Source organism: Kitasatospora sp. NPDC059646 (assembly GCF_042734615.1).
Taxonomy (GTDB): domain Bacteria; phylum Actinomycetota; class Actinomycetes; order Streptomycetales; family Streptomycetaceae; genus Kitasatospora.
In genome coordinates, this window is record NZ_JBHWDS010000047.1 from 1 (window position 1) to 56,128 (window position 56,128).

Here is a 56,128-nt window from a genome sequence, read left to right on the forward strand (position 1 = left end):
GGCGCGGGGGACTGCGCAGTCCCCCGCGCCCGGGCGGTCGCTCACACCCGGGCCAGGCCCTCGGCCCTCGCGGCCTCCGCGACCGCGCGGGTGACCGCCGGGGCGACCCGCTCGTCGAACGGGGACGGGATGACCTTCTGCGGGGTCAGCTCGTCGGCGACGACGCCCGCCAGGGCCTTCGCCGCGGCGAGCTTCATGCCCTCGGAGATCCGGCTGGCCCGGACCGACAGCGCGCCGGCGAAGATGCCCGGGAAGGCCAGCACGTTGTTGATCTGGTTCGGGAAGTCGGAGCGCCCGGTGGCGACCACGGCGGCGTGGCGGTGCGCGACCTCGGGGTGGATCTCCGGGGTCGGGTTGGCCATCGCGAAGATGAAACAGCCGGGCGCCATGGTGGCGACGGCCTCCTCGGGGACGGTGCCGCCGGAGACGCCGATGAAGACGTCCGCGCCGTTCAGCGCGTCGGCGAGGCTGCCCTTGAGGCCGGTGCGGTTGGTGAGCGCGGCGATCTCCGCCTTGACGTCCGTGAGGTCGCCGCGGCCCTCGTACACCACGCCGCGGCGGTCGCAGACGGCGACGTCGCCGATGCCGGCGGCGAGCAGCATCTTGGCGATCGCGATGCCGGCCGCGCCGGCGCCGGAGATGACCGCCCGCAGGTCGCCGATCTCACGGTTCGTCACCTTGGCGGCGTTCCACAGGGCGGCGGTGGTGACGATCGCGGTGCCGTGCTGGTCGTCGTGGAAGACCGGGATGTCGAGCCGCTCCTGGAGCTGCTTCTCGATCTCGAAGCAGCGCGGGGCGGAGATGTCCTCCAGGTTGACGCCGCCGAAGGACGGGGCCAGCCGGACCACGGTCTCGACGATCTCGTCGACCTCGGTGCAGGCCAGCGCGATCGGCACCGCGTCGACGCCGCCGAACTGCTTGAACAGGATGGCCTTGCCCTCCATGACGGGCAGCGAGGCCTCGGGGCCGATGTCGCCGAGGCCGAGCACCGCGGTGCCGTCGGTGACGACGGCGACGGTGTTGGCCTTCCAGGTGTAGTCGTTGACCAGAGCGGGCTGCTCGGCGATGGCTGTGCAGACCCGGGCGACCCCGGGGGTGTAGGCGAGGGACAGGTCGTCCGCGTCGCGCACGGGAACGGTGGCCCGGACTTCCATCTTTCCGCCGCGGTGCAGCGCGAAGACGGCGTCGACCGGATCGTCCGTGCTCTGGGTGTCGGTGATGATCTCCGCTGCCACAATGACCTCTTCGTCATATCAGCGAAGGCGCGCTTCCGACGGACTTCGACCCGCTCCGCGCGCCGGTGCGCGAAGGCGGGCACGCCGTCGTCGGCGTACCCGTGGCCGGGTCGGGGCGCTGCCGTCGGGCGGGCGCCCTCGGGTGAGGGTTTTCGGTGTTCTGCGCTGTTCGTCGGGACACCGGCATCGCACCGTGCGCCGGGTCCGTCTTGTTCCGCGTGGCCCCCGAAGCGAGGGGTCCGCAGGCACTCGCAGGAGTGAACGCAGACACGGAGGGGAGCTGGTGCTTCGGATACGGAGCCGGTGACGGCTTCCGTTCGTTCGCACCCCGGCCCTGTGGCGAACCGGCGGTCTGAGTTCTGCGTCGGGGGTCACCCGTTAGCAGATTCTGACACACCCGCGACCTGAGACCTCAGGGCGGGATGGCAGTATCCGGAGTTCCACCACCGTTGTCCGGACGTTCCCACGCCTTTGAGGTCGCGTCCGGACAGCCACCACGCCCGGTCGCACACTCCCGCGCACCGTGTCGGGGACCCGCACCACCTCTCCCACAGGAGGACCCGTCATGTCGTTGGCCACCCACCCCTCCGGTTCCGGCTCCCGGCTCCGACTCGCCGTCGTCGCCGCGGCGGGTTCACTGCTGCTGGCCGCGTGCGGCAGCTCCTCGTCGGGCGGTTCGGTGGCCTCCGACCTGCACGACCAGCTGCCCGAGCAGGTGCGCTCCTCGGGAGTGCTGCGGATCGGCACCGACCTGAGCTACGCCCCGATCGGGTTCAAGAACGCGAACGGCAAGCCGGACGGGCTGGACGTGGACCTGGCGAACGCGCTGGCCGGCGTGCTCGGGGTGCGGGTGCAGTTCAACGAGGTGCCGTTCGACCGGCTGTTCCTGGGCCTGCAGGCGCGCGAGTTCGACGTGGTGATGTCGGGGATGACCGACAACCTGCAGCGCCGGGACGGCACCGACGACCAGGCCCGGAAGATGAACTCCGGCGTGGACTTCGTGGACTACTTCATCACCGGCACCTCGATCGTGGTGGCGAAGGGCAACCCGCAGAAGATCTCCTCGCTGGACGACCTGTGCGGCCGGACGGTGGCGCTCCAGCGCGGCACCGTGCAGGCGTCGCTGGCGGAGCGTCAGGCCGGGCTGTGCGAGAAGACCCGCAAGAAGCTGACCATCCAGGAGACCGACACCGACGACCAGGCGCTGGCCCTGGTGGCGCAGGGCAGAGCGGCGGCCGACCTGAGCGACACGCCGGCGGCGTCGTACGCGGCGCAGCAGGGCCGGGCCGGGGCGCAGTTCCAGCTGACCGGCCAGCAGATGCAGGCGGGGCCGTACGGGATCGCGCTGTCCAAGGAGGACACCGCGCTGCGGGACGTCCTGGCGAAGGCGCTCGACCGGGTGATCCGCAGCGGCGACTACGACAAGATCCTGGCGAAGTGGGGCCTGTCGGCGGGGGCCGCGCAGAACGCGGTGGTGAACGGGGGCTTCTAGCCGCCGGCGGCGACACGTGGGGGGTCGGGCCGTGAATGGCCCGGGCCCCGTCACGTCCAGTGTGCATACTTATGCGCCATGTGACATGGCCAGGCAAATAGTCCGAATAGCGGACACATGGTGGTCCTGTTATCCGATTTTGATCTGATCCACGGTCCGATTGGCCGCACACGGTGGCAGGATTCCCACACATCGGATCCACCTGTCACCTCGGCGGAGGGTGGCGCGCACCGACCCCGCTGTAATCGCACCGCTCCCCCAGGCGGCGCAGACCCCGTCCGACTCCCAGGAGGAGATCCCCCTCATGACCGCTCGTTCCTCGCGCACCCGGCTGATCGCCGCGGCCGCCGTCCTGTCGACCGGCTCCCTGCTCCTCACCGCGTGCGGAAGCGGCGGAAGCGGCTCCTCCGGCGGCGCCGACGCCTCGGCGCCGCTGTACGGCAAGCTTCCCGCCGAGGTTCAGAAGGCCGGCGTCGTCAAGGTCGGCTCGGAAGTGGCCTACGCCCCCGTGGAGTACAAGCAGGGCGAGAAGATCGTCGGCATCGACCCCGACCTGGCGGACGCGCTCGGCAAGCAGCTGGGCGTCAAGTTCCAGATCCAGGACGCCGGCTTCGACACCCTGATCACCTCGCTCGGCACCAAGCGGATCGACGTGATCATGTCCGCGATGACGGACAACAAGGAGCGCCAGGGCAAGGGCGTCGAGTTCGTCGACTACTTCAAGGCCGGCACCTCGATCCTGACCCAGAAGGGCAACCCGAAGGGCATCCACTCGCTCGACGACCTGTGCGGCCAGACCGTCGCCCTGCAGAAGGCGACCGTCAACGAGGACACCGCGAAGGCCCAGTCCGAGAAGTGCACCGCGGCGGGCAAGGGAGCGATCACCATCCAGGGGTACGAGCACGACGGCGAGGCCCTGCTCAAGCTGAAGTCCGGCGCCGCGGTCGCCGACCTCAACGACTACCCGGTGGCCGCCTACAACGCGCAGACGTCCGGCGGCGGCAAGGACTTCGAGGTCGTGGGCGAGCAGATCGACCCGGGCCTGTACGGCATCGGCGTGGCCAAGGACAACACCCAGCTCCGCGACGCCATAAAGGCCGGCGTGGAAGCCCTGATCGCCAACGGCGAGTACGCCAAGATCCTCGACAAGTACAACGTGAAGCTCGGTGCGGTCAGCTCCGTGACCGTCAACGGCGGTTCCTGATCCGCACCCGGGTGGGCACCCGGCGGTGTCCACCCGGCGGGCCCCTGCAATCCGCCGTCCGCCCGAGAGGCTCTTTCCCATGACATCTGTCAAAACCGATGCCGACGAGTTCCCTGCCAAGCACGCGATCAAGGCGATCCCGGTGCGCCACTACGGCCGGTGGGTGTCGGCCGTCGTCGTGCTCCTCCTGCTGGCCGCGCTGGTCGCGGCGTTCGCCGGCGCCGCCATCCAGTGGTCGATCACCGGCGACAACCTCTTCACCTCGGCATCGATCTCGGGGGCCTGGCACACCCTGCTGATCAGTGTCTGCGCGATGGCGCTGGGCCTGCTCCTCGGGGTGATCGCAGCCGTGATGCGGCTGTCGCAGAACCCCGTCACCTCCTCGGTGGCGTGGGGCTACATCTGGCTGTTCCGCGGCACCCCGGTCCTGGTCCAGCTGCTGATCTGGTGGAACCTCGCGCTGGTCTTCCCCACCATGTTCGGCGTCTCGACCAACACCCTCATCACGCCCTTCGTCGCCGCCCTCCTCGGCCTCGGCATCAACGAGGGCGCCTACATGGCCGAGATCGTCCGGGCGGGCATCCAGTCGGTGGACGAGGGACAGACCGAGGCGGCGCACGCGCTCGGCCTCTCCCGGGCGAAGACCATGCGGCGCATCGTCCTCCCCCAGGCCATGCGCGTCATCGTTCCGCCCACGGGCAACGAGTTCATCAACATGCTGAAGACCTCGTCGCTCGCGTACGTGGTGACCTACGGCGAGCTCATGACCAAGGCCAAGGACGTCTACACGAACAACCTGGCGGTCATGGAACTGCTCTTCGTCGCCTGCTTCTGGTACCTGGTGCTCACCACGATCTTCAGCATCGGCCAGTACTACCTGGAGCGTTACTACGCGAAGGGCGCCACCCGCACGCTGCCACCGACTCCGCTGCAGAAGATCAAGACGAACCTGCTCTCCCTTGGGCGTGCGCGATGACCGATTTCCAGAAGCCCGCTTCCGGCCAGGTCCTGGTCAAGGCCGAAGGGGTCCGCAAGTCCTACGGCCCGCTCGAAGTCCTCAAGGGCATCGACCTGGAGGTCCGCACCGGTGAGGTGTTCTGCCTCGTCGGCCCGTCCGGCTCCGGCAAGTCGACGTTCCTCCGGTGCATCAACCACCTGGAGAAGATCAACGCCGGCCGGCTCTCGGTCGACGGCCAGCTGGTCGGCTACCGCGAGAAGGGCGGCCGGCTCTACGAGCTGAAGGACAGCGAGGTCGCCCTCCAGCGCCGCGACATCGGCATGGTGTTCCAGCGCTTCAACCTCTTCCCGCACATGACGGTGCTGGAGAACGTCATCGAGGCCCCCGTCCAGGTCAAGGGCGCGGCGCGGGCGGCGGCGAAGGAGAGGGCCCGCGAGCTGCTGGCGAGGGTCGGCCTGGCCGACAAGGCGGACAACTACCCCGCCCAGCTCTCCGGCGGCCAGCAGCAGCGCGTCGCCATCGCCCGCGCGCTCGCGATGGAGCCGAAGCTGATGCTCTTCGACGAGCCGACCTCCGCGCTCGACCCGGAGCTGGTGGGCGACGTCCTGGACGTCATGCGGCAGCTCGCGGAGGACGGGATGACCATGATCGTGGTCACCCACGAGATGGCGTTCGCCCGCGAGGTCGGTGACGCCCTGGTCTTCATGGACGGCGGCGTGGTCGTGGAGTCCGGCCACCCCCGCGAGGTGCTCACCAACCCGCAGCACGACCGCACGAAGGCGTTCCTGTCCAGGGTCCTCTAGTACCCGCCGAGGTCCCGCTCCGTGGTCGCGGAGCGGGACCTCGCCGTGTCGGGGCCCGGCCGCGCCGCCGTTCCGGTGCCCGGCCGGGCGGTTCTCGCAGGCCCGCTTCCACCGGGGACGTAATACCCTTAAGGCAGCACGCCCGTTACACCTGCCCGGAAGGACCCCCCGTGGAGCTCGCCTCGTACGCCGACTTCGCCGTCCGGCTGGTCAACAGCGAGGAGCCGGACCGCGGCACCGACAGCCTCGGCTCGGTGGACGCCGTCCGGGCCCTGTTCGGCGCCCCCTCCCGGGCCTCCGCGCTCGCCGACGAGTCCGACCTGCCCCGGCTGCGCGCCGTCCGGACCAGGCTGCGCGGCGTCTTCGAGGCCGCCGCCGAGGGCGAGGACGTGCGCGCCGTCGACCTGCTGAACAGCCTGATGGTGGAGTACCCCGTCAGCCCGCTGGTCTCCGGCCACGACGACCTGGACGACACCGGCCGCCCCAACTGGCACCTGCACCTGGCCGACAACGCGCCGACCGCGGCCGCCAACTACGCCGCCGTCGCCTGCATGGGGCTGGCCATCCACCTCACCGCACTGGGCGTCGACCGGCTCGGCATCTGCCAGGCCTCGCCGTGCCGCAACGCCTACCTGGACACCTCCACCAACCGGTCCCGCCGCTACTGCTCGGACCGCTGCGCCACCCGCGCCAACGTGGCCGCCTACCGGGCCCGCAAGCGCCAGGAGGCCCAGCGGGCACTGGCCACCGCCGCCCAGGGCTGAGCGGCCGTCAGAGGTCCGCCTCCAGCGGTGCGCTGACGCCCAGTCGTTCGGCCAGCCACGCCGGACGCCCGGTCAGCGCGCGCTCCAGCCGCCGCCCGGGGGCCAGCCAGGCCGGCCGGGGCGCGAGCCGCAGCAGCACCCGGCCGAGCACCAACTCGTCCGGGACCGCGCCGTATTCGCGGCTGTCGGTGTGCACCAGCGGGTTGTCGGAGAGCATCCACCAGCCGCCCGGACGGCGCCCGACCGCCCGCTTCACCACCAGCAGGTCCTGCTGCAGGGGGTGCCGGAACAGCGCCACGGCGCCCGGACGGAGCGGGGCCCCGTAGCGCACCAGCACCCGGTCGCCGTCGGACAGCAGCCGGCGCATCGACGGCCCGGCGATGTCGGCCACGCCGAGCGGTGTCCCAAATCGCACGATTCTGACTCCTTCTTTTGCCCTAGGCCCCCGGGGCGACGGCGAATTCGGCCCGTCGTGAGGGTAATCTCGGGCGCGGGAAGACGATCTAAGGAAGGACCCCCATGTTCTCTCGTCTGTTTGCTCCGCGAGTCACCGCCCACGCGCACTGCGACCTGCCGTGCGGCGTCTACGACCCGGCCCAGGCCCGGATCGAGGCCGAGTCCGTGAAGGCCACTCAGGAGAAGTACCAGGCCAACGAGGACGCCGAGTTCCGCGCGCGCGCCATCGTCATCAAGGAGGAGCGCGCCGAGCTGGTCAAGCACCACCTCTCCGTGCTGCACACCGACTACTTCAAGGCCCCGCACTTCGAGGCCTACCCGGGCCTGCACGACCTGTTCAACCGTGCCGGCAAGGCCGCCTCGGCCGCCAAGGCGTCCACCGACCCGGCGACCGGCCAGGCCCTGCTGGACCTGATCGCCGAGATCGACACCATCTTCTGGGAGACCAAGAAGGCCTGACACCGCGTCAGCCCTCCCTCCGGCCGGAACCCGGCCGCCATCGCCCCGTCCGCGGGGCACGGCGGTCGGGTTCCGCGTTTTCCGGGGCCGCCCGCCCCGCCGCACGGCACTAATGGTGCTATCGTCATTAGCACCATGTTGCTTCGTCTGGACAAACGGGACGGCCGCCCCCTGCACGAGCAGGTCGCGGCCGCCGTCCGCCGAGCGATCGCCGAGGGCGAGTGCCGGCCCGGGGACCGCCTGCCCTCCGCCCGCGACCTCGCGCAGGCCCTCGACCTCAACGTCAACACCGTCCTGCGGGGGCTGCGCAGCCTCCGCGACGACGGCGTGCTGGAGTTCCGCCGGGGCCGCGGCGTGACCGTCGCGGACCACGCCGACGACCGCTCCGGACTGCTGGAACACGCCCGGGCGCTGGTCGCCGAGGCCGCCCGCCTCGGCTACAGCAGGGCCGACCTCATCGACCTGATCAGGGGGATACCGTGACCGACCCCGCACGAGCACCGCACACCGGCCGCCGCCTGGGCGCCGCCTGGGCGGTCGGCCTGACGGCACTGATCGCCGCCCTGCCGTGGACGGCGGCGGGGCGGCTGCCCGACCGGCTGGCCACCCACTGGAGCGGCGGCGGCACGCCGAACGGCTCGATGCCGCTGTGGGCGGCCTCGGTCGTCCCCGCCGCGCTGTGGGCCGTCCTGGCCGGCGCCGTGCTGCTGTCCGTGCGCCGGGGCGGCGCCCTCGCCGCCGGCCGGGCCGCGCCCGCGCTGCTGTTCGGCGGCGTGCTGCTCACCGGCGCGCAGGCCTCGGTGGTGCGCGCCAACGTCGACCGCGAGCACTGGCAGCAGGCGCACCAGCCGGTGGGCTGGGTCGTCGGGGTGGTCGTGGCGGCGCTGCTGGCCGGCGCCGTCGGCGTGCTGCTCGGCCGCCGGCACCGGCCCGCGGCGGCGCCCGCCGGGCCGGCCGGGCCGGTGCTGGACCTGCCGGAGGGCGAGCGGCTGGTGTGGTTCTCCCACACCGCCAACCCGTGGCTGCTGGCGCTGGCGGCCGGGTTCGGCCTGGCGGCGGTGGCGGCCGCGCTGGCGCTGGTCGGCGGTCTGGCCCCGGCCGGGCCGGGCTGGACGCTGCTGGCCGTGTCCACGGTGGTCGCGGTCGCCGGGGCGGTCTGCTCGTCGGTGCGGGCCCGGGTCTCGGAGCGGGGCCTGGAGGTGGCGTTCGGCCCGTTCGGCCGGCCGGTGCGCCGCTGGGCGGCCGACGAGATCGAGTCCGCCCGCGCCGAGCACCGCACCGCCGCCCAGGTCGGCGGCTGGGGCTACCGGCTGAGCAGCCTGGGCACCACGGTGATGCTGCGCGGCGGCGAGTGCCTGGTGGTCCGGATCCGCGGCCGGGCGGCCGAGTTCGCGGTCAGCGTGGACGACGCCGAACGCGGCGCCGCGCTGCTGAACGCGCTGAACTCGCGCCGGGCGCACTGACGTTCGGCCGAACGCGCCGGGCTCGGGCGGCTCCGCCCGGGCCCGGGATTGTCCCGGGGATTTCCCGGGCACAATGCCCTTTCCGGATGGAGGGGGGACATGAGTACGCTCGATCGTATGATCCGCACCGCGACTCCCGCCGACGTCCCCGTCATCCACACCATGATCCGCGAGCTCGCCGACTACGAGAAGGCCCTGCACGAGGCCCGGGCCACCGAGGAGCAGCTGCACGACGCGCTGTTCGGCGAGCACCCCGCGCTGTTCGGCCTGATCGCCGAGGACGAGTCGGGCGAGCCGGCCGGTTTCGCCCTGTGGTTCCGCAACTTCTCGACCTGGCGCGGCACCCACGGCATCTACCTGGAGGACCTGTACGTCTCCCCCGACAAGCGCGGCGGCGGCCACGGCAAGGCGCTGCTCACCGAGCTGGCCCGGATCTGCGTGGAGCGCGGCTACCACCGGCTGGAGTGGTCGGTGCTGGACTGGAACGAGCCGTCGATCGGCTTCTACAAGTCGCTGGGCGCGGTCCCGATGGACGAGTGGACGGTCTTCCGGCTCACCGACGGCGCGCTCGCCGAGCTGGGCTCCACGCCCCGCTGAGCGCAAGGCAGTTCGATCCCTGATCCCTCGTTCCCGTGACGGTGGACGGAGATCACGACAGACCGGCCCCGGGCGCGGTAACGTCTCGGGGCACAAGGCAGTTGAACCGATGGCAGTGGTGGTGGCGGGGCCGTCCGGGCCCCAAGCACCGAGCGTCACCCAGGAGGTGAGGGTGTCCCAGATCGACGGCGAGCCCGGAGTGAAGGACTTCGTTGAGGTCCGGCTGCCCGCGGCGGGCGCCTACCTCTCGGTGCTGCGGACGGCCACGGCCGGCCTCGCGGCACGGCTGGACTTCACCCTGGACGAGATCGAGGATCTCCGCATCGCGGTGGACGAGGCGTGCGCGATCCTGCTCCAACAGGCCGTTCCCGGCTCGATCCTGAGCTGCGAGTTCCGCCTGGTCGGCGACGCGCTGCGGGTCACCGTGTCCGCGCCGACCACCGACGGGCGGGCCCCGGAGCGGGACACCTTCGCCTGGACGGTGCTCTCCGCGCTGGCCGGCGAGGTGGACTCCGCGGTGGCCGCGGACAACACCGTCTCGATCAGCCTGCACAAGAAGCGCGGCGGGTCGCCGGGCCAGCCGTAGGTAGTGACGTGTTCTCGGAACGGAACGGGTGATCGCCGTGAGTGATCTGGACCGCACAGTTGCCGTCGTACCTCCGCAGGCGAGCGTTTCCCGCACCGCCACCCCTGACGAAGCCCTCCCGAAGGACCCCAGCCGGATGAGCCAGCCGACCGACCCGAAGCCCGAGCGGCCCGCGGCCGAGCCCGAGGAGGACGGCCCGGCGGCCGCCGCCGAGGCCGTCCGCTCGACCGTGCCGGCACAGGGGCACCGCAGCGGCGCGCCGGACCGCGAGGCGGCCCGGGCGCTGTTCGTGCGGCTGTCCGAGCTGCCGGAGGGGTCGCCGGAGCGGGTGGAGATCCGCAACCAGCTGGTCCGGATGCACATCCCGCTGGTCGAGCACCTGGCCCGCCGGTTCCGCAACCGCGGCGAGCCGCTGGACGACCTGACCCAGGTCGCCACCATCGGCCTGATCAAGTCGGTGGACCGCTTCGACCACGAGCGGGGCGTGGAGTTCTCGACCTACGCGACGCCCACCATCGTCGGCGAGATCAAGCGGCACTTCCGCGACAAGGGCTGGGCGGTGCGGGTGCCGCGCCGGCTGCAGGAGCTGCGGCTGTCGCTGACCACGGCGACCAGCGAGCTGTCCCAGCGGCACGGCCGCTCCCCCACGGTGCACGAGCTGGCCGAGCACCTGGGCATCTCCGAGGAGGACGTGCTGGAGGGCCTGGAGTCCGCCAACGCGTACTCCACGCTGTCGCTGGACGTCCCGGACAGCGACGACGAGTCGCCGGCCGTGGCGGACACCCTGGGCGCCACCGACGAGGCGCTGGAGGGCGTCGAGTACCGCGAGTCGCTGAAGCCGCTGCTGGCCCAACTGCCGCCCCGGGAGCAGAAGATCCTGGTGCTGCGGTTCTTCCGGAACATGACGCAGTCGCAGATCGCGGCCGAGGTCGGCATCTCGCAGATGCACGTCTCCCGGCTGCTGGCCCGCACCCTGGCGCAGCTGCGCGAGAAGCTGCTGGTCGAGGAGTGACCGCCCCGTACGCGCCGCAGGGCCCGTCCCCGATCCCGGGGGCGGGCCCTGCGCGTGGCGGCGGCTACTGCTCGCCGTAGAGCACCGCGGTGACCCGCGGGTTGAGCAGGGCGACGATGCCGACCAGGCCGAGCACGCCGATCGCGGCGCCGACGGCGACCATCGCGCCGCCGGACTGCCACATGTAGTAGGCGACGGGCAGGCAGATGGAGTTGGTGAGCACGGCGGGGCTGCGGCCCCACTTCTGCCCGCGCAGCAGGCCGCGGCCGGCCAGCAGCGGCAGCAGGCCCATGAGCAGCAGCACGGCGCCGCCCATCTCGGTGCGGCCGAAGGCGGCGTCGTCGCCGGCGAAGCCGGAGACCAGGTCGTAGATCCCCCAGCCCGCCATCGCCGCGCCCTCCAGCGCGGTGATGCCCGCGCCGACGAGCAGCGGGACGGGCCGGTCGGGTGCGGGAGCGGTGGCGGGAGCGGATTCAGCGGTCACCGGGCCAGGGTAACGGTCGTCTTATGTCGGGCGGGTCGTAGGCTGAGCGACATGCGCGCTCTCCTGGTCGTGAACCCGAAGGCGACCACCACCAGTGGCCGGACCCGGGACGTGCTGATCCACGCCCTGCGCAGCGACCTGAAGCTGGACGTCGCGGAGACCGAGTACCGGGGCCACGCCGGCGACCTGGCGCGGCAGGCGGCCGAGGACGGCTCGGTGGACCTGGTGGTGTCGCTGGGCGGCGACGGCACGGTGAACGAGGTCGTGAACGGCCTGCTGGCGCACGGCCCGGGCGAGCGGGTGCCGCGGCTGGCGGTGGTGCCGGGCGGGTCGACCAACGTGTTCGCGCGTGCGCTGGGGCTCCCGAACGATCCGGTGGAGGCCACCGGCGCACTCCTGGACGCGTTGGAGCACCGCCGGGAGCGCGCGATCGGCCTGGGCAAGGCGCTGACCGCCGGCGAGCCGGACCGCTGGTTCACCTTCACGGCCGGACTGGGGTTCGACGCGGGCGTGGTCGGCCGGGTGGAGCGCCAGCGCCGTGCGGGGCGCAAATCCACCCACGCGCTCTATGTCATGGAGGCGCTCCGGCACTACGTCACCGAGCGTGAACACCGTCGTTCGGGCCCGATCTCCCTGGAGATCAACGGGCAGGATCCGGTGACGGGGATGGTGATGGCCATAGTGTCCAACACCTCACCGTGGACCTTTCTGGGTTCCCGTCCGGTCTTCCCCTCGCCCTCGGCGTCGTTCGAAACCGATCTGGACATCTTCGGCATCACTCGAATGACGGCGTTCCGCACCGCCCGGACGGTCCGTCAGATCCTGCGCCCCAAGCCCCCGGCGGAGGCCGGCGCACGCCCCGCCGGCCCGTCCGGCAAGCATCTCGTCTCCTATCACGACGTCAGGCACTTCACCTTGGTTTCACAGGAACCGGCACCGTTTCAGGTCGACGGGGACCACCTTGGAGACAGGAGTCGCGTCAGTTTCACAGGCGTACGACGGGCACTGCGTGTGATTGTGTGACCAGAAGGGGGTCCTCGCCTTGCTCTCGAACGTGCGAGCCCCTTCACCCCATAGAAGTACTGCCTGTGAGGTAGGCGACACCGAAGAATCAAAAATTTCTTGCCGAAGGGGGTTGTATCCGGCTTCGAGGTTTGCGAACCTCTACATGGCGATCGGGACACACCGCAGCGGGACATCGCGGCAGAGTCCCTCGAATCGCCGAACCCCTCTCAGCACAGACCTCCCGGGCCCGGTGGGCCTTTGGTCCCTTTTGCTGTTGCGGGATTCGTGAAAGCGTTCACATTCACAAGCCATTCGAGTGAGTCGCGGGCCACCGCCCGTCGACCGGAGGAGTTGGACGACCATGGACTGGCGCCACCGCGCTGTCTGCCGCGAAGAGGACCCGGAGCTGTTCTTCCCGATCGGGAACACCGGTCCTGCTCTGCTGCAGATCGAGGAAGCCAAGGCCGTGTGCCGCCGTTGCCCCGTCATGGAGCAGTGCCTGCAGTGGGCGCTCGAGACCGGCCAGGACGCCGGCGTCTGGGGCGGAATGAGCGAGGACGAGCGTCGCGCCATGAAGCGCCGCGCTGCCCGCAACCGCGCCCGCACCGCCTGACGCACCATCAGTAGCAGTACGGATCAACCCGCGATCAAGGGTTCGGCCGCGACTGGCCGGCCGAGCCTTCCCGAACGGGCCCCGCTCCACCTGCGGGGTCGACGACGCGAGCCGCCCAGGCACTTGATACTGTTCACTTAGAGCAATATTGTGGACCTGTGGCGCTCACCGTGTGCAACGCACGCGAGGCGCGCGTCGCGCCACACCAGAGCCCCCGTTCCGGCCGACTCCCCCCGACGGCCGGACCGGGTTGAGAGGCCCTGCCGACCCACCCCCCCCGGTCGGCAGGGCCTCGTTTCTGTTGCCCCGTCAACTCCCGCTAGCGGACCGGGATCTCCAGCACCACCTTGGTGCCGCCGCCCGGGGCCGCCACCATGTCGAAGCTGCCGCCGAGTTCGCCGGTGGCCAGGGTGCGGACGATCTGCAGGCCCAGGTTGCCGGCCTGCTGGGGGTCGAAGCCCTCGGGCATGCCGCGGCCGTCGTCCTGCACGGTGATCATCAGGTACTCCTCGGGCCGCACCCCGTTGTTCCAGCTGTCCGACCAGCCCTTGCCGCCGACCGGCGCGCGGCCGCGCAGCGCGCTCACCTCCAGGTTGCCGGAGGCGGACGGGCCGAACGCGTGCTCCAGGGCGTTCTGCATCAGCTCGGTGAGGATCATCGCCAACGGGGTCGCCACCTCGGCGGACAGGATGCCGAACGAGCCGCTGCGGCGGGTCGCCACCCGCCCGTCCTGGGACAGCTCCATCACCATCGCCAGCACCCGGTCGGCGATCTCGTCGAACGCCACCTGCTCGTCCAGCGCCTGCGAGAGCGTCTCGTGCACGATGGCGATCGAGCCGACCCGGCGCACCGCCTCGTCGAGCGCGGCCCGGCCGGCGTCGGACTCCATCCGGCGGGACTGCAGCCGCAGCAGCGCCGCGACCGTCTGCAGGTTGTTCTTCACCCGGTGGTGGATCTCCCGGATGGTGGCGTCCTTGGTCATCAGTTCGCGGTCCCGCCGGCGCAGTTCGGTGACGTCCCGGCAGAGCACCAGGGAGCCGGTGGGCGTCCCCTTGGGCTTCAGCGGGATGGTCCGCAGCGTCACCACGCCGCCCTGCGCCTCCACCTCGGTCTGCCGGGGCGCCCAGCCGCTGGCCATCTTCACCATCGCCTCGTGCACCGCGCCGCGGCTGGGCGGCACCAGTTCGGCGGTGGCCTGGCCGAGGTGACTGCCCACCAGGTCCGTGGTCAGGCCCAGCCGGTGGTACGCCGACAGCGCGTTCGGGCTGGCGTACGTCACCACGCCCTCCGCGTCCAGCCGGATCAGGCCGTCGCCGACCCGCGGCGCGGCGTCCATGTCCGCCTGCTCGGCGCCCGGGAACGGGAACGTGCCGGCGGCGATCATCTGCGCCAGGTCCGAGGCGCTCTGCAGGTAGGTCAGCTCCAGCCGGCTCGGGGTGCGCACCGTCAGCAGGTTGGTGTTCCGGGCGATCACGCCGAGCACCTTGCCGTCCCGTCGCACCGGGATGGACTCCACCCGCACCGGCACCTCCTCCCGCCACTCCGGGTCGCCCTCCCGGACGATCCGCCCCTCGTCGTACGCGGCGTCCAGCAGCGGCCGGCGGCCGCGCGGCACCAGGTGGCCGACCATGTCGTCCTGGTACGAGGTGGGGCCGGTGTTCGGCCGCATCTGGGCCACCGAGACGTACCGGATGCCGTCCCAGGTGGGGATCCACAGCACCAGGTCGGCGAAGGACAGGTCGGAGAGCAGCTGCCACTCCGAGACCAGCAGATGCAGCCACTCCACGTCGGCACCGGTGAGGGTGGTGTGGCGGCGGACGAGTTCGTTCAGCGAGGGCACACCGTGAGCGTATCGCCGACCGCTCGGGGCCACGTTGTCCAGACCAATCGCCACGGGCCTCTGGACAACCCAGATTGGTCTAGTCCACAATGAAGGTGCACCAAGGAGAGGCCCCCCGCGCAACTGCCCTGACCGCGCGAGGCCCCTCCTCGGTCGGAGGCGTCGTTCCGAGGGTCCCGCACAACTCTCGGACGGTCCCCGCCTCCGGCATACAGCTCCGGGCTGCGGTGCCGCACAGGTTGAGGGTCCTGTGTCGGCGCCGTGGCCCGTAGTGTTTTCCGGACGGGAGCGCGAAGGCGGGGCGCGCACACGGCGTGCTTCGCGCCCGTCTCGCGGTTCCCCCCGCCCCGGCTCTCCCGCCCGCGCGTAAAAAGGCCGCCCCCACCGACTTCCGGTGGGGGCGGCCTTCGCGCAGCGGGTCTCAGTGCGTCTCGGTGACCTTCGCCAGGGCCCGCGGCGCGTCCGGGTCCTGCCCGCGGGCGATGGTGACCTCGTACGCGAGGAGCTGCAGCGGCAGGATCTCCAGGATCGGCTGGACCTCCTCGGGCACGCCGGCCGGCAGGGCGAAGCCCGCGCTCGCGGCGTCGACCTGGTCCTGCTGGCCGACCACGACGAGGTCCGCACCGCGGCCGCGCAGGCGGTCCAGGACGGGCTGGAGCGCCTCGCCGCCCTTGCCGTCGGGGACGATCGCGATGACCGGCGAGACGTTGTCGACCATGGCCAGCGGCCCGTGCAGCAGGTCCGCGCCGGAGAACGGGGAGGCCGGGATGTACGTGGTCTCCATCAGCTTCAGCGCGGCCTCGCGGGCCGTCGGGTAGCCGTAGCCGCGCGAGGTGATGACCAGCCGCTGGGCGAACCGGTACCGCTCGGCGAGCGACTTGACCTCGGCCTGGCGGGCCAGGATCCCGGCGGCCAGCTCCGGCAGCACCTTGGCGGCGGCGCCGTCGCCCCCGCGCAGGCCCTCGACGAAGAGGTACAGCGCCAGCAGTTCGGCGGTGTAGGTCTTGGTGGCGGGCAGCGCCTTCTCCGGCCCGGCCAGCACGTCGATGTGGAACTCGGAGACCTCGGCCAGCGGCGAGCCGGCGTTGTTGGTGACCGCCAGGGTGATCGCGCCGGCCTCGCGGGCCGCCTTGGTGGAGGCGACCAGGTCCGGCGAGCCGCCGGACTGGCTGACGGTGATGACCAGGCAGTCGGTGAGGTCCGGCTTGGCGCCGTACGCGGTGGTGGTGGACATCGAGGTGAGGCCGGCGGGCTTGCCGAGCAGCACCTCGATCAGGTACTTGGCGTACAGCGCGGCGTTGTCGGAGGTGCCGCGGGCGGTGAGCAGGACGAACCGCGGGTTGCGGGCGGCGATCTGCTTGGCGATCTCTCGGATCGCCGGCGCACCCTCGTCGAGGATGCGCTGCAGGACGGCCGGCTGCTCGGCCATCTCCGCCGACATGATCCTGCCGGGAACGGAAACAGTCTGCGGGTCGGACATCGGGGTGTGCCTCCGTGGAGAGATGGTTCTACCCCGTGGGGCGGGACGCCCGACGGGGACCTCTGAACGGCGGCGAGTCCGCACCCTCGCTGCGTGGAACTGTTCTGTGCCGATCCTACGTGGACCGGGCCCCGCAGCACACGTCGTGACGGTGCGTCGGGCCCGGTCCGCGGGATCGGCCGGGGGTCAGGACGGGTTGTTGATCAGCTGGTCGATCTGGGCGTCGGCGTCCTTGGTGGCGTCGTCGACGCTCTTGCCCCTGAAGATCGAGTCCAGCATGTTCACCAGGACGTTCTGCTTCTCGACCGCTCCCCAGCCGGGGGCGGCGGGGGTGAACCAGGCGTCCTGGACGGCGTTGGCGGCCGCGGCGGTGGCGGGCTTGTTCTTCAGGGGCGCCAGCTGGGTCAGGTTGTTGGGCAGGGTGTCCTTGTCGGCGAGCACCTGCTCGGACTTGGTGCTGGTGAACATCCGCACCCAGTCGGTGGCGATCGCGGCGTTCTGCGTCTTCGCGGTGACGGCGAGGTCGGAGCCGCCGATGAAGGAGGGCAGCGGCTTGCCGTTCGGGCCGGGCATCGTGACGATCTTCAGCGCGTCCTTGAGCGCCGGGGTGCCGGTGATCGGGGCGATCGCGTCGCCCAGCTCCCAGCCGTTGGCGTAGATCAGGCCGGCCTTCTCGTGGCCGAGCACCCCGGCCTGCTTGGCCTCGTTGACCTTGAGGTCGCCGCTCTTGTTGTACGTCCGGACCAGGTTGACGAAGTGCTGCAGGCCCTGCTGCGACTTGGGGTCGTGCAGGGTGCCGTGCCAGAGGCCGCTGGAGTCGAACTTGGCGATCGAGCCGCCGTACGCGGTGACGTAGGACATCGCGGCGTACCAGTAGGGGCCGGGCAGGTAGAGCGCGGAGAATCCGGGGACGCCCTTGTTCCGCTGGGCCACCTTGTCGAGGGCGGCGGTGAGTTCGTCCTCGGTCTGCGGAAGGTCCGCGGAACCGGTGGCGTCCTGGAACATCTTCGCGTTGTAGACGCCGACCCGGGCGCCCGCGTAATAGGGGACGCAGTAAAGCTTCTGGTTGTACGTGCAGGTGTCGGCGAGACCCTTGATCCAGTTGTCGGAGTTGTCGAATCCGGTGCGGTCGAGGCCCAGCAGCGAGCCGTTCACCATGTACTTCATGGTCTCGGTGTTGCCGAGCTCGACCACGTCGGGCGCCTGGTTGGCCTTGATGGCGGCGTCCAGCTCGGCGATCTTGTTCGCCCAGGTGTGGTAGCTGAGCTTGAGCTCCACCTTGGGGTACTTGGCGGCGAACTGGTCGTTGACCTGCTGGACCAGCTCGGGCCAGCTCTTCTGCGCGTCGTCCATGAGCCACACCGTGACGGTCCCGGTGGCGTTCTTCGGGTCGGCGGTGGCCGAGGGCGCGGCCGACTTCCCGTCGGACGAACAGCCGGCGACGGCGGCCAGCAGAGCGGCGGTGCTGATCGCGGCCAGAACCTGACGCTTCACGCAATCCTCCGAATTAGGTGCGGGGAGGTCTGCGCGGTGGTACAGACCAGCTTTTCCGGATCCTGGCCTAGACCATTTGCAGCGTCAACGCGCGTGATGATTACAACTCCCGCTTGTTGCCGATCCGTTGCCGGTTCCGCCCCGGTCACGTCAATACCGCCGCGGGCCGCTCCTTAGGGCTCACTTAAGGTTCGCTTCAGGCCACGTTGAGCTACCGCCGCCGAGGGCTCGCAGGTGGTCGATTCGTCCCGTCATATCGGGATCCGCCCCCGACTTGGTCCAGTCCAACACGGCCGAGTCAAGCGTTGATAACGGCTTGTGCAGACGCTCTTCGATCCCTTGACGCTCGTCATTGGTCCATGCCAATCTCCAGGCGTTGGTCTAAACCAATGGTCTACTCCACCTCACGGATCGGCCCGCCTGCCCCGGCAGTTCGTGTCCGTGTCACCCGGTGACGTTCCCCCTACGGCACGACGCAGCTTCAGGGCCAGTGGCCCGGCAGCCCGGTGCCCTACCTTGCTCATCCCTCTGGAGGATGGTTTGAACCGCAAGATCGCAGCCGTGGCCGCCATTGCCACCGTGCTCGTCGCCTCGGCTTGCTCCTCGTCTTCGTCCGGCTCCGGCGGTGACAAGGCCACCCTGAGCAAGGACGGCAAGGGCAAGAAGATCACCGTCTGGCTGATGGACGACGCCCAGAAGGGCTGGCCCGAGGTCGTCGAGGCGGCGAAGAAGGAGTTCACCGAGCAGACCGGCGCCGAGGTCGACATCCAGTGGCAGACCTGGACCAACTACACCACCAAGCTCGACACCGCCCTGCTCTCCGGCAACGGCCCGGACGCGCTGGAGCTCGGTAACACCCAGGCCGCCAAGTACATCGAGGCCGGCTCCTTCGTCGACCTGACCTCGGTCAAGAGCCAGTTCGACAACTCGGACAAGTGGCTGGACTCGCTGGCCGCCTCCGGCCAGTCGGCCGACGGCTCCAAGACCTACGCCGTCCCGTACTACGCCGGCGCCCGCGTCCTGATCTACCGCAAGGACCTGTTCGACGCCGCCGGTGTCACCCAGGCCCCGACCACCGTCGACGAGCTGAAGGCCGCCCTGACCAAGGTCAAGGCCGCCAACGCCGCCGTCCCGGGCTTCTCCGCGCTGTACATGCCGGGCCAGAACTGGTACTCCGCCGTCTCCTTCGGCGCGGGCCCGTTCGGCGTCAAGGGCGTCATCGCCAAGAAGGACGGCGAGAAGTGGACCGGCAACCTGACCGACCCGAAGTTCGTCGAGGGCGTCAAGACCTGGAACGACCTGCAGAAGGAGTTCTCGGTCGGCGGCACCACCACTGACGAGGCCACCCAGGACGCGCTGATGGCCAAGGGCAACATCGCCGCCATCATCGGCAACGGCTGGGAGGTCTCCGCCGTCGCCGACCCGAAGACCGGCGACCCGGCGCTGAAGGACAAGCTCGCCACCATCGCCCTCCCGGGCACCGCGGCCGGCTCCACCACCCCGGCCTTCCTCGGCGGCTCCGACCTGGCCGTCCCGTCCAAGTCCGCCAACCCGGGCCTGGGCGCGACCTTCCTGCAGATCTACACCAACACCAAGCAGCAGACCGCGCTCGCCAAGCACGCCATCCCGAACGCCAAGAACCTGGTCGCCGCCTACAAGCAGGCCGACCCGGCGAACAAGGCGACGGGTGACGCGGCCGAGGGCGCGACCTGGTTCATCCCGAACTCGCCGCTGTGGTCCGGCGCCGACGAGACCGCGCTGAAGAACGCCTTCGGTGCGATCGCCGCCGGCGGCGACCCGGCCGCCGAGCTCAAGAAGGCCCAGGACACCATCGTCAAGGACCTGAACGGCTGACCCAGCTGATCCGCGGTCGGCCCGGGAGTCCGCTCCCGGGCGGACCACCGCACTGAGCGCCGTGAGAAGGGGTGGGCAGTCCGCGATCGCGCGGACTGCCCACCCGCGCGCCAGGACCGACCAGAACCGCGGGCCCGGGAAGGACCCTGATGAGTGTGACCACCAACGAGACCGTGACCCGGTCCGAAAAGTCGGGGCCTGCCCCGGTGGAGAAGCCGCAGCGCCGCGGGTTCTTCGCGGCCGGCCAGTACATCCCCTACGCCCTCCTCGTGCCCGCCGTCGTCGTACTGGTGGGCGTTCTGGCGTATCCGCTCTTCAGCCTGATCAATCTGTCGTTCAAGAACGTCAACCGGTACGCGTACCTGGCGAACCCGGGGCTCTCGAAGTACATCGGGCTGGACGGCTACACCAAGATCCTCGGCGACAGCCAGTTCTGGGAGGTCGTGCTCCGCTCGGTCTACTTCACCGCGGAGCTGGTCATCCTCTCGATGGTGCTGGGCATGCTGATCGCCCTGCTCCTCAACCGGGTCTCCAACTGGGTCCGGGTCACGATCATCACCGTCCTGATGTTCGTCTGGGCGATCCCCGCGCTGGTCAACGGCCAGGTGTTCCGCTGGCTGTTCACCTCCAACGGCGGCGTGGTCGACTACCTCGCCTACCTGGTCACCGGCGACGAGTCGTGGAAGCACTACGACTGGTTCGCCGACCCGACCGTCGGCCTGTACGTGGTCGGCGCCGCGGTCATCATCTGGGGCGCGCTGCCCTTCCTGGTGCTGGGCCTGTACGCCGCGCTCACCCAGGTCCCGAAGGAGCTGACCGAGGCCGCCAAGCTGGACGGCGCCAACGCCTTCCAGACCTTCCGGCACGTCACCATCCCGGTCATCCGGCCGTTCCTGATGATCTCCGCCGCGCTCAGCTTCATCTGGGACTTCCAGGTCTTCACGCAGATCTTCACCCTGCGCAACACCTCGCCCGAGCCGGACTACTGGACGATCGGCGTCTACCTGTACGAGAAGGGCGTGGTCGCCTCCAAGTACAGCGACAGCGCGGTGATCTCGATCGCCATGATCCTTCTGATGCTGGCGGTGCTCGTGTACTACATCCGCCAGATGCTCAAGATCGGAGCCAACGAGCGATGACCACCAGCACCCAGCAGGCCGCGCCGGTCGTGATCCCGAGCGCTCCGAAGAAGGTCAAGAAGGCCCGGGAGACCGGCCGCAACCCGGTGATGACCTGGTTCTGGAACGTCGTCGGCATCGGCATCGCCGTGGTCATGGCGTTCCCGATCTACTGGATGATCATCACCACGTTCAAGACGAACAAGGACCTGATCTCCCAGGACCCGACCTTCTGGCCCTCGTCCTTCTCGTTCGAGAGCTACAAGACGATCTTCGACGACTCGCTGTTCCTGCCGTCGCTGTGGAACACCCTCTACCTGACCCTGGGCTCCGTGGTCCTCGGCCTGGTGGTCGGCTTCCTCGCCGCCGTCGCGGTGGCCCGGTTCAAGTTCCGCGGCCGCAACTTCTTCATCGTCACCATGCTGGTGGTCCAGATGGTGCCGCTGCTGGCGATCATCATCCCGCTGTTCGTGGTGATGAACGGCGCCGGCATGACCGGCACGATCTTCGGCGTGGTCCTCGCGTACCTGGTCTTCACCGTCCCGTACGTGATCTGGACGCTCCGCTCGTTCATCGTGAACATCCCGGCCGAGCTGGACGAGGCCGCCATGGTCGACGGCTGCACCCAGTGGGGCGCGTTCTTCCGCGTCATCCTGCCGCTCACCCTGCCCGGCCTGATCACCACCGGCGTCTACAGCTGGATCCAGGCGTGGAACGAGTTCATCGTCGCCAACACGCTGATGTCCACCAGCGGCCAGAAGACCTCGATGATCTGGCTGACGTTCTACTCCACCACCCCCACCCGGGGTGCGGACTACGGCGCGCAGATGGCCGGCGGCCTGCTGGTCTCGCTGCCCGTGATCATCCTGTTCGTGTTCTTCCAGAAGAAGGTGTCGGCGGGTCTCACCGCCGGTGCGGTCAAGGGCTGAGTCCCCTCCCACACCCCAATCGCACCTGAAGCACCTCCACCCCCAGGGAAGGAACCATGGCGATGCCCGGTACGGAAAGCGCCTCACTCCTGAGCGACGCCGGAGCGGTCCTGCAGCCCGGCTTCGCCGGTCTGACCGCACCCGAGTGGCTGCGCCGCAGACTGGGCGACGGCGAACTCGGCGGCGTCGCCCTGTTCGGCCGCAACATCCGCACCCCGCAGCAGGTCGCCGCGCTGACCGCGGAGATGTACGCGCTCAACGGCGACCTGCTGATCGCCACGGACGAGGAGGGCGGCGACGTCACCCGCCTCGAAGTGACCAGCGGGTCCTCCTACCCCGGCAACCTGGCGCTCGGCGAGGTCGACGACACCGACCTCACCGAGCGGGTCGCCCGCTCCATCGGGTTCGACCTGGCCGCCGTCGGCGTGAACCTCGACTACGCGCCCGACGCGGACGTCAACTCCAACCCGGACAACCCGGTGATCGGCGTCCGGTCCTTCGGCGGCGACGGCGAACTGGCGGCCCGGCACACCGCCGCGTACGTCCGCGGCCTGCAGTCGGCCGGCGTCGCGGCCTGCGCCAAGCACTTCCCCGGCCACGGCGACACGGCCGGCGACTCGCACCTCGGGCTGCCCCGGATCGACCTGGCCGCCGACCAGTTCGGCCAGCACCTGCTGCCCTTCAAGGCGGCCATCGCGGCCGGCGTGAAGAGCATCATGACCGCGCACATCCTGTTCGACGCGTACGACGCCCAGCTGCCCGCCACCATGTCGCAGCGCATCCTCACCGGGCTGCTCCGCGAGGAACTCGGCTTCGACGGGCTGATCGTCACCGACGGCATCGAGATGGGCGCCATCTCCGGCACCCACGGCGTCGCGGCCGGCTCGGTGCGGGCCGTCGCGGCGGGCGCCGACACCATCTGCGTCGGCGGCGGCCTGCAGGACGAGGACGCCTTCGTGTACCTGCGCGACGCGCTGGTCTGGGCGGTCCGCGAGGGCCGGCTGTCGGCCGAGCGGCTGCACGAGGCCGCCGAGCGCAACCGGGCCGTGGCCCGCTGGTCCGCCGGCCTGCGGGCCTCGCTGGTCGGGCAGCAGGGCGAGGTCGGCGTCGGCCTGGCGGCCGCCCGCCGGGCGCTGCGGATCACCGGCGGCCTGCGCCCGCTGGGCGGGGTCCCGCACGTGGTCGAGTTCTCCCCCGGTGCGAACATCGCGGCCGGCGACGACACGCCGTGGGGCGTGGCCGGCCCGCTGGCCGAGCTGGTCCCCGGCACCACCTCCAGCCGGGTCTCCCCGCCGGCCACCGTGACCGAGGGCTCCGGCCTGCTGCACGTCGCGGTCGCCGCCGAGGACGCCGTGGTCGACACCGCGCCGCTGCTCGGCGCCGCGGTGGGCCGTCCGCTGGTGCTGGTGGTGCGCGACGTGCACCGGCACTCCTGGATGCGGCGGGCCGCGCTCGCCCTGGTCGAGCAGCGGCCGGACGCCGTCGTGGTGGAGATCGGCACCGCCCACGGGGTGGCCGAGCTGTTCGCCCCGCTGGGCGTCACCACCCTTGCCACGTACGGCGGTTCGCGGGTCTGCGCGATCGCCGCAGCGGAGGCGCTGGCCGGGCTCGCGGTGACCGCGGCCACGGCCGGCTGAGACACTCGGGTACGGGCCCGGGGCGGGCGCCAGGCGCTCCGTTCCGGGCCCGTCGCGTACCGGTTTGCCCGCGGGCGCTCCCGCTTGCTTCCCCGTGCGTGCAAACATGTGCTGTTACATAGGACTTAGGGGTCCGTTAAGGACCGCCTCCAACGAGGAGTGAGAGCTGCCATGAGTGGCGACAGGGATGCGGCGGCGCTCGCCGAGGGCCCCGCGGTGCCGACCCAGACCGGCCCTGCCACCGCCACGGCCCGGGTGCCGAAGTACTACGGCCTGAAGCGGCACCTGCTGCAGCTGACCGAGACCCAGCCGGCCGGCACGCCGGTGCCGCCGGAGCGGGCGCTGGCCGCCCAGTTCGACACCTCGCGCACCACGGTCCGGCAGGCGCTGCAGGAGCTGGTGGTCGAGGGCCGGCTGGAGCGCATCCAGGGCAAGGGCACCTTCGTCGCCAAGCCGAAGGTCGCCCAGGCGCTGCAACTGACCTCGTACACCGAGGACATGCGCGCCCAGGGCATGGAGCCGACCTCCCGCCTGGTCGAGGTCGCGTACATCTCCGCGGACGAGCGGCTCGCCCCGCTGCTGGACATCAAGCCCGGCGGGCGCGTGCTGCGGATCGAGCGCCTCCGGCTCGCGAACGGCGACCCGATGGCGATCGAGGTGGCGCACCTGTCGGCCAAGCGCTTCCCCGCGCTCCGGCGCAACCTCGCCAAGCACAACTCGCTGTACACGGCGCTGCGCGAGGTCTACGGGGTGACGGTCGCGGAGGCCGAGGAAACCATCGAGACCACCCTGGCCAACCCGCGCGAGGCGGGCCTGCTCGGCTCCGACCTGGGCCTGCCGATGCTGCAGCTGTCCCGGCACTCGTTCGACGCGGACGGCGCGCCGGTGGAGTGGGTGCGCTCGATCTACCGCGGGGACCGGTACAAGTTCACCACCCGGCTCCGGCGGCCCGAATGACGCGTGGTTGACAGGGTAGTGACACACCTCACTCCCCTGCCCTACTCTCGCGGAGACCTTTCGATCACCGAAGGTGCTGCTCGGCGGACGTACAGCGCGGCGGAACGGCGATGTGCGGTGCGGTGCCAGTGAGGTGACTCCTCGTCATCCGGGAGCCGCTCGTGTCGTCTCAATCGCCATCCGCGGGCGCACTGCCCGCGGTCTCCCCCGCCCGGGTGCTGGCAGGCCTGTGCCTGCTGGTGCCGATCGTGGTGGTGCTGTGGGTTCCGTCGTACGCCAAGACCGAGCCGAGGCTCGGCGGCATGCCGTTCTTCTACTGGTACCAGCTGCTGTGGGTGCCGCTGTCGGCGGTGTTCACCACCTCCGCGTACCTGCTGCTGCGCCGTGACGAGGCGGCCCGCAAGGCCGCCGCCGCGGCCGCGGCCGGCCCGGTGGCCCTCCCGGCGCAGCCGGACGGGGGTGAGCAGTCGTGAAGCACGTGGACTGGACCGCGATGACGGTCTTCCTGCTGTTCTTCGCCCTGGTCACCGTGATGGGCTTCCTGGCCTCGCGCTGGCGCCGCGCGGACGACGCGCAGCACCTGCACGAGTGGGGTCTGGGCGGCCGCAGCTTCGGCACCTGGATCACCTGGTTCCTGCTGGGCGGCGACCTGTACACCGCGTACACGTTCATCGCCGTGCCGGCCGCGGTCTACGGGACGGGTGCGGCGGGCTTCTTCGCGGTGCCGTACACGATCATCGCGTACCCGCTGGTGTTCCTGTTCCTGCCGCGGCTGTGGTCGGTGTCGCGGGTGCACGGCTACGTGACGCCGGCGGACTTCGTGCGCGGCCGGTACGGGTCGCGCGGGCTGTCGGTGGCGGTGGCGCTGACCGGCATCCTGGCCACCATGCCGTACGTGGCGCTGCAGCTGGTGGGCATCCAGGCGGTGCTGGACGTGCTGGGCGTGGGCGGCACCGGGAACTGGTTCCTGCAGGACCTGCCGCTGTTCGTGGCGTTCGGCGTGCTGGCGGCGTACACGTACTCGTCGGGGCTGCGGGCGCCGGCGCTGATCGCCTTCGTCAAGGACGCGCTGGTGTACATCGTGATCCTGGTCGCGGTGATCTACATCCCGATCCGGCTGGGCGGCTACGGGCACATCTTCGACGCGGCGGCGCACAAGTTCACGCCGGACCCGGTGACCCACAAGTCGCCGGGGTCGCTGATCACCGGCCCGGCCGGGCAGTGGTCGTACGCGACGCTGGCGTTCGGGTCGGCGCTGGCGCTGTTCATGTACCCGCACTCGGTGACGGGCGTCCTGGCGGCGAAGTCCCGGAACACGGTGCGCCGCAACATGGCGATCCTGCCGACGTACTCGCTGATGCTGGGCCTGCTGGCGCTGCTGGGCTTCATGGCGATCGCCGCCGGGGTGAGCCGGGGCGAGACGAACTTCAACGCCCAGTTGGCGGTGCCGCGGCTGTTCGCGGACATGTTCCCCAGCTGGTTCACCGGCGTGGCGTTCGCGGCGATCGGGGTGGGCGCGCTGGTGCCGGCGGCGATCATGTCGATCGCGGCGGCGAACCTGTTCACCCGCAACGTCTACAAGGAGTTCCTGAAGCCGGACGCGACGCCGGCCGACGAGACCCGCGTGGCGAAGATCGCCTCGCTGCTGGTGAAGGTCGGCGCGCTGGCGTTCGTGCTGGTGATGGACAAGCAGGCGGCGATCAACATGCAGCTGCTGGGCGGCGTGTGGATCCTGCAGACCGCGGTGGCGCTGGTGGCGGGCCTGTTCACCCGGTGGTTCCACCGCTGGGCGCTGCTGGCCGGCTGGGCGGTCGGCATGGTCTACGGCACCTGGCGGGCGTACGGGGTGGCCTCGCCGGCGACCAAGCACTTCGGCGGGTCGGCGGCGAAGATCCCGGTGATCGGGGAGATCGGCTACATCGGCCTGACCGGGTTCGTGCTGAACGTGCTCGTCGCGGTGGTGCTGACGCTGGTCCTGCGGGCCCTGAAGGCCCCGGAGGGGACCGACGAGACCTCGCGGGCCGACTACTCCGCGGAGGCCGGCGACGAGGCCGTGAAGCAGGCTCCGCAGCCCACCATGGCGCACTGACGCGTGCGGGGGCGCAACCCGCCCCCGCATGCGCCCTTGGGTCGCGCCGTTGCCTCGATCGACACTGGGGTGACGGCGCGGTCATCTGTTATGACAGCCCTTTTCGGGAGAGACCGGGAGAGACGGACACCACCACGCGCAGCACCGACAACGGGGAGCCACCGCCAATGACCGACCTCACCACGGTACGCAACGGGCACCGCACGCAGGCCGACGGCGGGCGGCGGCTGCCGTCGGTGCTGATCGCCACCCGGCACGGCGAGTCCACCGCCAACGTGGAGTTCCGGCACGCCGACGCCACCGGGGCGCTGTCCGTGCCGATCACCTGCCGGGACGCCGACATCCCGCTGTCCCTGCGCGGCCAGGCCCAGGCCCGCGACCTGGGCCGCTGGTGGGCCGCCCTGCCGCCCGCCGACCGGCCCCGCTCGGTGTGGTGCTCCCCGTACGTGCGCACCGCGGAGACCGCGAGAATCGCCCTCGCCGAGGCGGCCGGGGCGGGCGCCGTCCCGGTGGGCCCGGCGGTCCGCTACGACGAGCGGCTGCGCGACCGCGAGCTGGGCGTGCTGGAGATGCTGACCAAGGCCGCCATCGAGCGCGACCACCCCGCCGAGGCGGAGCGCCGCCGGCGGATGGGCGAGCTGTACTACCGGCCGCCCGGCGGCGAGTCCTGGCTGGACGTGGCGCTGCGGGTGCGCGGCCTGCTGCGCGACCTGAACGACGAGGAGGCCGGCCGGCCGGTGCTGGTGGTCGCCCACGACTGCACGGTGCTGATGCTGCGCCACGTGCTGGACCGGCTGGGCGAGGACGAGCTGCTGGCGCTGCCGCCGGTGGCCAACTGCTCGACCAGCGTGTGGCGGGCCCGCGAGGGGCGGCTGCGGCCGTCGTCCTGGAACCAGACCGGGCACCTGTCCTGAGCCGTCAGGCGGGCTGCCGGTCGGCGGTCCGGGCGGGGCCGCCGAAGGCCCGCCGGTAGGCCTGCGGGGTGGTGCCGAGGCGGCGGCCGAAGTGGTGCCGCAGGGTGGCGGCGTTCCCGAAGCCGCAGCGGGCGGCGACCGCGTCCACGGTCTCGTCGGTGGACTCCAGCAGGCGCTGCGCGAACAGCACCCGCTGGCCGGTCAGCCAGCGGTGCGGGGTGGTGCCGGTCTCCTGCTGGAAGCGGCGGGCGAAAGTGCGCGGGGACATGTGGGCGAGCCGGGCGAGGTCGTCCACGCTGGTCTCCCGGTCGAGGTGGTGCCGCATCCACTCCAGCACCCCGGCCAGCGAGTCGCCGTCGCCCTCGGGCAGCGGGCGGTTGACGAACTGGGCCTGCCCGCCGTCGCGGTGCGGGGCGACCACCATCCGGCGAGCGATCGCCCGGGCCACCTCGGCGCCCTGCACCTTGCGCACCAGGTGCAGGCAGGCGTCGATGCCGGCGGCGGTGCCGGCCGAGGTGATCACCGGCTCGTCGTCCACGTACAGCACGTCGGGTTCGACGGTGGTCAGCGGGAAGCGCTCGGCCATCAGGTCGGCGTACTGCCAGTGGGTGGTGCTGCGGCGGCCGTCGAGCAGGCCGGCGGCGCCGAGCAGGAAGCTGCCGGAGCAGATCGACAGCAGGTGGGCGCCGCGGTCGTGGGCGGCCCGCAGGGCCTCGCACAGCGCGGCGGGGTACTCGTCGCGGATGCCGGTGGCGGTGGCGATCACCAGGTCGGCGTCGGCGAGCCGCTCGGGGCCGTACGGCACGTGGACGTCGAAGCCGGCGTGGGTGCGCATCGGTCCGGGCCGGTCGCCGACCAGGCCGAACTCGTAGACCGGCAGGCCCGCCTCGCTGCGGTCCAGGCCGAACACCTCGCAGGCCACACCCAGCTCGAAGGGGTGGATCTCCTCCAGCACGATCACCGCGACGTTCTTCAGCATCCGCCCAGCATGGCAGTGGCAGGATTTCGTGGCAATGCTGCGTTCCTGCCACTCGTGCCGGGCTGCCGCGGCGCGGACAGTGGAGCCATGACCACCGCGCTCGCCCTGCTGGGCCTCATCGGCAGCTTCGGACTCCTCGGCGTCCTGGTCGGCCGCGACCTGGACCGCAACGGCCGGCACGGCCGCGACGACCGGCACCGGCCGACCGGCTACCCCTTCGACCCCGACCTGGCCGACCCGCGCCGCCGCCGGTCCGGCACACTGGCCGAATGCCCTCCCCGACCGACCTCCGCCCGCTCGTCCGCCGCGCCCTCGACCGCGACCTCGCCGGAGCCGGGGAGGTCTCCGTCGAAGCCTTCGTCGGCGACGGCCACACCCGTCCCGACTCCGGCTACGTCGACCTCCTTCGGGACACCGCCCGGCGCAACCGGGAGGCCGAGCTGCTGGTCGCCGTCGGCGGCGCCGACGGGCCGGTGCTCGGCTGCGTGACCTTCGCGGTCGGCGGCACCCCGTGGGCGGACGTCGCGCTGCCGCACGAGGGCGAGATCCGGATGCTGGCGGTCGGCGCGGCGGCCCGCGGCCGCGGCGTCGGCCGGGCGCTGGTGTCCGCGGCGATCGCCCGGAGCCGGGAACTCGGACTGGCCGGAATGGCGTTCTCCACCCGGCCGACGATGACCGCGGCGCACCGGATCTACGATGCTCTCGGCTTCCTCCGCACCCCGGGACGGGACTGGACGGCGGCTCCCGGGGTGGACCTGATGGTCTACTCGATGCGGTTCTGAGGCGGTTCCGGCACGGTTTCCGTTGTCTACGCGCGGCACCGCCGACACGACACGCGCTACTACATCTGGGGCCGCAAGCTCCAGCCGCCACAACATGTATGCTCGACCTCGCTGTCGAGCAGGGGAACCCGGTGCGAGTCCGGGACTGCCCCGCAACGGTGAGCGGGCTGTAGCGACGCCCGCGCAGTCCGAGGACCTGCCGACGGTGTGCGACACGGCATCCCCGCAGACGCCATGCAGCACAGCTTTGCCGTCCGGCCTCGCGGGCGGGCCGGGGGTGGGTCTTTCGCGCGCCGATCGAGCGTTTCGGCGTGCCGTCCTCCCCTGCCGCACGCGCGCCACCGGACACCCCGAGCCACGTCCGCCGCCGCCACAGGAGAGAGTGCGCCTTGACCGTCGCCGCCTCAGTCACCCTGCCGTCCCAGGGATCCGCCGACGCCTTCACCGACCCCGGTGCGGCGCTGCTTCGGCTGCTCACCGACCGCAGCACCGACCTCCCCCAGGTGGACCCCGGCCACGTCGCCGCCGCCGCGCTGCGCGGCCGCCACGCCGGCTCGGACTTCGCCGAGCTGCGCGGGCTGGCCGTGGAGGCCGCCGCGTCGATGATCGCCGAGGACCCGCAGTACTCGAAGCTGGCCGCCCGCCTGCTGGCGATGGAGATCGCCGACGAGGCCGCCACCCAGGGCGTCACCTCGTTCTCCGCCTCGATCGCCGTCGGCCACGCCGAGGGCCTGATCGGCGACGCGACCGCCGAGCTGGTCGCCTCCCACGCCGCCCTCTTCGACTCGCTGATCGACGCCTCCGGCGACGACCGCTTCGAGTACTTCGGCCTGCGCACCGTGCAGTCCCGGTACCTGCTGCGGCACCCGATCACCCGCAAGGTCGTGGAGACCCCGCAGCACTTCCTGCTGCGCGTCGCCGCGGGCCTGGCGGTCGGCCGCACCGAGCAGTCGGTGCGCGAGGTCGCCGAGCTGTACCGGCTGATGAGCCGCCTGGAGTACCTGACCAGCTCCCCGACGCTGTTCAACTCCGGCACCCGGCACCCGCAGATGTCCTCCTGCTACCTGCTGGACTCGCCGCTGGACAACCTGGACTCGATCTACAACCGCTACGCGCAGATCGCCCGGCTGTCCAAGCACGCCGGCGGCATCGGCCTGTCCTACTCCCGGATCCGCTCCCGCGGCTCGCTGATCCGCGGCACCAACGGCAAGTCGAACGGCATCGTCCCGTTCCTGCGCACCCTGGACTCCTCCGTGGCGGCGGTCAACCAGGGCGGACGGCGCAAGGGCGCGGCCTGCGTGTACCTGGAGACCTGGCACGCCGACATCGAGGAGTTCCTGGAGCTCCGCGACAACACCGGCGAAGAGGCCCGCCGCACCCACAACCTGAACCTGGCGCACTGGATCCCGGACGAGTTCATGCGTCGGGTGAACGCCGACCAGGACTGGTCGCTGTTCTCCCCGGCGGACGTGCCCGAGCTGGTCGACCTGTGGGGCGCCGAGTTCGACGAGGCCTACCGCAAGGCCGAGCTGGCCGGCAAGGCCGTGCGCACCATCCCCGCGCAGACCCTCTACGCCCGCATGATGCGCACCCTGGCGCAGACCGGCAACGGCTGGATGACCTTCAAGGACGCCTCCAACCGGGCCGCCAACCAGACCGCGCTGCCGGGCCGCACGGTGCACTCCTCGAACCTGTGCACCGAGATCCTGGAGGTCACCGACGACTCCGAGACCGCGGTCTGCAACCTGGGCTCGGTCAACCTGGGCGCGCACGTCGCCCCGGGCGCCTCGGCGGACGACCTGGTCAACGCGATGGACTGGGACCGCCTGGACGCCACCGTCCGCACCGCGGTGACCTTCCTCGACCGCGTGATCGACATCAACTTCTACCCGACCACCGAGGCCGGCGCGTCCAACTCCCGCTGGCGCCCGGTCGGCCTCGGCGTGATGGGCCTGCAGGACGTCTTCTTCAAGCTGCGGCTGGACTTCGACTCCGCCGAGGCGAAGAAGCTGTCCACGCTGATCGCCGAGCGCATCATGCTCACCGCGTACGAGCGCTCCGCGGACCTCGCGGAGCAGTTCGGCCGCCACGAGGCGTACGGCGAGACCCGCGCCGCCCGCGGCCAGCTGCACATCGACCACTTCGGCAGCGCCGCCCCGCAGTGGACCGGGCGCTGGGAGGCGCTGCGCGCCCGGATCGCCGAGACCGGCCTGCGCAACTCGCTGCTGCTCGCCATCGCCCCGACCGCGACCATCGCGTCCATCGCCGGCGTCTACGAGTGCATCGAGCCGCAGGTGTCCAACCTGTTCAAGCGCGAGACCCTGTCCGGCGAGTTCCTCCAGGTCAACCCGTACCTGGTGCGCGAGCTGAAGGAGCTCGGCGTCTGGGACCAGCAGACCCGGGACGCGCTGCGCGACGCCAACGGCTCCGTGCAGGACTTCAAGTGGCTGCCGGAGAGCGTCCGTTCGCTGTACCGCACGGCGTGGGAGCTGCCGCAGCGCGCGCTGATCGACCTGGCCGCCGCCCGGCAGCCGTACATCGACCAGAGCCAGTCGCTGAACCTGTTCATGGCGGCGCCGACCATCGGCAAGCTGTCCTCGATGTACGCGTACGCGTGGAAGGTCGGTCTGAAGACCACCTACTACCTGCGGTCCCGTCCGGCGACCCGGATCGCCCAGGCCGCCTCGGGCGCCGCCCGCACCGCCGCCCCCGTGCCGGTGCAGACCCCGACCCTCAGCCAGGCCGAGCAGGACGCCATCGCCTGTTCCCTGGAGAACCCCGAGTCCTGCGAGGCGTGCCAGTGATGAGCTCCGACGACCAGAAGAAGATGCTGCTCGACCCGGGCTTCGAGCTGACGCTGCGTCCGATGCGATACCCGTCGTTCTACGACCGGTACCGGGACGCGATCAAGAACACCTGGACCGTGGAGGAGGTGGACCTGCACTCCGACGTCGCCGACCTCGCCAAGCTCTCCGAGGGCGAGCGGCACATGATCGGCCGGCTGGTCGCGTTCTTCGCCACCGGTGACTCGATCGTCGCGAACAACGTGGTGCTGAGCCTCTACAAGCACATCAACTCGCCGGAGGCGCGGCTCTACCTGTCGCGGCAGCTGTTCGAGGAGGCCGTGCACGTCCAGTTCTACCTGACGCTGCTGGACACCTACCTGCCCGACCCGGACGACCGGGCGGCGGCGTTCGCCGCGGTGGAGAACATCCCCTCCATCGCGCAGAAGGCCCGGTTCTGCTTCAAGTACATGAACGCCGTCGACCACATCGACTCGCTGCAGACCAAGGAGGACCGGCGGGCCTTCCTGCTGAACCTGATCTGCTTCGCGGCGTGCGTCGAGGGCCTGTTCTTCTACGGCGCGTTCGCCTACGTGTACTGGTTCCGCAGCCGCGGCCTGCTGCACGGCCTGGCGACCGGCACCAACTGGGTGTTCCGCGACGAGTCGATGCACATGGACTTCGCGTTCTCCGTGGTCGACACCGTCCGCGAGGAGGAGCCCGACCTCTTCGACGACAAGATGGCCCAGCAGGTCACCGAGATGCTGGAGGAGGCCGTCGAGGCCGAGCTCCAGTTCGCCCAGGACCTGTGCGGTGACGGCCTGCCCGGCATGAACACCGCCTCGATGCGCCAGTACCTGGAGGCCGTCGCCGACCAGCGCTTGGCCCGGCTCGGCCTGCCGATCCGCTACGGCTCGACCAACCCGTTCGGGTTCATGGAGCTGCAGAACGTCCAGGAGCTGACCAACTTCTTCGAGCGCCGGGTCTCCGCGTACCAGGTCGCCGTCGAGGGCTCGGTCTCCTTCGACGACGACTTCTAGGCCGCGCCCGACGGACCGTCAGCAGCCAGGGCCGCACCCCGGACTCCGGGGTGCGGCCCTCGCGCGTACGGGGCCGGGTTCAGGCCCGGACGCCGGCCGAACCACAGGGCGCCGCCGTCGCGCCCGTACACCACCAGGTCGCCGTCGTCCCGGAGCTCCGTGTACGCGCCCGGGCTGCGCCAGGTGCCGGTGGACCACAGCGCGCCGCCCGCGCCGGGGCCGCCGTCGCCGCGGTAGACCACCAGGTTGCCGTCGTCCTGCTGCACCGCGAACGCGCCCGGGTTGCCGCCGGTGCCCGCGGACCACAGCGCCGGGCCGCCGCCGCGCGGCCGGACGGTCAGGTCGCCGTCGGCCTGCACGGTCAGCGTCGCCGAGGCGCTGCTGATGCTCCGTCCGGCGGTGAGCCGGCGGCCGGGGAACAGCTGCCGGCCGGCGCCGGCCGGCGAGGTGACGTCCAGGTAGTCGGCGTCGACGGCCAGGGCGAAGCCGCCGTAGGTCTCGGTGACGTCGCCCGCGTACTGGTGGGCGCGCCGCCCGCCGGTCCACTGGCCGGCGCCGGCGGGCAGGCCCATGCCGGCGTCGGTGACGTCGTGGTGGGAGTTCCAGGCGGCGGACCACAGCACGTCGGGCTCCGGGTAGCCCGCGTCGCCCCAGCGGGCGGACAGGTCGGGCACGCCGCTGGCCGCGCCGGCGTACACGCCGGAGCGGTAGCCGCGGGCGTGCAGCTGCCGGGTCCAGCCCGCCAGGTAGGCGAGCACCCGGTCGCGGTACCGGTCGCGGTCGTAGTTCTCCATGTCGTTGTAGAGCACCGCGCCGGGCCGGAAGCCCAGGCCCTCGGCCTTGCGGACCGCGTCGTCGGCGGCGGCCGCGCCCTGCCGGCCGGCCACGGCCGGGTCGGCGTCGACCAGCAGGTTGCCGCGCGCGGCCTGGTGCCCGACGTAGATCGGCATGAACGCCCAGCCCTCGGCGGCGCGGTCGGCCACCCAGTCCGCGCCCGGGGCGACGCAGGCCTGCGACGGCCCGCCGATGTACACCCCGACCGCCCGGTACGGGGAGGACGCCGCCCAGGCCCGCATCGCGGCGGCCGACGGCGCGGCGCACCGGTCGAAGGCGTACCCGGCGACGTCGGTGCGCGGTGCGGCGGCGCCGGCCGGGGCGTCGTCGGCGGGGTCCTCGGCGGTGACGGGGTCGGCGGTGGCGGTGGCGGTCTCCAGGATCTGCCGGACCCGGTCCGGGTCGGTGGCCCAGCCGGCCGTGACCTCCAGGCCGGTGCCGCCGAGCCGGGCCCGCAGCTGGTGCCCGCCGGCGGCGTCCCGGACGATCCGCTGCGGGACCGGCCGGCCCGGCGCCACCGTCTCGGGGGCGGCCGCGCCGCGCCCGGTGCGGGCGGGCTGGACCAGCAGCCCGTCCGCCCGGCCGGGCGGCAGGTGCGCCGGGCAGTCCTGGTCCTCGCCGGGTGTGCCGAGGTAGACGGCGCTGACGTCCAGCCGCACGCAGGTGCGCGGGGCCGCCGCCAGGTCGACCACCGGCCAGTCGGCGGGCACCCGGAGCCGCACGCCCCGGTACTCCACCTGCTGTTCCGCGCCCCGGTCGGCGGCGGCCGTCCAGCCGCCCGTCCCGGTCGCCGCGCACGCCACGGTCAGCACGACCGCGCCGACCCGTCCCGCCGCCCGCCACAGCCTGCGCATCCGCCAGCCCCTCGCCCGGTTCCGTCCCCGTGCTCGCGGACACTAGCGGCCGTCGGCCCTCCGGGCGGGTCCGACACACCCGCCGGACCCGGACCTGCCGAAGGGGGTCGCGCCGACCGGCGCGACCCCCTTCGAACAGGCTGACGGTCCGTCAGTCGTTGGGCACGGTGGCGTACTTGGGGGCGCCGTCGGCCATCTGCCGCAGGGCGTCCTTGCGGTCGCGCTTGGAGAGCCGGTCGATGTACAGGTAGCCGTACAGGTGGTCGGTCTCGTGCTGGAGGCAGCGGGCGAAGAAGCCGGTGCCCTCGACCCGGATCGGGTTGCCGTGCTTGTCCTGCCCGGTGACGGCGGCCCAGCCCGGGCGGGCCAGCTCCTGGTAGGCGGTGGGCACCGACAGGCAGCCCTCCTGCCCGTCGTCGAGCATCCGGCGGCCGGCGGGGAGCTCCTCCAGCACCGGGTTGACGACGTGTCCGACGTGCCGGACGCCGTCGTCGTCGGGGCAGTCGTAGACGAAGACCTTCAGGTCGACGCCGATCTGGTTGGCGGCCAGGCCGACGCCCTCGGCGGCGTACATGGACTGGAACATGTCGTCGATCAGCGCGGCGAGCTCGTCGTCGAAGGCGGTGACGGTCTGCGTCTCGCGGTGCAGCACCGGGTTGCCGACCACGGTGATCGGGCGGGCGGTGCCCTTGGCGAGGTCGGGCAGCTCGCCGACCACCTGCTGGACCTCGGGGTCCTGGTGCTCGTGCTCGTGCTCGTGGTCGTGGTGCTCGGCCATCGCTTGCTTCCGCTCCGTCCGCGTCCGGCTGGTGTACCGGTCCAGGGTACGGGGCGCGGCGCGGCGCGGGGGCACCTCCCGGCCTCCTCGGGGCCGGGCGGCCGTCAGCACACCTCTTCGAGGTCCCGGTAGGCGCGGGTGGCCGGGGACGCCGCCGCCCAGCGTTCCAGCAGGGTGCGGACCAGTCCGGCGGGCGCGGCGATGCCGCATTCGCGTTCGATCTGCCAGGGGCCGCCGGCGGAGCCCTGGCTGAGGTGGCTGAGGTGGCCGGGGTGCAGCGGGTCGCCGTCGTCGTGCGGGTCGTGGTGCGCGGTGTGGCCGTCGTCGATGGCCATCCGGCTCTCCGAGCAGGTGCGGCACAGCAGCCGCACCGAGGACGTCCAGTCCTCGGCGGCGTACCCGGCGTCGGCGACGGTCTTCTCCAGCGCGTCCCGGTCGGCGGCGGTGGCGGCCTGCAGCAGGACCACCCAGGTCGGCACCGGGGAGGGCGCCCACAGCTCGATCTCGTCGAACACCGGGTAGGCGACGCCGTCGGCGACCCGCTCGCCGTGCGGCGCGCCGTCGTGCAGCACCACCTCGCCCCAGCGGCGGCCGGAGGACGGCAGCGGGATGGACAGCACCTCGATCCGCGCCGGGTCGAGCCGCCGGCCCCACACCACCTCGGACTCGCCGTCCGGGGACAGCCGCACCGGGGTGGTGCCGAGGTCCAGTTCGATCGGCCCGTCGAGGGCCGGCCCGCCGGGCAGCCGCAGCCCGTACGCCTGCCAGGCGCGGCGGGCCAGCGGCCAGTCCTGCAGGGCGGTGGCGGTGATGCCGAGGTTCCACCAGTCCGGGGCGCCGTGCGAGCGGTCGAGCAGGGCGACGGCGCGCAGGCCGGCGCTGCGGGCCTGCTCCCAGTCGCGGCGGAACTTGTGCAGCAGGGCCAGGTTGAACCACGAGTCGGACAGCCACGGCTCCAGGTCGGCCGCCATCACCAGCAGCGCCCCGGCGTCCTCGTACCGGCCGTCGCCGATCAGCGTGAACGCACGGTCGGTGGTCTGCCGCCAGGTCGCCGACGGACGGTGCCGTGCGCGGTGGAAGATCCTCACGTTGGTCCCTTGCCGTCGGTCGTCACCGGGTCGCCCCGCCTCCGGGTCTTCCCGCCACGACCGCATCCAACCACGCCTGCCGCGGGCCGCGCGCCCCGCGCGGCCATTCAGTGCGCCGGGCCGCACCGGCGGTCAGTCCGCGGGGCGGCAGCGGGCGGCGCGGTGTCCGCGGCGGCCGAGCCGGGCGAGCGCGTCGAGCACCACCGGGTCGTAGCCGCGGCCGGCGTCCAGCCGCAGGTGGTCGAGCGGGTCGAGGGCCCCGGCCCGGGGCCGGTCGGCGGCCGCGGTGCGCAGGTCGTCGTGCGCGTTGGCGACCCGGATGATCCGGGAGGCCAGCGGCAGGGTGGGGTCGTGGCGGCCGTCGTCGAGCCGGCACGGGTCGGCGAGTCGGGCGACCTGCTGCCACACCTGCCGGGGCACGCCGGTGCGCCGGATCACCTCGCTGCCGAGCCGGGCGATCCGCTGCTGCTCGGCGTCGGGCAGCAGCGCGGTCGCCCCGCCGGGCACCGGTTCGACGAGGGACAGCTGGCCGATGTCGTGCATCAGCGCGGCGTACTCCAGCAGCGTCAGCTCCCGGCTGCCGAGGCCGAGTTCGCGGCCGAGCGCGCACGCGGTGTCGGCGACCCGGCGGGCGTGGCCGGGGGTGGTGTAGCCGGCGATCTCGGTGGCCCTGGCGAGCGTCTCGATGGTCTGCCCGGTGGTGGCCCGCACCTCGACGGCCCGCCGGAACGAGGCCTGGGCGAGCAGCAGCGGCACGCAGAACACCGGCAGCGCCCACAGCCCGGCCTCGCCGGCCAGCAGGCTGAGCAGCAGTCCGGTGGCGACCTGCGCGGAGCCGATGCCGAGCAGGGCGCGCAGCTGGTCGTCGAGGGCGGCGCTGTACCGCAGTCCGGTGCGGGCCCGCTGCTGCCCGGCGGCGAGGACGGCGTCGCCGAGCGCGGCCAGCGCGGCGACGGCGGCCAGCAGCGCCCCGTACGCGGGGCCGCACAGCCGGTCGGTGGCGCCGGAGCCGTACAGCGGCTGGAACAGCAGCGCCGCGAAGGAGACGGTGACCAGTCGGCGGGCGGCGGCGTCGAGCCCGCCGAGCGGGGCGCGCGGCCGGCGGCGGACGGCCGCGAGCGCGGCCCGCCCGGCCAGCTGTGCGGCGAGGCCGGCGGCGGTGCCGATCGCGGTGACGGCGGCAACCTGCAGCACGCCGTGCGCGGTGGGCAGCCCGTGCAGCGGGCCGAGCAGCGCGTAGGCGAGGGCGACGGCGGTGGCCACCGGCGCGGGTTCGCGGTCGCCCGGCAGGGCGCCGCCGGCGCACTGCCCGAGCGCGATCAGGGCGGCGAACGCGAGGGCGACCCGGGGCTGGTCGGAGTCGGCGGCGAGGACGTGGACGACGGCGCCGCCGCCGAGCAGGACGGCCGCGCCGTGCAGCAGGTCGGCCGGCACCGGCCGCCGGGTGGTCACGCCGTCCCGCCGGCGGGCAGGCCCTGGCCGGACTGCTGCGGCAGCCGGGCGGGTTCGGGCACGCCGAGCGGGATGTCCGGCACCTCGCCGTCCCAGCCGCCGGGCGGCGGTGGTTCGGGCTGCCAGCCGTGTTCGGCGACGGCGGCGACCAGGGCCCGCACCATCACCGGGTCGAACTGGCTGCCGGCGCACCGCTCCAGCTCGGTGACGGCCTCCTGGACGGGCCGGCCGCGCCGGTAGGAGCGGGTGGAGGTCATCGAGTCGAAGGCGTCGGCGACCGAGATGATCCGGGCGAACTCGGGGATCCGGTCGCCGGTCAGGCCGTGCGGGTAGCCGCGGCCGTCCATCCGCTCGTGGTGGTGCAGGATGCCGTCGCGCCCTTCGCCGAGGAAGTCCAGCTGCCGCACCAGCTCGTGCCCGAACACCGGGTGGACCTCCACGGCGCGGCGTTCCGCGACCGTCAGCGGCCCGTTGCGGCGCAGCAGTTCGGTGGCGACGGCGAGCTTGCCGACGTCGTGCAGGGTGCCGGCGAAGTGCAGGGTGCGGATCCGGTCCTCGGCGAGGCCCAGCTGACGGGCGATCAGCACGGAGGCCCGGCCGACCCGTTCGCTGTGGCCGCGGGTGTAGGCGTCCTTGATCTCGACGGCCTGCACCAGGGCCTGCACGGTGGCGCGGTGCGCGGAGCGCTCGCGGTGGCCCTGTGCGGACAGCCAGGCGGTGATGGTGAGCGGCAGCAGTCCGAGCACCGCCGCGAACGCGCCGTACGGGCCCTGCCACAGCACCGCGACCATCAGGCCGCCGGCCCCGTGCAGCAGGGCGGCGGGCGCCGCCCGGCGGAGCTTGCGCATCGCGCCGGGCCCGGCCGCGCCGCAGGTCAGCCGGACCATGCCGGCCACCAGCAGCCCGTTGGCCAGGCAGAACGTGAGGATCGCGGCGAGCGCGCCGAACGCCGCGTCGGGGAAGCGGGCGCCGAGCAGCAGGCGGCTGCCGCCCAGCAGCCGGAACACCTCGGCGCCGGCCGCGGCGGCCAGCGCCAGTTGGGCGGCGTTCCAGATCCGGCGCAGCGTGCGCGGCGGCACGGCCGGGCCGAGCAGCGCGCCGGGCAGGGCGACCAGGGCCGCGGCGGGGGGCGGCAGCATCAGCAGGCCCGCGAACAGCACGGGGAAGAAGCCGCTGCCGCGCGGGTCGGCCGGGCTGTCCGGCGCGGGCCGGCCGCGCAGCCACCGCCAGGCCCGGGCGCACGGGGTGCGGGCGCCCTGGGCGAGCGACTCCAGGCACAGGTGCAGCAGGGCCAGCAGCCCGATCCGGGGCCAGTCGAGGCGGGGTGCGACGGCCGTCAGCGGCAGCAGTACGGCGATCGCCGCCGTCAGCACGGCGGCCAGATAGGCCATGGCCCGCCCCGTCAGCGCGCTGCGCTCGCGTTCGCGTTCGCTGGCGATCTCGGCCTCCCCAGCCCGTACCGGGCCCTCCGACGTGAGGACTCGTCAGAGAATAGGGCCCGGCCACCCGGACGGGACGCACGATCGCGGATTGCCGCAGCCGGAGCAGCGACAGCTCACTCGATCGAGTGAGCGCTCACTCTGCGGTGGCGACGGCGGAGCCGTGGCCGGCCGCGCCCTCCACCGTCATCTCCACGCCGACGGCCGTCACTTCGACCACCGAGTCGTCGCCGGCGCGCTGGCCGGCGCGGATCGAGTCGATCCGGGCCAGCACCTTCGACCGGAGGTCGGACGGTGTGTCGTCGCAGCCGCACGAGCGCTTGATCAGCGCCTTGATCGCCTGCTCCAGGCCGTACTTCTCCAGGCACGGGGAGCACTCGTCGAAGTGCACCCGCAGCTTGGCGCAGTCGCCCTCGGGCATCTCGTTGTCGAGGAATTCGTAGAGGTGGTCGAGCACCTCTCCGCACTCGGTCTCGTGCGGATCGCCGCAGCTCATGAGCCCGCGCCCTTCGCTTCCTGCCCTGCACCGGTACCGGCCGGGACCAGTCCCCGCTCGCGGGCGTAGTCCTCCAGCATGCCGCGCAGCTGGCGGCGGCCACGGTGCAGTCGGGACATCACCGTACCGATGGGTGTACCCATGATGTCCGCGATCTCCTTGTACGCAAAGCCCTCGACGTCCGCGAGATAGACCGCGATCCGGAATTCCTCCGGAATGGCCTGCAGGGCGTCCTTCACATCGCTGTCCGGCAGGTGGTCGAGCGCCTGCGCCTCGGCGGAGCGCAGCCCCGTCGACATGTGCGACTCGGCGCGCGCCAGCTGCCAGTCCTCGATCTCCTCGGCCGCGGTGCGCTGGGGTTCGCGCTGCTTCTTGCGGTACGAGTTGATGAACGTGTTGGTGAGGATGCGGTACAGCCAGGCCTTGAGGTTGGTGCCCTCGCGGAACTGGTGGAACGACGCGTACGCCTTGGCGAACGCCTCCTGGAGCAGGTCCTCCGCGTCGGCCGGGTTGCGGGTCATCCGCAGCGCCGCCGAATACATCGGGTCGAGGTAGCCCAGGGCGTCCCGCTCGAAGCGCTCGCGCCTGGCCTCCTCGCTCTCGCTCTCGGACACCCGGAAGGTGTCCTCGCCGATCACCTCGGCCAGTTCGTCGCCGGTGAGCTGCTCGCCCTCCGGGCGGCCCTGGTCGGTGCCCGAAGCACCAGACACGGCCGCGTCATCGGTCCCGACGACCGGACCCACCTCCTCGGTCAGCAGGGTCCGGCCCACCACGGGCCGACCCGGAAGCGAGGATATAGGGCTGACCGGCTTCTCGCCCGCGACAACCCACTTCGACCAGTCCGGCACGAGCGGGGCGGCCTGCGCAGCCCGCTCCTCGGACCGTTCGGGGCACGCGATCGAACCCATGGACGCTGCCTTTCCACCGGGGGCATGTTCTGACGATTCGTGCAACCAGGCCCGCCGCCCGGACATTCCCGGCCTCCGGCCGCGCCGTCAGAGCCAGTCGGCGACCGCGCCGGTGATCAGCGCCAGCGCCTCGTCCTGGCCCAGCGGGGCCTTCTTCGGGACCTTGAACGCGTGCGAGGCGTGCGGCACCTCGGCCAGCCGGTGGGTGTCCGGCAGCGCGGGGAACTCCTCCGGGGCGCCGAAGGTGTCCGCGCCGCCCTGCACCACCAGGGTGGGCAGGCCGGTGCCGAGCAGCTCGTCGGCACGGCTCTTCTCCGGCCTGCCCGGCGGGTGCAGCGGGAACGCGAGTGCCAGCACGCCCGCCGCGCCGAGGCCGGCCGAGGTGCGGCAGGCCACCCGGGCCCCGGCGCTGCGGCCGCCCGCGTACACCGGCAGGCCCTCCTCGGCCGCGGCGGCGAACTGCGCCGGCCAGCCGGCGTCCAGGGTCTTCGGCGCGGGGGCGAGCTTGCGGCCGGCCACCCGCCAGGGCTGTTCGGCGAGGACGACGGTGACGCCCGCCGCCGGGAGCGCCGCCGCGAGGGCCTGCAGGTCGGGCGCCTCGACGCCGCCGCCCGCGCCGTGCCCGAGGAGCAGGACGGCCCGCGGGGTCCGCGCCCGGAACCAGTGGAGCCGGGCGTCCCCGGCGGGGGTGGCGACGGTCTGCTGCTGCATGGCGCAGAGCGTATAGAGGGGACGGCGTCAGAACAGCGTGGTGAGGTCGTCCTCGGTGAGTCGCCGGGTCAGGCCCGGGTGGTTGTTGCGGATCGAGCCGACCTCGTCGGGCACCGCGTGGATGCGCAGGTCGCCGGGCGGCGGCGGGGTGAGGTCGGCGCTCTCGGCGTGCGGGTCGAGCCAGGCGTCCCAGCGGTCGGGGCCGAGGTACAGCGGCATCCGCTCGTGGACCGGTGCGAGCAGCGGCTCGGCGGCGGTGGTGACGACGGTGCAGGTCACCAGCCAGGCGTCCGGGTGGTCGCCGGGCACCTCGCGGTTGCGCCAGAACTCGTACAGGCCGGCCAGCGCCAGCGGGGCGCCGTCGGCGCGGGAGACGAAGTAGGGGCGGCGGGGCGGGCGGGAGAGGTCGTCGGTGGGGGCGGTCTGCCACTCGTAGTAGCCGTCGACCGGTATCAGGCAGCGCCGGGACGCGAACGCCTGCCGGTACGCGGGCTTCTCGTGGACGGTCTCCGCCCGGGCGTTGATCATCTTCGCCGCGGTGTCCGGACTGCTCGCCCAGGCCGGCACCAACCCCCAGCGCAGCACCCGCAGTTGCCGCACCGGCCGGCGCTCGCCGCGGGGCGCCCGGTCCAGCACGGCGAAGGCGGGCGCGGTCGGCGCGACGTTCCAGCTCGGCGCGATCGTCTCGGTCGGGTCCCACTGCCGGACACCGAAGTGCCGGACCAGCTCGGCGGGGTCCGTGGAGGAGGCGAAGCGGCCGCACATGCCGTTCAGCTTGCCAGAACCGGCCGGGCCGGAGAACCGGCGGCTACCGGGCGCCCGTCCTTCCGTGGGAGGCTGCCCGCCCGGGCGACGGGAAGCGACGGTGATCGGAGGCCGGCCGAGATGGACTTCGTGCGACTGTGGGACCGGTTGACGGCCGTGCAGCCCGACCCGCCGAACTGGCTGGTGTGGGGCGCGACGGCGGTGGCGCTGCTGGCCGTGGCGCTGCGCCCGGTGTGGCGGCTGAGCCGCACCGTGGTGACCATCGCGCACGAGGGCGGGCACGGCGTGACGGCGCTGCTGACCCGCCGGCGGCTCTCCGGGATCCGCCTGCACTCGGACACCTCCGGGCTGACGGTGTCCTCGGGCCGGGCGACCGGCCCGGGCATGGTGCTGACCGCCGCGGCCGGCTACCCGGCGCCCTCGCTGCTGGGCCTGGGCGGGGCGGCGCTGCTGGCGGCGGGCCGGATCACCGTCCTGCTCTGGGTCGGCATCGTGCTGCTGGCGGCGATGCTGCTGACCCTGCGCAACCTGTTCGGGGTGCTCGCGGTGCTGGCGACCGGCGGCGCGTTCGTCGCGGTGTCCTGGTACGGGACCCCTCAGTGGCAGGGCGCGTTCGCCTACCTGGGCGTGTGGTTCCTCCTGTTGGCGGGCGTGCGTCCGATCGTCGAGCTGTACTCCGCCCGGCGGCGCGGCGGCACGCCCGGCTCGGACGCCGACCAGCTGGCCCGGCTGACGGGCGTGCCGGCGACGGCCTGGGTCGCGCTGTTCCTGGTGGTGGCGCTGGCCTGCCTGGGGCTGGGAGCGGCCTGGCTGCTGCCCCGGTAGCGGGGCCGGTCCTCATAGACTGGGCGGCATGACCGAACCCCTGTGGCCCGCTCCCGTCGCCACCGCTGCCGTGGACGCGACCGTGACCATCCCCGGCTCGAAGTCCGCGACCAACCGCGCGCTGGTGCTGGCCGCGCTCGCCGACGGCCCGGGCTGGGTGCGCCGCCCGCTGCGCAGCCGCGACTCGCAGCTGATGGCGGACGGCCTGCGGGCCCTGGGCGTCACGGTCGAGGAGACGGTCAACGCGGCGTCCGGCGGCACCGGCGGCGGCGAGGCCTGGCGGATCATCCCCGCCGAGCGCCTGCGCGGCCCCGCGCAGGTGGACGTCGGCAACGCCGGCACGGTGATGCGCTTCCTGCCCCCGCTGGCCACCCTGGCGGACGGCCCGGTGCACTTCGACGGCGACCCGCGCAGCCACGAGCGCCCGCAGCACGGCGTGATCGACGCGCTGCGCGCCCTCGGCGCCCGGATCGACGACGGCGGCCGCGGCGGCTTCCCGCTGACCGTGCACGGCGCCGGCGCGCTGGACGGCGGCCAGGTCGACGTGGACGCCTCGTCCTCCTCCCAGTTCATCTCGGCGCTGCTGCTCTCCGGCGCCCGTTTCAACCACGGCGTGGAGATCCGCAACGTCGGCGAGACCGTCCCGTCGCTGCCGCACATCCGGATGACCGTCGACATGATCCGCAAGGCCGGCGGCCAGGTCGACGCACCGGAGGACGGCGGCGAGAAGGACGTCTGGCGGGTCACTCCGGGCGCGCTGATCGGCCGCGACCTGGTCGTCGAACCGGACCTGTCCAACGCCGCCCCGTTCTTCGCCGCGGCCCTCGCCACCGGCGGCCGGGTCGTCGTCCGGGACTGGCCCAGGCACACCTACCAGCCCGGCGACCAGCTCCGCGAGATCTACACCGCGATGGGCGGCTCGTGCCGGTTCACCGACGAGGGGCTGGAGTTCACCGGCACCGGCAAGATCCACGGCATCGAGGTGGACCTGCACGACGTCGGCGAGCTGACCCCGGTGATCGCCGCGGTCGCCGCCCTCGCCGACTCCGAGTCCCACCTGTACGGCATCTCCCACCTGCGCCTGCACGAGACCGACCGGCTGGCCGCGCTCGCCAAGGAGATCAACGACCTCGGCGGCGACGTCTCGGAGACCGAGGACGGCCTGCGGATCCGCCCCCGCCCGCTGCACGGCGGCGTCTTCCACACCTACGAGGACCACCGGCTGGCCACCGCCGCCGCCGTCCTCGGCCTGGTGGTGGACGGCGTCCTGGTGGAGAACGTGGCGACCACCGCGAAGACCCTGCCGGACTTCCCGCAGATGTGGGCCGACCTCCTCGGCCAGGGCTGACGGGGGATCACGAGCATGCGCCGCTACGGCAAGGACGCCGACGAGGACGACATCCGCAGCCGCCCGGGCCGCCGGGGCTCCCGCCCCCGCACCCGCATCCGGCCCAAGCACGAGGACGCCGACGCGGCGATGGTCCTCACCGTGGACCGGGGCCGGATGACCTGCCTGGTCGACGGCGGGACCAAGGACGAACGCCTGGTCACCGCGATGAAGGCCCGCGAACTCGGCCGCAAGGGCGTCGTCGTCGGCGACGTCGTCAACCTGGTCGGCGACCTCTCCGGGGCCCCCGACACGCTGGCCCGGATCGTCCGCGTCGAGGAGCGCACCTCGGTGCTGCGCCGCACCGCGGACGACGACGACCCGTACGAGCGGATCGTCGTCGCCAACGCCGAGCAGCTGGCCATCGTCACCGCGCTCGCCAACCCGGAGCCGCGCCCCCGGCTGATCGACCGCTGCCTGGTCGCCGCGTACGACGCCGGGATGGAGCCGCTGCTGGTGCTCACCAAGTCCGACCTGGCGCCGGCCGACGAGCTGCTGGAGTCGTACGCGCCGCTCGGCATCGACTACGTGGTGACACGGCACGACGAGCTGGCCACCACCGGGGCGGAGGCCGTCCGGGAGCACCTGCGCGGGAGGACCACGGTGTTCATCGGGCACTCCGGCGTCGGCAAGACCACCCTGGTCAACGCGCTCGTCCCGGAGCGGCAGCGGACCACCGGCCACGTCAACGCCGTCACCGGCCGCGGCCGGCACACCACCGTCTCCGCGCTCGCCCTGCGGCTGCCCCCGCCGCCCGGGGCGAAGCCCGGCTCCCGCAAGGCCCTCGATCCGGGCTGGGTGATCGACACCCCCGGTTTCCGGTCGTTCGGCCTGTCCCACATCGACCCGTCCCGGGTCATCCACGCCTTCCCCGACCTCGAACCCGGCACCGAGGACTGCCCGCGCGCCTGCTCCCACGACGAGCCGGACTGCGCGCTGGACGCCTGGGTCGCCGACGGCCACGCCGAGCCGGCCCGGCTGTACTCGCTGCGCCGCCTGCTCGCCACCCGGGAAGCCCACGAGGGGGACTGAGAGTTCACCGACCGACGAGTCGCCCGGCCCTGCCCACTGGGTAACGATAGGAAGGTCACACCGTCCTATCTGACAGGGAGTCAACCGGATGGCATGGGCCATGGTGATCCTCGCCGGTCTGCTGGAAACGGGATTCGCGGTCAACCTCAAGCTCAGCCACGGCTTCACCAGGCTCTGGCCCACCATCAGCTTCTGCCTCTTCGCCCTCGGCTCCTTCGGGCTGCTCACCCTCTCCCTGAAGACCCTCCCGGTGGGCAGCGCCTACGCGGTGTGGACCGGCATCGGCGCGGCCGGCACCGCGCTGTACGGGATCGTCTTCCTGGAGGAGTCCTCCTCCGCCCTCAAGCTGGTCTCGGTCAGCCTGGTCATCGCGGGCGTGATCGGCCTTCAGCTCAGCGGCTCGGGTCACTGAGTCCGCTAGGGTTCGGGGCATGGCCGACTACCACGACGACCTCCGACTCGCCCACGTCCTCGCCGACTCGGCCGACTCGGTGACCATGGAACGCTTCAAGGCGCTCGACCTGAAGGTCGAGACCAAGCCCGACCTGACGCCGGTCAGCGACGCCGACAAGGCCGCCGAGGAACTCGTCCGCTCCGTCCTGCAACGAGCCCGCCCGCGCGACGCGGTGATGGGCGAGGAGTACGGCCTGCAGGGCTCCGGCCCGCGCCGCTGGGTCATCGACCCGATCGACGGCACCAAGAACTACGTCCGCGGCGTCCCGGTCTGGGCCACCCTGGTCGCCCTCCTCGAGGAACAGCCCGACGGCGAGTTCGCCCCCGTCGTCGGCATCGTCTCCGCCCCCGCGCTCGGCCGCCGCTGGTGGGCCGCGAAGGGCCTCGGCGCGTTCGCCGGCCGCAGCCTCGCCAAGGCCCAGCGCATCCACGTCTCCAAGGTCTCCCGCCTCGCCGACGCCTCGCTCTCCTTCTCCTCCCTCAGCGGCTGGGAGGAGCGCGCCCGCCTCGACGCCTTCCTCGACCTCACCAGGATCTGCTGGCGCACCCGCGCCTACGGCGACTTCTGGTCCTACATGATGGTCGCCGAGGGCGCCGTCGACATCGCCGCCGAACCCGAACTCTCCCTCTGGGACATGGCCGCCCCCTGCATCGTCGTCCAGGAGGCCGGCGGCCGCTTCACCGGCCTCGACGGCATCGACGGCCCCACCGGCGCGGACGCGGTCGCCACCAACGGCATCCTCCACGAGGCGGCGCTGCGCTCGCTGAGCGTGTGAGGACGCCTGGACCGGGGCGCTCCCCGCTCGTCGCTACGCGCTGAGCTCCGCGGTCATCGCCTCCAGCAGCCGCCCCGCCCGCTCCGCGACCTCCGCGGGCCCGTACTCGGCCGCCCGTCGGCACCAGTTCTCGGCCTGCACGGCCTCCCCCCGCCGGAGGGCGAGCAGCGCCAGCCGGAGGGCGGCGCGCCCGTGGCCGGCGTCCGCGGCCCGGGTGTACCAGAGCATCGCCTCGGCCTCGGAGTCCTGACGGGCCAGCAGCAGCCCGAGGTTGAACGCCGCGCTGCGGCTCCCGCCCTCGGCCGCGCGCCGGTACCAGCTCTCGGCGATCTGCAGGGCGCCCCGCTCCGCGGCCCGGACGCCCATCCGCACCTGCGCGCGCAGGTGTCCCGCGTCGGCCGCGACCGCGTACCAGTGCTCGGCGTCCGCGTCGGCGTCCCCGCGCCGGTCGAGCAGCGAGGCGAGCCGGAACGCGCCCTCCGCGGAGCCGCCTTCGGCGGCCTGCCGGTAGCGGTCGAGCGCGCCGGTGAGGTTGCCGCGCTGCTCCTGGACGACGGCGAGTTGCAGGGCCGCTTCGCCGTGGCCCTCGGCCGCGGCGCGGGCGTACCACTCCTGGGCCTGCCGGGTCTCGCCGCGGCCGGCGTGCAGCACGCCGAGGTTGAACGCGCCGTCGACGGAGCCGGCTTCGGCGGCCTTGGAGAACCAGGGTTCGGCGCCGGACTCGTCGCCGCGCTGGAGCAGCATGACGGCGAGCGCGTTGCAGGCTTCGCGGTGCCCGGCGTAGGCGGCGCGGCGGTACCACTGCTCGGCCTGGGTGTCGCGGCCGGCGCCGGCGCACAGCAGGCCGAGGTTGAACGCGCCGTTGTGGTCGCCGGCGTCGAGCGCGGCGCGGTACCAGCGTTCGGCGACGGCGTTCTCGCCGCGGCCGGCGTGCAGTGCGCCGAGCGCGTTGGCGGCGGTGCCGTCGCCGGCCTCGGCGGCCTCCTGCCACCATTCGGCGGCGGCGGCGGGGTCGCCGGCGTCGCGCAGCAGGAAGCCGAGCGCGCAGGCGGCGCGGGCTTCGCCGTTCTGCGCGGACTGCCGGTACCAGCGGGCGGCTTCGTCGAGGTCGCCGCGGGCTTCGAGGAGGACGCCGAGGCGCAGCGCGGCGCGGGCGTGGCTGCGGGCGGCGGCGGTGCGGTACCAGGTCTCGGCGGTCTCCTTGTCGCCGGCGGCTTCGCGCATCCGGGCGAGGCGGTAGGCGGCTTCGCGGTGGCCGGAGTCGGCGGCGGCCTTGAACCAGCGTTCGGCGCGGACGTCGCGGCGGTGTTCCATCAGGTCGCCGAGGGCGTAGGCGCCGAGCGGGTGGCCCTGTTCGGCGGCGAAGTGCAGCCAGTACTCGGCGGCCTCCTCCTCGCCCTGGTCGCGCAGTTGCAGGCCGAGGGCGTGGGCGGCGGGCGCGGAGCCGGCGACGGCGGCCTGCCGCCACCACTGGGCGGCTTCGGCGCGGTGGCCCTGCTGGTGGAGCAGGACGCCGAGGTTGTTGGCGGCGGCGCGCAGGCCGGCCGCGGCGGCGGTGCGCAGGTAGGGTTCGGCGTCCTGGAGGTCGCCGCGGCGCAGCAGGAGGGCGCCGAGCTGGCTGGCGGCGCCGGGGTCGCCGGCGTCGGCGGAGCCGCGGTGGCGGGCTTCGAGCGCGGCCTGTTCGCGGGCGGCGAGGGCGGTTTCGAAGCTGTCGTCGCCGTCGTCGCTCTCCAGCAGGTCGCGGGCGGAGGCGGTGGCGACGACCTGGTCGGCGGTCAGGTGGACGAGGCTGTCGGGGCCGTAGCCGGACGCGGCGAGGCTGCCGTTGCCGGCGGTGGTGCGCTGTGCGGGCAGGCTGCTGCCCGACTGGACGGTGGGTCGGGCACCGGTGTCGGTGTCCGTGGTGCTGCTGGCCGCCAGTCGTTCTCCTGTCCCGTTCCTGCCGATGAGTTTCATGCCGACTCCCGCTCCCCCCGAGTGTCGCGGCATTCGCCCCCGGCCGTCGGCCCGGGGTGGTCCCCCCAGGGGTCACGCCGGATCGGACGGCCTGTCAATGGCCGTGCCGCGTCCCCCTCGTGGTCCATCGTCGCATCACCCGCAGCCCTCGTACACCTGCTCCGTCCGTTTTGGCGGAGCGGGGCCGAAGCCCGGCGAGATTGCTTCAGCGCTTTGTCGATTTCCCGACACTGGGCGCCACAAACCCCGGCCACGCATCGTACCGGAGTCGATCAACTCTCCGCGCACGCAAGGGCGAAGGCCCGGAGGGTGTTTCCCTCCGGGCCTTCGCCGCAAGCGTGGTGACGATCGGTCAGCTGACGGTGAAGTCGTCCGCCTGGTAGGCGCCCTGTCCGTACCAGCCGTGCACCCAGACGGTCACCGAGGTGACCGAGGCTCCGGTGGTGAACTTGGTGGACAGCTGGGTCCACGCGCTCCCACCGGGGGTCCACGTCGAACTGTCCGCCCCGGAGCCGGTGACGCCGAGGTAGGTGTAGTTGCCCTTCACCCAGGCGGACAGCGTGTACGTGGTGTTCGGCTTGACGGTCACGGTCTGCTGGCACTGCGCGGTGTCGCCGGCACTGGCGTTGCCCTGCAGCGCGTACGAGCCGGTGTGGCCGCCGGAGACCACGCTGCCGCCGCTGCCGGCGCAGGTCCACGGGCTGAGCGCGCCGGACTCCAGGCCGGGGTTGGCGACGATGCCGCCGCCGGGTCCGCTCGGCGAGGAGGACGGGCTGCCCGACGGCGAGCCGGACGGGGAGCCGCTGGGCGAGGAGGACGTCGAGGTGGACGGCGACGGGCTGGTGCCGGTGCTGCTGCTCGCGCTCGGCGAGGGCGAGGCGGGCGGCGCCGGGCAGTTGGCGGCCGAGCCGTTGGTCGCCGTCACCAGCGGGTTGAGCAGCACCGCGTTCGGGTCGTCGTACAGCGAGAACACGAACGAGCCGCCGAGGCCGTTGCAGTGCGCGTAGTCCATCTTGGCCTGGATGGACTTGGCGGTCTCACCGGACCAGAAGTTGTTGCCGTCGTAGAAGTACGAGGCCTGCGAGGCCGGGTCCCAGTACGTGTAGCCGGGGTTGTCGACGACGCCCAGCAGTTCCTTGTACATCCGGACGCCCGCGACGTTGCCGGAGTTGGGCGCGCCCTGCGCTGGCCCGCTGGCCGGCTGGAACAGTCCGTGGTTGGCGCCGGCCGCCACGCCCGTCCAGCCGCGGTAGTACAGCGGGACGCCCATGTTGAGCTTGTTGGCCGGGAAGCCGCCGGGGATGCCGTACGAGGGGTCGCCGACCGTGTACGCCTTGATCGCCTCGTCGATGGAGTACTTGGCGTTGCCCGGCGGCACGTTGTTCGACGGGTCGTTGGGGTTCTGGTAGATCGGCGTCTGGTGGTTGGTCGGACCCTGCGCCTCCCAGCCGCCGTGCATGTCGTACGTCATCGGGTCGGCGAAGGTCAGGTACTGGGCGATCTTGTCGGTCTCGATGTACTGGATCTTGTCCTGGCCGGCCGGCAGGGCGGCGCTCAGCGCGTAGGTCCTGCCGTCGGCGGAGCCCTGGGTGTTGAGCTGGTTGCGGAACTCGGCGAGCAGCGCGGTGAAGTTCTGCTTGTCGTTGGGCGAGGAGTGGTTGCCGGTGTGGCCGCCGCCGCCCGGGTACTCCCAGTCGATGTCGAAGCCGTCGAAGATGCCCTTGCCGGTGCCGGGGCCGCCGTAGCCGCCCTGGGCGGGCAGGTTGCCCTTGATGAACATGTCGACGCAGGAGGAGACGAACTTCTTGCGCGAGGCGTCGGTGGCCGCCGCGTCGGAGAAGTACTTGGAGTACGTCCAACCGCCGATGGACAGCAGGACCTTCAGCTTCGGGTACTTGGCCTTCAGCTCCTGGAGCTGGTGGAAGTTGCCGGCCAGCGGCTGGTTCCAGGTGTCGGTGGAGTTGTCCACGCTGTTGCCGTTGGCGAAGGTCTTCGCGTAGTCGGCGTAGTAGTCGCCCGCGCCGTCGCCGGCGTTCGGGTTGTTCTCGTCCTGGGACGCCGCCGAGTTGGCCTCGAAGCAGGTCAGGTCGGTCGGGTGGATGTTGGCGAAGTCGTACAGCAGGTAGTCGAGCTTCCCTGCCATGCCGTTGGTGTCGACGTTCTTCAGGTAGTAGGCGTTCTGGTAGATCGACCACTGGTCGAAGTAGGCGATCTTCAGACCGCCGCTGGTGGCGGGGGCGCCGGTGGTGTTGGCCGGTCCGGCGGTCGCGCTGGGGGCGCCCAGCAGCGACATCGCCCCGGCGAGCAGGGTGGCGGCCGCGGCCGTGACGGCCCAGACCCTTCGGTTGTTGCGGTGCATGCGGATGTGCCTCTCCTGTCACGTGGGGATGCAGGAACACCGTCCGACACCCGGTCGGGGGAGAGCGGCAGACGGAAGCAGAAAACGATCAATTCCCGTTGCTGGCATGCGTGTTGCAGCACCACGAGGCGAGCGGTGGGGGCCGCTCGTCATGGGCACGACTCAGATTGGACTGGACCAGTGAGGGTGTCAACGGGTCTGCACCGAGGAATGGCGAAAGGGAACGGCGAAGGCCCGGAGGCTGATGCCTCCGGGCCTTCGTGCTACTGAGTAGCGGGGACAGGATTTGAACCTGCGACCTCTGGGTTATGAGCCCAGCGAGCTACCGAGCTGCTCCACCCCGCGTCGGTGAAACCACTGTAGCACGATCACGGGGTGGACCAACAAATCGGTTTTCCCAGCTCAGCCGGTGGGTGACGGCGCCGGCGGACCGGACGGCTGCCCGGACGGCGCCGGCGTGGCCCCGTTCTTCGGCTCGGCCGCCAGCGCCTCGTTCAGCGCCTTCTGCAGCGCCTGCTGGGCCTGGCCGTACGCCGCCCAATCGCCGTTCTTCAGCGCGTTCTGTCCGTCGGTGAACGCCTTCTGGGCGTCCGCCAGGGCCTTGTCCAGCGCCGGGTTGGCGCCCGGGGCGGGCGTCGTCGGCGTGCTGGGCGGGGTCGGCGTGGTGCTGCCCGGGTCGGCCGGGGCGGTCGGGGTGGTGGCCCCGTCGGCGGCGTTCCCGAGGACCTTCGCCAGCGCCTTGTCCAGGGTGTCCTCCAGCGCCACGTTGTGGTCGCCGTACACCGCCAGCACCTTCTTCAGCACCGGCACCTTCGCGCCGCGCGCCACCAGGTACACCGGCTCGACGTTGAGGATGCCGCCGCCGACCGGCAGGGTCAGCAGGTTGCCGTAGACCACGTCGGAGTCGGCGCCGTTGCGGAGCAGGGTGAGCTGGTGGGCGACGTCGGTGTCGGAGTTGAACTTCGCCTGGGTCAGCGCCGGGCCGAGCGCGCCCGAGTCGGACGTCATCCGCAGGATCCGCAGCTTGCCGTAGTCCGGCCCGGGATCGGCGTCCGCGGTCATGAACGCGGCCAGGTTCTTCCGGCCCGAGGGCACGAACGAGGTGGTCAGCGAGAAGCTGGCCTCCTTGGCGTCCGGCATCCGCACCGTCAGGTAGTAGGGCGGCTGCACCTCGTCGGCGTTGACGGTCGGGTCGACCGGCACCTCCCAGATGTCGGTGCCGTTGAAGAACGCCGTGGCGTCCGTCATGTGGTACATCCCGAGCAGGTCGCGCTGCACCTTGAACATGTCCTGCGGGTAGCGCAGGTGCGGCAGCAGCGCCGCCGGGATGTCCGCCTTCGGCTGGACCGATCCCGGGAACGCCTTCATCCAGGTCTTCAGCACCGGGTCGGCCTCGTCCCACTGGTAGAGCGTCACCTCGCCGGTGTACGCGTCGACCGTGGCCTTCACCGAGTTGCGGATGTAGTTGACCTCGTTGACGGCGGTCAGGGTGCGGCCGCGCTGGTCGGTCAGCGAGTCCTTGGTGGCGTCGCCGAGGACCGTCTTGGACGCGAACGGGAAGCCGTCGGACGTGGTGTAGCCGTCCAGCACCCACACCAGCCGGCCGTCCTCCACCACCGGGTACGGGTCGGCGTCGATCGACAGCCACGGCGCGACCTTCTCGACCCGCTCCTTCGGCGTGCGGTCGTAGAGGATCTTCGCGCCGTCCTTGATCGCGCCCGAGTACAGCAGCTGCGGCTCGGCGAACTTCACCGCGTACGCGGCCCGGGTCAGCGGGTTGTCCAGCGAGACGCCGCTGCCGCCGGTGTACTGGTACGTCCGGTCCGGGTCGGAGTCCCGGGTGTAGTCGATCTCGTCCATGCCGGGGCCGACCACCGAGTACGTGGTGGACTTCTCGCCGTAGTACACCCGCTGCTGGTAGTCGCCCATCGACCCGGTGGTCGGCAGCGACTGCTGGGTGTAGACCGGGTTGCCGTTGGCGTCGACCTGGTTGCCCTTGGCGGCGACCACGCCGTACCCGTGGGTGTACTTGAAGTGGTCGTTGATGAAGTTGCGCTGCTGAACGCCCGTCAGGTCCAGCTCGCGGACGCCCAGCACGGTGTCCTGGTCGCCGTACCGGTCGACGTCCAGCGTCTTCGGGAACGCGTAGTACTGCCGCAGCGCCTGGTTCTGCTGGAACGTCGGCGAGACCACGTTCGGGTCCAGCAGGCGGATGTCGGAGATGGTCTGCGCGTCCTGCTGCAGCTTCTCCGGCTTCGTGGCGTCGATCGGCTTGTACTGCGTGACGTCGGCGTCGGCGATGCCGTAGGCCTGCCGGGTCGCGTCGATGTTCTTCTGGATGTACGGCGTCTCCTTGGCCTGCTCGTTCGGCTTGACCTGGAACTGCTGCACGATCGCCGGGTACAGCCCGCCGACCAGCACCGCCGACAGCGCCATCAGTCCGAAGCCGATCAGCGCCGGCGCCCAGGTCCGCCGGATCGGCGTCAGGAAGAACAGCGCCGCACAGATGATCGCCACGAAGAACAGGATCGTCTTGGCCGGCAGGAACGCGTTCGCGTCCACGTACCGCAGACCCGTCCAGCCCTCAACGCCCTTGTAGGACTCGCTCTTCACCGCCAGCGCGTACCGGTCCAGCCAGTACGCCACCGCCTTCAGCAGCACGAACACGCCCAGCAGCACGGCCAGATGGCCCTGCGCCCCGGCGCTCGCCCGGCGGCCCGGACCCTGCAGCCGCAGGCCGCCGTACAGGTAGTGCACGGCCGTCGCCGCGATCAGCGACACGATCACCGCGCTGAACGCGAAGCCCAGCAGGAACTCGTACCAGGGCAGGTCGAACGCGTAGAACGAGACGTCCAGGTGGAACTGGCTGTCCTTCTGCCCGAACGAGGTCCCGTTGAGCCACAGCATCCAGGTCCGCCACTGCCCGCCCGCGGCGGTGCCGGCCGCCAGGCCGACCAGCAGCGACAGGCCGATCAGCAGCCACTTGCGGAACGGCGCCACGCCCATCCGGTAGCGGTCCAGGCTCTGCTGCTCCACCGACATCGCGGCCAGCGGCGGCCGCAGCCGGTACGCCAGCCACAGGTTGAACCCGACCACCAGCGCCATCAGCAGCCCGAACACCGCGAACAGGCCGACCTTCGCGCCCAGTTGCGAGGTGAACACCGACCCGTACGAGACCGACCTGAACCACAGCCAGTCCGTCCACAGCCCCGCGAACATGACGAACAGCAGGAACAGCGCCGCCAGCACGCCCGCCGTCAGCAGCAGCACCTTCGCCCGGCGGGACGGCGGCCCGACTCTCGCTCGAAAACCCGGACCTGTTCGATCCGGCATCTGGAAGGTCAAGATGCCACCTCAGCTGTTGTCGTCGTTGGGGATGACGATGCCGCGCCGTGGACGGGCGCACACCGGTCTCCAGTGCAACTTAAACAGTCTTTACCGGAGTTCCCGGACAATGCGTCGGAGTTGGAGACGGCCCCCCCGGACATGTGAGGATGGCCCCATGTCCGACTCCCCTGACCTGACCTCCGCCGCCGCCGGCATGCCCGCCGCCACCCCGCTCACCCGGGCCGCGCTGGAGATCGACGAGCACGCCGCCACCCTCGGCTGGGACCTCCCCGCCCGCCTGTTCGCCCTGGTCGACAACGCCCAGATGCGCAAGGCCAATCCGCGGCTCGCCACGCAGCTCGGCCTGGACGAGAACCCGACCGGCCTCACCCCGGTCGAGCAGGAGGAGATCCCCCCGGGCACCGAGCTCGACCGCTTCCTGGGCACCATCGCCTGGCCCGACGGCGTGGTCGGCTGCGCCCTGGTGGTCGAGCGCCTGATGCTCCCGCCCGGCGCCGAGGCCTCCCGGCCGAAGAACGCCACCGAGCAGGAGATCAACGACTGGGTCGCCGCCCACCCGCAGCGCCAGGAGGTCCGGATCACCGCCGCGGTCCTGCGCGACGGCTCCCGCGAGATCGCCCTGCGCCTGCGCGAGAAGGACAGCCCCCGCGAGGTCCTCACCGGCCCGGACCTGGTCCCCAACCTGACCCAGGCCCTGCTGGCCACCTTCCAGTAACCGGCGCACCACCAGGGGCGCGTGGGGGCACACCCCCCACGCGCCCCTGTTCTCGCGCTCAGTTCTTGCAGCTGGGCAGCGCCGCCTTGTCCCCGCTCCGGATGGAGTCCAGCGCCTTCACCGCCCCGGCCAGGTTGTCGACCTTGACCAGCGTGAGGCCCGACGGCGTGCCGTTCATCGCCTCGGCGCAGTTGTCCGCGGGGGTGAAGAAGTACTCGGCGCCCTTGTCGCGGGCGGCGATCAGCTTCATCTGGATGCCGCCGATCGGCCCGACCGCGCCGTCGTCGTCGATGGTGCCGGTGCCCGCCACGAACTTGCCGCCGGTGAGGTCGGTGGGGGTCAGCTTGTCGACGATGCCGAGGGCGAACATCAGGCCGGCGCTCGGACCGCCGACGTCCTGCAGGCCGATGTCGATCTTGAACGGGTAGACGTGGTCGACGCCGGGCGTGATGCCGACGATCGCCCGGTCCTCGTCCGGCGCCTTCGCGGTGGTGATGGGCACCTGCACCTCGTCCGCCGGGTTCGGCGTCGGGCCGGCCTTGGCGTGCGGGACCACGGTGAACACGGCGGTCTCGCCGGGCTTGTGCTTCATCACCTGCTCGGCGACCTGGCTGCGGCCGGTGATCGCCACCCCGTCCACCGCGACGATCTGGTCGCCGGCGTGCAGCTTGCCCTCGGACGGGCCGCCGGAGACCACCGAGGAGACGATGATCTCGGTGGTGACCGGGATGTCCAGCTGCTTGAGGGCGGCGGTCTTCGCGCTGTCCTCGGAGGAGGCGAACTCCTCGGCGTTCTGCTGCTGGGCCTCCTGGTCGGTCTGGCCCTTCGGGTACACGTTGTCGTGCGGCACCACCAGCACGTCGCCGCGCATCCAGCCGACGATCGCGGAGACCAGGCTGGGCTGGTAGTTCGCCCCCGTGACCTG

Annotated in this window: 50 protein-coding genes, 1 tRNA gene and 1 riboswitch (1 of these 52 cut by a window edge); of the genes, 30 read left to right on the forward strand and 21 right to left on the reverse strand. The window is 72.1% G+C overall.

Annotated elements, in window-relative coordinates; all coding sequences use genetic code 11:
- Positions 1-41 precede the first annotated feature (41 nt).
- Complete coding sequence (locus ACFV1L_RS27460) at positions 42-1,235, reverse strand: NADP-dependent malic enzyme (RefSeq protein ID WP_380370559.1); 1,194 nt, start codon at positions 1,233-1,235, stop codon at positions 42-44.
- Positions 1,236-1,800: 565 nt separating this feature from the next.
- On the opposite strand from ACFV1L_RS27460, the gene ACFV1L_RS27465 reads away from it, so the two are divergent.
- The 5 genes from ACFV1L_RS27465 to ACFV1L_RS27485 all read left to right on the forward strand — a co-directional run bounded on the left by ACFV1L_RS27465 (position 1,801) and on the right by ACFV1L_RS27485 (position 6,456).
- Entirely contained in the window at positions 1,801-2,727 is a 927-nt protein-coding gene (locus ACFV1L_RS27465; RefSeq protein WP_380370561.1) for an ABC transporter substrate-binding protein, read from the forward strand.
- Between the two features lie 304 nt (positions 2,728-3,031).
- Positions 3,032-3,931 carry an ABC transporter substrate-binding protein gene (locus ACFV1L_RS27470; RefSeq protein ID WP_380370564.1) on the forward strand — a complete coding sequence of 300 codons (900 nt, stop codon included), beginning with the start codon at positions 3,032-3,034 and terminating at the stop codon, positions 3,929-3,931.
- 79 nt (positions 3,932-4,010) lie between these two features.
- The gene (locus ACFV1L_RS27475) at positions 4,011-4,907 is read left to right on the forward strand and encodes an amino acid ABC transporter permease (RefSeq protein WP_380370567.1); all 897 of its coding nucleotides are present in this window, start codon (positions 4,011-4,013) and stop codon (positions 4,905-4,907) included.
- Positions 4,904-5,692 carry an amino acid ABC transporter ATP-binding protein gene (locus ACFV1L_RS27480; RefSeq protein ID WP_380370569.1) on the forward strand — a complete coding sequence of 263 codons (789 nt, stop codon included), beginning with the start codon at positions 4,904-4,906 and terminating at the stop codon, positions 5,690-5,692. Before ACFV1L_RS27475 ends, ACFV1L_RS27480 begins: the two co-directional genes overlap by 4 nt.
- A 170-nt stretch (positions 5,693-5,862) precedes the next feature.
- Positions 5,863-6,456 carry a CGNR zinc finger domain-containing protein gene (locus ACFV1L_RS27485; RefSeq protein WP_380370572.1) on the forward strand — a complete coding sequence of 198 codons (594 nt, stop codon included), beginning with the start codon at positions 5,863-5,865 and terminating at the stop codon, positions 6,454-6,456.
- A gap of 7 nt (positions 6,457-6,463) precedes the next feature.
- Here the strand turns inward: ACFV1L_RS27485 and sodX are convergent, their stop codons facing one another.
- The gene (sodX, locus tag ACFV1L_RS27490) at positions 6,464-6,871 is read right to left on the reverse strand and encodes a nickel-type superoxide dismutase maturation protease (protein WP_380370573.1); all 408 of its coding nucleotides are present in this window, start codon (positions 6,869-6,871) and stop codon (positions 6,464-6,466) included.
- A gap of 104 nt (positions 6,872-6,975) precedes the next feature.
- Between sodX and sodN the strand changes: the two genes are divergently transcribed.
- From sodN to ACFV1L_RS27520, 6 genes are all read left to right on the forward strand, one after another.
- On the forward strand, positions 6,976-7,371 hold the full coding sequence (gene sodN, locus ACFV1L_RS27495) for a superoxide dismutase, Ni (protein WP_380370575.1): 396 nt from the start codon (positions 6,976-6,978) through the stop codon (positions 7,369-7,371).
- A 135-nt stretch (positions 7,372-7,506) separates the two neighbouring features.
- Entirely contained in the window at positions 7,507-7,854 is a 348-nt protein-coding gene (locus tag ACFV1L_RS27500; protein WP_380370578.1) for a GntR family transcriptional regulator, read from the forward strand.
- A complete protein-coding gene (locus ACFV1L_RS27505) occupies positions 7,851-8,834 on the forward strand; it encodes a DUF1648 domain-containing protein (protein ID WP_380370579.1) in 984 nt (327 codons plus the stop codon). Before ACFV1L_RS27500 ends, ACFV1L_RS27505 begins: the two co-directional genes overlap by 4 nt.
- Positions 8,835-8,951: 117 nt before the next feature.
- Positions 8,952-9,431 carry a GNAT family N-acetyltransferase gene (locus ACFV1L_RS27510; protein WP_380370582.1) on the forward strand — a complete coding sequence of 160 codons (480 nt, stop codon included), beginning with the start codon at positions 8,952-8,954 and terminating at the stop codon, positions 9,429-9,431.
- Between the two features lie 172 nt (positions 9,432-9,603).
- Positions 9,604-10,017, forward strand: a complete 414-nt coding sequence (locus ACFV1L_RS27515) for an anti-sigma regulatory factor (protein ID WP_380370585.1) — start codon at positions 9,604-9,606, stop codon at positions 10,015-10,017.
- A gap of 37 nt (positions 10,018-10,054) precedes the next feature.
- The gene (locus tag ACFV1L_RS27520; protein ID WP_380370588.1) at positions 10,055-11,029 is read left to right on the forward strand and encodes an RNA polymerase sigma factor SigF; all 975 of its coding nucleotides are present in this window, start codon (positions 10,055-10,057) and stop codon (positions 11,027-11,029) included.
- Positions 11,030-11,093: 64 nt separating this feature from the next.
- Here the strand turns inward: ACFV1L_RS27520 and ACFV1L_RS27525 are convergent, their stop codons facing one another.
- Positions 11,094-11,513 (reverse strand): hypothetical protein, encoded by a 420-nt coding sequence (locus tag ACFV1L_RS27525; RefSeq protein WP_380370590.1) that lies wholly within the window; start codon positions 11,511-11,513, stop codon positions 11,094-11,096.
- A gap of 51 nt (positions 11,514-11,564) precedes the next feature.
- On the opposite strand from ACFV1L_RS27525, the gene ACFV1L_RS27530 reads away from it, so the two are divergent.
- Together ACFV1L_RS27530 and ACFV1L_RS27535 are read left to right on the forward strand one after the other, a co-directional pair.
- A complete protein-coding gene (locus ACFV1L_RS27530) occupies positions 11,565-12,536 on the forward strand; it encodes a diacylglycerol/lipid kinase family protein (RefSeq protein WP_380370592.1) in 972 nt (323 codons plus the stop codon).
- A 343-nt stretch (positions 12,537-12,879) separates the two neighbouring features.
- Positions 12,880-13,131, forward strand: coding sequence for a WhiB family transcriptional regulator (locus ACFV1L_RS27535; RefSeq protein ID WP_014138019.1), 252 nt, complete (start codon positions 12,880-12,882; stop codon positions 13,129-13,131).
- Positions 13,132-13,450: 319 nt separating this feature from the next.
- Here the strand turns inward: ACFV1L_RS27535 and ACFV1L_RS27540 are convergent, their stop codons facing one another.
- The 3 genes from ACFV1L_RS27540 to ACFV1L_RS27550 all read right to left on the reverse strand — a co-directional run bounded on the left by ACFV1L_RS27540 (position 13,451) and on the right by ACFV1L_RS27550 (position 17,945).
- Positions 13,451-14,971, reverse strand: coding sequence for a sensor histidine kinase (locus ACFV1L_RS27540; RefSeq protein ID WP_380370594.1), 1,521 nt, complete (start codon positions 14,969-14,971; stop codon positions 13,451-13,453).
- 421 nt (positions 14,972-15,392) lie between these two features.
- The gene (locus ACFV1L_RS27545; protein WP_380370595.1) at positions 15,393-16,451 is read right to left on the reverse strand and encodes an SIS domain-containing protein; all 1,059 of its coding nucleotides are present in this window, start codon (positions 16,449-16,451) and stop codon (positions 15,393-15,395) included.
- A gap of 186 nt (positions 16,452-16,637) precedes the next feature.
- A complete protein-coding gene (locus tag ACFV1L_RS27550) occupies positions 16,638-17,945 on the reverse strand; it encodes a sugar transporter (RefSeq protein WP_380370597.1) in 1,308 nt (435 codons plus the stop codon).
- Between the two features lie 561 nt (positions 17,946-18,506).
- On the opposite strand from ACFV1L_RS27550, the gene ACFV1L_RS27555 reads away from it, so the two are divergent.
- The 8 genes from ACFV1L_RS27555 (at position 18,507) to ACFV1L_RS27590 (ending at position 27,443) form a co-directional block, all read left to right on the forward strand.
- Positions 18,507-19,799: an extracellular solute-binding protein gene (locus tag ACFV1L_RS27555; RefSeq protein ID WP_380370599.1), complete on the forward strand. Its 1,293-nt coding sequence runs from the start codon at positions 18,507-18,509 to the stop codon at positions 19,797-19,799.
- Between the two features lie 149 nt (positions 19,800-19,948).
- Positions 19,949-20,938, forward strand: coding sequence for a carbohydrate ABC transporter permease (locus ACFV1L_RS27560; RefSeq protein WP_380370602.1), 990 nt, complete (start codon positions 19,949-19,951; stop codon positions 20,936-20,938).
- A complete protein-coding gene (locus ACFV1L_RS27565; protein ID WP_380370604.1) occupies positions 20,935-21,846 on the forward strand; it encodes a carbohydrate ABC transporter permease in 912 nt (303 codons plus the stop codon). The genes ACFV1L_RS27560 and ACFV1L_RS27565 overlap by 4 nt, the downstream gene beginning before the upstream one ends.
- A 62-nt stretch (positions 21,847-21,908) precedes the next feature.
- Complete coding sequence (locus tag ACFV1L_RS27570) at positions 21,909-23,483, forward strand: glycoside hydrolase family 3 protein (RefSeq protein WP_380370607.1); 1,575 nt, start codon at positions 21,909-21,911, stop codon at positions 23,481-23,483.
- A 171-nt stretch (positions 23,484-23,654) separates the two neighbouring features.
- Positions 23,655-24,440 (forward strand): GntR family transcriptional regulator, encoded by a 786-nt coding sequence (locus ACFV1L_RS27575; RefSeq protein WP_380370610.1) that lies wholly within the window; start codon positions 23,655-23,657, stop codon positions 24,438-24,440.
- Positions 24,441-24,601: 161 nt separating this feature from the next.
- A complete protein-coding gene (locus ACFV1L_RS27580; protein WP_380370613.1) occupies positions 24,602-24,913 on the forward strand; it encodes a DUF3311 domain-containing protein in 312 nt (103 codons plus the stop codon).
- A gap of 20 nt (positions 24,914-24,933) precedes the next feature.
- Complete coding sequence (gene mctP / locus ACFV1L_RS27585; protein ID WP_380370688.1) at positions 24,934-26,529, forward strand: monocarboxylate uptake permease MctP; 1,596 nt, start codon at positions 24,934-24,936, stop codon at positions 26,527-26,529.
- 167 nt (positions 26,530-26,696) lie between these two features.
- Positions 26,697-27,443, forward strand: a complete 747-nt coding sequence (locus ACFV1L_RS27590) for a histidine phosphatase family protein (RefSeq protein ID WP_380370615.1) — start codon at positions 26,697-26,699, stop codon at positions 27,441-27,443.
- 4 nt (positions 27,444-27,447) lie between these two features.
- Here the strand turns inward: ACFV1L_RS27590 and ACFV1L_RS27595 are convergent, their stop codons facing one another.
- Positions 27,448-28,422, reverse strand: a complete 975-nt coding sequence (locus tag ACFV1L_RS27595; RefSeq protein ID WP_380370617.1) for a helix-turn-helix domain-containing protein — start codon at positions 28,420-28,422, stop codon at positions 27,448-27,450.
- Positions 28,423-28,691: 269 nt separating this feature from the next.
- Between ACFV1L_RS27595 and ACFV1L_RS27600 the strand changes: the two genes are divergently transcribed.
- From ACFV1L_RS27600 to ACFV1L_RS27610, 3 genes are all read left to right on the forward strand, one after another.
- Positions 28,692-29,204, forward strand: a complete 513-nt coding sequence (locus tag ACFV1L_RS27600) for a GNAT family N-acetyltransferase (protein WP_380370620.1) — start codon at positions 28,692-28,694, stop codon at positions 29,202-29,204.
- Between the two features lie 81 nt (positions 29,205-29,285).
- A riboswitch (cobalamin riboswitch) is annotated at positions 29,286-29,423 on the forward strand.
- A gap of 170 nt (positions 29,424-29,593) precedes the next feature.
- The gene (locus tag ACFV1L_RS27605) at positions 29,594-32,008 is read left to right on the forward strand and encodes a ribonucleoside-diphosphate reductase subunit alpha (RefSeq protein WP_380370623.1); all 2,415 of its coding nucleotides are present in this window, start codon (positions 29,594-29,596) and stop codon (positions 32,006-32,008) included.
- Entirely contained in the window at positions 32,008-33,027 is a 1,020-nt protein-coding gene (locus ACFV1L_RS27610) for a ribonucleotide-diphosphate reductase subunit beta (RefSeq protein ID WP_380370625.1), read from the forward strand. Before ACFV1L_RS27605 ends, ACFV1L_RS27610 begins: the two co-directional genes overlap by 1 nt.
- On the opposite strand, the gene ACFV1L_RS27615 is transcribed toward ACFV1L_RS27610, so the two are convergent.
- The 9 genes from ACFV1L_RS27615 to ACFV1L_RS27655 form a co-directional block, all read right to left on the reverse strand.
- Entirely contained in the window at positions 33,024-34,715 is a 1,692-nt protein-coding gene (locus tag ACFV1L_RS27615; RefSeq protein WP_380370628.1) for a glycoside hydrolase domain-containing protein, read from the reverse strand. The genes ACFV1L_RS27610 and ACFV1L_RS27615 overlap by 4 nt on opposite strands.
- A gap of 151 nt (positions 34,716-34,866) precedes the next feature.
- A complete protein-coding gene (gene def / locus ACFV1L_RS27620) occupies positions 34,867-35,493 on the reverse strand; it encodes a peptide deformylase (protein ID WP_380370630.1) in 627 nt (208 codons plus the stop codon).
- Between the two features lie 104 nt (positions 35,494-35,597).
- Positions 35,598-36,581 carry a tetratricopeptide repeat protein gene (locus ACFV1L_RS27625; RefSeq protein WP_380370632.1) on the reverse strand — a complete coding sequence of 328 codons (984 nt, stop codon included), beginning with the start codon at positions 36,579-36,581 and terminating at the stop codon, positions 35,598-35,600.
- 132 nt (positions 36,582-36,713) lie between these two features.
- Positions 36,714-38,033, reverse strand: coding sequence for an HD-GYP domain-containing protein (locus tag ACFV1L_RS27630; protein WP_380370635.1), 1,320 nt, complete (start codon positions 38,031-38,033; stop codon positions 36,714-36,716).
- The gene (locus tag ACFV1L_RS27635; RefSeq protein ID WP_380370638.1) at positions 38,030-39,424 is read right to left on the reverse strand and encodes an HD-GYP domain-containing protein; all 1,395 of its coding nucleotides are present in this window, start codon (positions 39,422-39,424) and stop codon (positions 38,030-38,032) included. The genes ACFV1L_RS27630 and ACFV1L_RS27635 overlap by 4 nt, the downstream gene beginning before the upstream one ends.
- A gap of 184 nt (positions 39,425-39,608) precedes the next feature.
- On the reverse strand, positions 39,609-39,968 hold the full coding sequence (gene rsrA / locus ACFV1L_RS27640; protein WP_380370640.1) for a mycothiol system anti-sigma-R factor: 360 nt from the start codon (positions 39,966-39,968) through the stop codon (positions 39,609-39,611).
- Complete coding sequence (locus ACFV1L_RS27645; RefSeq protein WP_035873329.1) at positions 39,965-40,711, reverse strand: sigma-70 family RNA polymerase sigma factor; 747 nt, start codon at positions 40,709-40,711, stop codon at positions 39,965-39,967. The genes rsrA and ACFV1L_RS27645 overlap by 4 nt, the downstream gene beginning before the upstream one ends.
- Before the next feature lie 252 nt (positions 40,712-40,963).
- Positions 40,964-41,587: an alpha/beta family hydrolase gene (locus tag ACFV1L_RS27650; protein ID WP_380370643.1), complete on the reverse strand. Its 624-nt coding sequence runs from the start codon at positions 41,585-41,587 to the stop codon at positions 40,964-40,966.
- Positions 41,588-41,614: 27 nt separating this feature from the next.
- Positions 41,615-42,352 carry an SOS response-associated peptidase gene (locus tag ACFV1L_RS27655; protein WP_380370645.1) on the reverse strand — a complete coding sequence of 246 codons (738 nt, stop codon included), beginning with the start codon at positions 42,350-42,352 and terminating at the stop codon, positions 41,615-41,617.
- A 120-nt stretch (positions 42,353-42,472) separates the two neighbouring features.
- Between ACFV1L_RS27655 and ACFV1L_RS27660 the strand changes: the two genes are divergently transcribed.
- From ACFV1L_RS27660 to hisN, 5 genes are all read left to right on the forward strand, one after another.
- Positions 42,473-43,177 carry a M50 family metallopeptidase gene (locus ACFV1L_RS27660; protein WP_380370647.1) on the forward strand — a complete coding sequence of 235 codons (705 nt, stop codon included), beginning with the start codon at positions 42,473-42,475 and terminating at the stop codon, positions 43,175-43,177.
- Positions 43,178-43,205: 28 nt separating this feature from the next.
- Positions 43,206-44,525 (forward strand): 3-phosphoshikimate 1-carboxyvinyltransferase, encoded by a 1,320-nt coding sequence (aroA, locus tag ACFV1L_RS27665; RefSeq protein ID WP_380370650.1) that lies wholly within the window; start codon positions 43,206-43,208, stop codon positions 44,523-44,525.
- Between the two features lie 15 nt (positions 44,526-44,540).
- Positions 44,541-45,596: a ribosome small subunit-dependent GTPase A gene (gene rsgA / locus ACFV1L_RS27670; protein WP_380370653.1), complete on the forward strand. Its 1,056-nt coding sequence runs from the start codon at positions 44,541-44,543 to the stop codon at positions 45,594-45,596.
- Positions 45,597-45,684: 88 nt separating this feature from the next.
- Complete coding sequence (locus ACFV1L_RS27675) at positions 45,685-46,008, forward strand: DMT family transporter (RefSeq protein WP_380370656.1); 324 nt, start codon at positions 45,685-45,687, stop codon at positions 46,006-46,008.
- Positions 46,009-46,027: 19 nt separating this feature from the next.
- On the forward strand, positions 46,028-46,825 hold the full coding sequence (gene hisN, locus ACFV1L_RS27680; protein ID WP_380370659.1) for a histidinol-phosphatase: 798 nt from the start codon (positions 46,028-46,030) through the stop codon (positions 46,823-46,825).
- A gap of 33 nt (positions 46,826-46,858) precedes the next feature.
- On the opposite strand, the gene ACFV1L_RS27685 is transcribed toward hisN, so the two are convergent.
- From ACFV1L_RS27685 to ACFV1L_RS27700, 4 genes are all read right to left on the reverse strand, one after another.
- The gene (locus tag ACFV1L_RS27685) at positions 46,859-48,781 is read right to left on the reverse strand and encodes a tetratricopeptide repeat protein (protein ID WP_380370661.1); all 1,923 of its coding nucleotides are present in this window, start codon (positions 48,779-48,781) and stop codon (positions 46,859-46,861) included.
- Between the two features lie 352 nt (positions 48,782-49,133).
- On the reverse strand, positions 49,134-51,140 hold the full coding sequence (locus ACFV1L_RS27690) for a glycosyl hydrolase family 18 protein (RefSeq protein ID WP_380370664.1): 2,007 nt from the start codon (positions 51,138-51,140) through the stop codon (positions 49,134-49,136).
- 271 nt (positions 51,141-51,411) lie between these two features.
- A tRNA-Met gene (locus ACFV1L_RS27695) sits at positions 51,412-51,485 on the reverse strand.
- A gap of 57 nt (positions 51,486-51,542) precedes the next feature.
- Entirely contained in the window at positions 51,543-54,473 is a 2,931-nt protein-coding gene (locus ACFV1L_RS27700) for a UPF0182 family protein (protein ID WP_380370690.1), read from the reverse strand.
- Positions 54,474-54,642: 169 nt separating this feature from the next.
- On the opposite strand from ACFV1L_RS27700, the gene ACFV1L_RS27705 reads away from it, so the two are divergent.
- On the forward strand, positions 54,643-55,203 hold the full coding sequence (locus ACFV1L_RS27705; protein ID WP_380370666.1) for a PPA1309 family protein: 561 nt from the start codon (positions 54,643-54,645) through the stop codon (positions 55,201-55,203).
- Positions 55,204-55,261: 58 nt separating this feature from the next.
- On the opposite strand, the gene ACFV1L_RS27710 is transcribed toward ACFV1L_RS27705, so the two are convergent.
- Positions 55,262-56,128: the 3' portion of a PDZ domain-containing protein gene (locus ACFV1L_RS27710; RefSeq protein ID WP_380370668.1), read on the reverse strand. It continues 213 nt past the right edge of the window; 867 of the gene's 1,080 nt are visible here — the last part of the coding sequence; the start codon falls outside the window, past its right edge — the gene reads right to left on this strand; its stop codon occupies positions 55,262-55,264.

Coding starts and splice junctions, on each gene's coding strand:
- ACFV1L_RS27465 (WP_380370561.1), top strand. CDS start 1,801: ATGTCGTTGGCCACCCACCCCTCCGGTTCCGGCTCCCGGCTCCGACTC.
- ACFV1L_RS27470 (WP_380370564.1), top strand. CDS start 3,032: ATGACCGCTCGTTCCTCGCGCACCCGGCTGATCGCCGCGGCCGCCGTC.
- ACFV1L_RS27475 (WP_380370567.1), top strand. CDS start 4,011: ATGACATCTGTCAAAACCGATGCCGACGAGTTCCCTGCCAAGCACGCG.
- ACFV1L_RS27480 (WP_380370569.1), top strand. CDS start 4,904: ATGACCGATTTCCAGAAGCCCGCTTCCGGCCAGGTCCTGGTCAAGGCC.
- sodN (WP_380370575.1), top strand. CDS start 6,976: ATGTTCTCTCGTCTGTTTGCTCCGCGAGTCACCGCCCACGCGCACTGC.
- ACFV1L_RS27500 (WP_380370578.1), top strand. CDS start 7,507: ATGTTGCTTCGTCTGGACAAACGGGACGGCCGCCCCCTGCACGAGCAG.
- ACFV1L_RS27510 (WP_380370582.1), top strand. CDS start 8,952: ATGATCCGCACCGCGACTCCCGCCGACGTCCCCGTCATCCACACCATG.
- ACFV1L_RS27530 (WP_380370592.1), top strand. CDS start 11,565: ATGCGCGCTCTCCTGGTCGTGAACCCGAAGGCGACCACCACCAGTGGC.
- ACFV1L_RS27535 (WP_014138019.1), top strand. CDS start 12,880: ATGGACTGGCGCCACCGCGCTGTCTGCCGCGAAGAGGACCCGGAGCTG.
- ACFV1L_RS27545 (WP_380370595.1), bottom strand. CDS start 16,451: ATGTCCGACCCGCAGACTGTTTCCGTTCCCGGCAGGATCATGTCGGCG.
- ACFV1L_RS27560 (WP_380370602.1), top strand. CDS start 19,949: ATGAGTGTGACCACCAACGAGACCGTGACCCGGTCCGAAAAGTCGGGG.
- ACFV1L_RS27565 (WP_380370604.1), top strand. CDS start 20,935: ATGACCACCAGCACCCAGCAGGCCGCGCCGGTCGTGATCCCGAGCGCT.
- ACFV1L_RS27570 (WP_380370607.1), top strand. CDS start 21,909: ATGCCCGGTACGGAAAGCGCCTCACTCCTGAGCGACGCCGGAGCGGTC.
- ACFV1L_RS27575 (WP_380370610.1), top strand. CDS start 23,655: ATGAGTGGCGACAGGGATGCGGCGGCGCTCGCCGAGGGCCCCGCGGTG.
- mctP (WP_380370688.1), top strand. CDS start 24,934: ATGACGGTCTTCCTGCTGTTCTTCGCCCTGGTCACCGTGATGGGCTTC.
- ACFV1L_RS27590 (WP_380370615.1), top strand. CDS start 26,697: ATGACCGACCTCACCACGGTACGCAACGGGCACCGCACGCAGGCCGAC.
- ACFV1L_RS27595 (WP_380370617.1), bottom strand. CDS start 28,422: ATGCTGAAGAACGTCGCGGTGATCGTGCTGGAGGAGATCCACCCCTTC.
- ACFV1L_RS27600 (WP_380370620.1), top strand. CDS start 28,692: ATGCCCTCCCCGACCGACCTCCGCCCGCTCGTCCGCCGCGCCCTCGAC.
- ACFV1L_RS27610 (WP_380370625.1), top strand. CDS start 32,008: ATGAGCTCCGACGACCAGAAGAAGATGCTGCTCGACCCGGGCTTCGAG.
- ACFV1L_RS27615 (WP_380370628.1), bottom strand. CDS start 34,715: ATGCGCAGGCTGTGGCGGGCGGCGGGACGGGTCGGCGCGGTCGTGCTG.
- def (WP_380370630.1), bottom strand. CDS start 35,493: ATGGCCGAGCACCACGACCACGAGCACGAGCACGAGCACCAGGACCCC.
- ACFV1L_RS27635 (WP_380370638.1), bottom strand. CDS start 39,424: ATGGCCTATCTGGCCGCCGTGCTGACGGCGGCGATCGCCGTACTGCTG.
- rsrA (WP_380370640.1), bottom strand. CDS start 39,968: ATGAGCTGCGGCGATCCGCACGAGACCGAGTGCGGAGAGGTGCTCGAC.
- ACFV1L_RS27650 (WP_380370643.1), bottom strand. CDS start 41,587: ATGCAGCAGCAGACCGTCGCCACCCCCGCCGGGGACGCCCGGCTCCAC.
- ACFV1L_RS27655 (WP_380370645.1), bottom strand. CDS start 42,352: ATGTGCGGCCGCTTCGCCTCCTCCACGGACCCCGCCGAGCTGGTCCGG.
- ACFV1L_RS27660 (WP_380370647.1), top strand. CDS start 42,473: ATGGACTTCGTGCGACTGTGGGACCGGTTGACGGCCGTGCAGCCCGAC.
- aroA (WP_380370650.1), top strand. CDS start 43,206: ATGACCGAACCCCTGTGGCCCGCTCCCGTCGCCACCGCTGCCGTGGAC.
- rsgA (WP_380370653.1), top strand. CDS start 44,541: ATGCGCCGCTACGGCAAGGACGCCGACGAGGACGACATCCGCAGCCGC.
- ACFV1L_RS27675 (WP_380370656.1), top strand. CDS start 45,685: ATGGCATGGGCCATGGTGATCCTCGCCGGTCTGCTGGAAACGGGATTC.
- hisN (WP_380370659.1), top strand. CDS start 46,028: ATGGCCGACTACCACGACGACCTCCGACTCGCCCACGTCCTCGCCGAC.
- ACFV1L_RS27685 (WP_380370661.1), bottom strand. CDS start 48,781: ATGAAACTCATCGGCAGGAACGGGACAGGAGAACGACTGGCGGCCAGC.
- ACFV1L_RS27690 (WP_380370664.1), bottom strand. CDS start 51,140: ATGCACCGCAACAACCGAAGGGTCTGGGCCGTCACGGCCGCGGCCGCC.
- ACFV1L_RS27700 (WP_380370690.1), bottom strand. CDS start 54,473: ATGCCGGATCGAACAGGTCCGGGTTTTCGAGCGAGAGTCGGGCCGCCG.
- ACFV1L_RS27705 (WP_380370666.1), top strand. CDS start 54,643: ATGTCCGACTCCCCTGACCTGACCTCCGCCGCCGCCGGCATGCCCGCC.